General features: G+C 69.9%; 56 protein-coding genes and 1 pseudogene (1 of these 57 cut by a window edge). 16 read left to right on the top strand and 41 right to left on the bottom strand.

Annotated elements, in window-relative coordinates:
* A partial coding sequence (locus ACFC79_RS19470; RefSeq protein WP_376241665.1) for an RNA-guided endonuclease InsQ/TnpB family protein occupies window positions 1-876 on the top strand: 876 nt, incomplete at its 5' end.
* Here the strand turns inward: ACFC79_RS19470 and ACFC79_RS19465 are convergent.
* The 7 genes from ACFC79_RS19465 to ACFC79_RS19435 all read right to left on the bottom strand — a co-directional run bounded on the left by ACFC79_RS19465 (window position 758) and on the right by ACFC79_RS19435 (window position 6,489).
* A complete protein-coding gene (locus ACFC79_RS19465; RefSeq protein WP_376241684.1) occupies window positions 758-1,633 on the bottom strand; it encodes a VC0807 family protein in 876 nt (291 codons plus the stop codon). The two genes, ACFC79_RS19470 and ACFC79_RS19465, sit on opposite strands and share 119 nt — an antisense overlap.
* A 74-nt stretch (window positions 1,634-1,707) precedes the next feature.
* Window positions 1,708-2,337, bottom strand: coding sequence for a TetR/AcrR family transcriptional regulator (locus ACFC79_RS19460; protein ID WP_376241663.1), 630 nt, complete (start codon window positions 2,335-2,337; stop codon window positions 1,708-1,710).
* A 173-nt stretch (window positions 2,338-2,510) separates the two neighbouring features.
* Window positions 2,511-3,350: an ABC transporter permease gene (locus tag ACFC79_RS19455; protein WP_376241661.1), complete on the bottom strand. Its 840-nt coding sequence runs from the start codon at window positions 3,348-3,350 to the stop codon at window positions 2,511-2,513.
* On the bottom strand, window positions 3,347-4,357 hold the full coding sequence (locus tag ACFC79_RS19450) for an ABC transporter ATP-binding protein (RefSeq protein WP_376241659.1): 1,011 nt from the start codon (window positions 4,355-4,357) through the stop codon (window positions 3,347-3,349). Before ACFC79_RS19450 ends, ACFC79_RS19455 begins: the two co-directional genes overlap by 4 nt.
* A 51-nt stretch (window positions 4,358-4,408) precedes the next feature.
* Entirely contained in the window at window positions 4,409-4,864 is a 456-nt protein-coding gene (locus tag ACFC79_RS19445; protein ID WP_376241657.1) for a MarR family winged helix-turn-helix transcriptional regulator, read from the bottom strand.
* A 235-nt stretch (window positions 4,865-5,099) separates the two neighbouring features.
* A complete protein-coding gene (locus tag ACFC79_RS19440; RefSeq protein ID WP_376241655.1) occupies window positions 5,100-5,459 on the bottom strand; it encodes a DUF6204 family protein in 360 nt (119 codons plus the stop codon).
* Window positions 5,460-5,532: 73 nt separating this feature from the next.
* Window positions 5,533-6,489 (bottom strand): transposase family protein, encoded by a 957-nt coding sequence (locus ACFC79_RS19435; protein WP_376241682.1) that lies wholly within the window; start codon window positions 6,487-6,489, stop codon window positions 5,533-5,535.
* A gap of 472 nt (window positions 6,490-6,961) precedes the next feature.
* On the opposite strand from ACFC79_RS19435, the gene ACFC79_RS19430 reads away from it, so the two are divergent.
* A complete protein-coding gene (locus ACFC79_RS19430; protein ID WP_376241653.1) occupies window positions 6,962-7,756 on the top strand; it encodes an alpha/beta fold hydrolase in 795 nt (264 codons plus the stop codon).
* A gap of 244 nt (window positions 7,757-8,000) precedes the next feature.
* Here ACFC79_RS19430 and ACFC79_RS19425 read toward each other — a convergent pair whose 3' ends face one another.
* Window positions 8,001-8,963, bottom strand: coding sequence for a GlxA family transcriptional regulator (locus ACFC79_RS19425; protein WP_376241651.1), 963 nt, complete (start codon window positions 8,961-8,963; stop codon window positions 8,001-8,003).
* A 100-nt stretch (window positions 8,964-9,063) separates the two neighbouring features.
* Here ACFC79_RS19425 and ACFC79_RS19420 point away from each other — a divergent pair, with 100 nt between their 5' ends.
* Window positions 9,064-9,714, top strand: coding sequence for an HD domain-containing protein (locus tag ACFC79_RS19420; protein WP_376241649.1), 651 nt, complete (start codon window positions 9,064-9,066; stop codon window positions 9,712-9,714).
* A gap of 99 nt (window positions 9,715-9,813) precedes the next feature.
* On the opposite strand, the gene ACFC79_RS19415 is transcribed toward ACFC79_RS19420, so the two are convergent.
* From ACFC79_RS19415 to ACFC79_RS19400, 4 genes are all read right to left on the bottom strand, one after another.
* A complete protein-coding gene (locus ACFC79_RS19415; RefSeq protein ID WP_376241647.1) occupies window positions 9,814-11,205 on the bottom strand; it encodes a hypothetical protein in 1,392 nt (463 codons plus the stop codon).
* Window positions 11,195-13,480: a hypothetical protein gene (locus ACFC79_RS19410; RefSeq protein WP_376241645.1), complete on the bottom strand. Its 2,286-nt coding sequence runs from the start codon at window positions 13,478-13,480 to the stop codon at window positions 11,195-11,197. The genes ACFC79_RS19415 and ACFC79_RS19410 overlap by 11 nt, the downstream gene beginning before the upstream one ends.
* A 279-nt stretch (window positions 13,481-13,759) precedes the next feature.
* Complete coding sequence (locus ACFC79_RS19405) at window positions 13,760-14,290, bottom strand: hypothetical protein (protein WP_376241643.1); 531 nt, start codon at window positions 14,288-14,290, stop codon at window positions 13,760-13,762.
* Entirely contained in the window at window positions 14,287-14,535 is a 249-nt protein-coding gene (locus ACFC79_RS19400) for a helix-turn-helix transcriptional regulator (RefSeq protein ID WP_376241641.1), read from the bottom strand. The genes ACFC79_RS19405 and ACFC79_RS19400 overlap by 4 nt, the downstream gene beginning before the upstream one ends.
* 247 nt (window positions 14,536-14,782) lie before the next feature.
* On the opposite strand from ACFC79_RS19400, the gene ACFC79_RS19395 reads away from it, so the two are divergent.
* Window positions 14,783-15,763 (top strand): phosphotransferase family protein, encoded by a 981-nt coding sequence (locus tag ACFC79_RS19395; protein WP_376241681.1) that lies wholly within the window; start codon window positions 14,783-14,785, stop codon window positions 15,761-15,763.
* A gap of 86 nt (window positions 15,764-15,849) precedes the next feature.
* Here the strand turns inward: ACFC79_RS19395 and ACFC79_RS19390 are convergent, their stop codons facing one another.
* The gene (locus ACFC79_RS19390) at window positions 15,850-16,191 is read right to left on the bottom strand and encodes a S26 family signal peptidase (RefSeq protein WP_376241639.1); all 342 of its coding nucleotides are present in this window, start codon (window positions 16,189-16,191) and stop codon (window positions 15,850-15,852) included.
* 123 nt (window positions 16,192-16,314) lie between these two features.
* Window positions 16,315-16,887, bottom strand: a complete 573-nt coding sequence (locus ACFC79_RS19385; protein ID WP_376241637.1) for a helix-turn-helix domain-containing protein — start codon at window positions 16,885-16,887, stop codon at window positions 16,315-16,317.
* A gap of 160 nt (window positions 16,888-17,047) precedes the next feature.
* Between ACFC79_RS19385 and ACFC79_RS19380 the strand changes: the two genes are divergently transcribed.
* On the top strand, window positions 17,048-17,299 hold the full coding sequence (locus tag ACFC79_RS19380; protein ID WP_376241635.1) for a hypothetical protein: 252 nt from the start codon (window positions 17,048-17,050) through the stop codon (window positions 17,297-17,299).
* 15 nt (window positions 17,300-17,314) lie between these two features.
* Here the strand turns inward: ACFC79_RS19380 and ACFC79_RS19375 are convergent, their stop codons facing one another.
* Window positions 17,315-18,172 carry a peptidoglycan-binding protein gene (locus ACFC79_RS19375; protein WP_376241679.1) on the bottom strand — a complete coding sequence of 286 codons (858 nt, stop codon included), beginning with the start codon at window positions 18,170-18,172 and terminating at the stop codon, window positions 17,315-17,317.
* A 177-nt stretch (window positions 18,173-18,349) separates the two neighbouring features.
* The gene (locus ACFC79_RS19370) at window positions 18,350-19,324 is read right to left on the bottom strand and encodes a peptidoglycan-binding protein (RefSeq protein WP_376241633.1); all 975 of its coding nucleotides are present in this window, start codon (window positions 19,322-19,324) and stop codon (window positions 18,350-18,352) included.
* Window positions 19,325-19,696: 372 nt separating this feature from the next.
* Here ACFC79_RS19370 and ACFC79_RS19365 point away from each other — a divergent pair, with 372 nt between their 5' ends.
* Genes ACFC79_RS19365 through ACFC79_RS19350 form a run of 4 tightly spaced genes read left to right on the top strand, consistent with a single transcriptional unit; the run spans window position 19,697 to window position 23,361 of the window.
* Complete coding sequence (locus tag ACFC79_RS19365; RefSeq protein WP_376241631.1) at window positions 19,697-20,815, top strand: sensor histidine kinase; 1,119 nt, start codon at window positions 19,697-19,699, stop codon at window positions 20,813-20,815.
* Window positions 20,808-21,905: a hypothetical protein gene (locus ACFC79_RS19360; RefSeq protein ID WP_376241629.1), complete on the top strand. Its 1,098-nt coding sequence runs from the start codon at window positions 20,808-20,810 to the stop codon at window positions 21,903-21,905. Before ACFC79_RS19365 ends, ACFC79_RS19360 begins: the two co-directional genes overlap by 8 nt.
* Entirely contained in the window at window positions 21,884-22,540 is a 657-nt protein-coding gene (locus ACFC79_RS19355; protein ID WP_376241627.1) for a response regulator, read from the top strand. The genes ACFC79_RS19360 and ACFC79_RS19355 overlap by 22 nt, the downstream gene beginning before the upstream one ends.
* Before the next feature lie 17 nt (window positions 22,541-22,557).
* Window positions 22,558-23,361: a hypothetical protein gene (locus ACFC79_RS19350; RefSeq protein WP_376241625.1), complete on the top strand. Its 804-nt coding sequence runs from the start codon at window positions 22,558-22,560 to the stop codon at window positions 23,359-23,361.
* On the opposite strand, the gene ACFC79_RS19345 is transcribed toward ACFC79_RS19350, so the two are convergent.
* A complete protein-coding gene (locus ACFC79_RS19345; RefSeq protein WP_376241623.1) occupies window positions 23,344-24,090 on the bottom strand; it encodes a hypothetical protein in 747 nt (248 codons plus the stop codon). The genes ACFC79_RS19350 and ACFC79_RS19345 overlap by 18 nt on opposite strands.
* 851 nt (window positions 24,091-24,941) lie before the next feature.
* Here ACFC79_RS19345 and ACFC79_RS19340 point away from each other — a divergent pair.
* The gene (locus tag ACFC79_RS19340) at window positions 24,942-26,570 is read left to right on the top strand and encodes an ABC-F family ATP-binding cassette domain-containing protein (RefSeq protein ID WP_376241621.1); all 1,629 of its coding nucleotides are present in this window, start codon (window positions 24,942-24,944) and stop codon (window positions 26,568-26,570) included.
* A gap of 209 nt (window positions 26,571-26,779) precedes the next feature.
* Here ACFC79_RS19340 and ACFC79_RS19335 read toward each other — a convergent pair whose 3' ends face one another.
* Together ACFC79_RS19335 and ACFC79_RS19330 are read right to left on the bottom strand one after the other, a co-directional pair.
* Entirely contained in the window at window positions 26,780-28,249 is a 1,470-nt protein-coding gene (locus ACFC79_RS19335) for a M1 family metallopeptidase (RefSeq protein WP_376241619.1), read from the bottom strand.
* Between the two features lie 365 nt (window positions 28,250-28,614).
* A complete protein-coding gene (locus ACFC79_RS19330; protein ID WP_376241617.1) occupies window positions 28,615-29,145 on the bottom strand; it encodes a GNAT family N-acetyltransferase in 531 nt (176 codons plus the stop codon).
* A 35-nt stretch (window positions 29,146-29,180) separates the two neighbouring features.
* Between ACFC79_RS19330 and ACFC79_RS19325 the strand changes: the two genes are divergently transcribed.
* Window positions 29,181-29,783 carry a hypothetical protein gene (locus ACFC79_RS19325; RefSeq protein WP_376241615.1) on the top strand — a complete coding sequence of 201 codons (603 nt, stop codon included), beginning with the start codon at window positions 29,181-29,183 and terminating at the stop codon, window positions 29,781-29,783.
* Window positions 29,784-30,034: 251 nt separating this feature from the next.
* On the opposite strand, the gene ACFC79_RS19320 is transcribed toward ACFC79_RS19325, so the two are convergent.
* The gene (locus ACFC79_RS19320) at window positions 30,035-31,372 is read right to left on the bottom strand and encodes a PLP-dependent aminotransferase family protein (protein WP_376241613.1); all 1,338 of its coding nucleotides are present in this window, start codon (window positions 31,370-31,372) and stop codon (window positions 30,035-30,037) included.
* Between the two features lie 88 nt (window positions 31,373-31,460).
* Here ACFC79_RS19320 and ACFC79_RS19315 point away from each other — a divergent pair, with 88 nt between their 5' ends.
* Together ACFC79_RS19315 and ACFC79_RS19310 are read left to right on the top strand one after the other, a co-directional pair.
* On the top strand, window positions 31,461-32,105 hold the full coding sequence (locus ACFC79_RS19315) for a DJ-1/PfpI family protein (RefSeq protein ID WP_376241611.1): 645 nt from the start codon (window positions 31,461-31,463) through the stop codon (window positions 32,103-32,105).
* Window positions 32,106-32,588: 483 nt separating this feature from the next.
* On the top strand, window positions 32,589-33,254 hold the full coding sequence (locus tag ACFC79_RS19310) for a DUF4232 domain-containing protein (protein WP_376241609.1): 666 nt from the start codon (window positions 32,589-32,591) through the stop codon (window positions 33,252-33,254).
* Window positions 33,255-33,422: 168 nt separating this feature from the next.
* Here ACFC79_RS19310 and ACFC79_RS19305 read toward each other — a convergent pair whose 3' ends face one another.
* The 4 genes from ACFC79_RS19305 to ACFC79_RS19290 all read right to left on the bottom strand — a co-directional run bounded on the left by ACFC79_RS19305 (window position 33,423) and on the right by ACFC79_RS19290 (window position 38,240).
* The gene (locus ACFC79_RS19305) at window positions 33,423-34,586 is read right to left on the bottom strand and encodes an NUDIX domain-containing protein (RefSeq protein ID WP_376241607.1); all 1,164 of its coding nucleotides are present in this window, start codon (window positions 34,584-34,586) and stop codon (window positions 33,423-33,425) included.
* A gap of 29 nt (window positions 34,587-34,615) precedes the next feature.
* Entirely contained in the window at window positions 34,616-35,206 is a 591-nt protein-coding gene (locus tag ACFC79_RS19300) for a class I SAM-dependent methyltransferase (protein WP_376241605.1), read from the bottom strand.
* 142 nt (window positions 35,207-35,348) lie between these two features.
* On the bottom strand, window positions 35,349-36,242 hold the full coding sequence (locus ACFC79_RS19295; RefSeq protein ID WP_376241603.1) for a hypothetical protein: 894 nt from the start codon (window positions 36,240-36,242) through the stop codon (window positions 35,349-35,351).
* Between the two features lie 108 nt (window positions 36,243-36,350).
* A complete protein-coding gene (locus ACFC79_RS19290; protein WP_376241601.1) occupies window positions 36,351-38,240 on the bottom strand; it encodes an ATP-binding cassette domain-containing protein in 1,890 nt (629 codons plus the stop codon).
* Between the two features lie 153 nt (window positions 38,241-38,393).
* On the opposite strand from ACFC79_RS19290, the gene ACFC79_RS19285 reads away from it, so the two are divergent.
* A complete protein-coding gene (locus ACFC79_RS19285; protein WP_376241688.1) occupies window positions 38,394-38,657 on the top strand; it encodes a hypothetical protein in 264 nt (87 codons plus the stop codon).
* A 136-nt stretch (window positions 38,658-38,793) separates the two neighbouring features.
* Here the strand turns inward: ACFC79_RS19285 and ACFC79_RS19280 are convergent, their stop codons facing one another.
* From ACFC79_RS19280 to ACFC79_RS19205, 16 genes and pseudogenes are all read right to left on the bottom strand, one after another.
* Window positions 38,794-39,360 carry a DUF6529 family protein gene (locus ACFC79_RS19280; RefSeq protein ID WP_376241600.1) on the bottom strand — a complete coding sequence of 189 codons (567 nt, stop codon included), beginning with the start codon at window positions 39,358-39,360 and terminating at the stop codon, window positions 38,794-38,796.
* 4 nt (window positions 39,361-39,364) lie between these two features.
* Window positions 39,365-39,628 (bottom strand): hypothetical protein, encoded by a 264-nt coding sequence (locus ACFC79_RS19275; RefSeq protein WP_376241598.1) that lies wholly within the window; start codon window positions 39,626-39,628, stop codon window positions 39,365-39,367.
* A 462-nt stretch (window positions 39,629-40,090) separates the two neighbouring features.
* Window positions 40,091-41,311, bottom strand: a complete 1,221-nt coding sequence (locus tag ACFC79_RS19270) for an acyl-CoA dehydrogenase family protein (RefSeq protein WP_376241597.1) — start codon at window positions 41,309-41,311, stop codon at window positions 40,091-40,093.
* Window positions 41,308-41,721 carry a hypothetical protein gene (locus ACFC79_RS19265; protein WP_376241596.1) on the bottom strand — a complete coding sequence of 138 codons (414 nt, stop codon included), beginning with the start codon at window positions 41,719-41,721 and terminating at the stop codon, window positions 41,308-41,310. Before ACFC79_RS19265 ends, ACFC79_RS19270 begins: the two co-directional genes overlap by 4 nt.
* Window positions 41,718-42,137 carry a hypothetical protein gene (locus ACFC79_RS19260; RefSeq protein ID WP_376241595.1) on the bottom strand — a complete coding sequence of 140 codons (420 nt, stop codon included), beginning with the start codon at window positions 42,135-42,137 and terminating at the stop codon, window positions 41,718-41,720. The genes ACFC79_RS19265 and ACFC79_RS19260 overlap by 4 nt, the downstream gene beginning before the upstream one ends.
* Window positions 42,134-43,696, bottom strand: coding sequence for a hypothetical protein (locus tag ACFC79_RS19255; protein WP_376241593.1), 1,563 nt, complete (start codon window positions 43,694-43,696; stop codon window positions 42,134-42,136). The genes ACFC79_RS19260 and ACFC79_RS19255 overlap by 4 nt, the downstream gene beginning before the upstream one ends.
* 47 nt (window positions 43,697-43,743) lie before the next feature.
* Window positions 43,744-44,109, bottom strand: coding sequence for a hypothetical protein (locus ACFC79_RS19250; RefSeq protein WP_376241591.1), 366 nt, complete (start codon window positions 44,107-44,109; stop codon window positions 43,744-43,746).
* Entirely contained in the window at window positions 44,106-45,326 is a 1,221-nt protein-coding gene (locus ACFC79_RS19245) for a hypothetical protein (protein WP_376241589.1), read from the bottom strand. The genes ACFC79_RS19250 and ACFC79_RS19245 overlap by 4 nt, the downstream gene beginning before the upstream one ends.
* Window positions 45,327-45,958: 632 nt before the next feature.
* Window positions 45,959-46,417: a hypothetical protein gene (locus tag ACFC79_RS19240; protein ID WP_376241587.1), complete on the bottom strand. Its 459-nt coding sequence runs from the start codon at window positions 46,415-46,417 to the stop codon at window positions 45,959-45,961.
* Window positions 46,414-47,388 carry a metallophosphoesterase family protein gene (locus tag ACFC79_RS19235; protein WP_376241585.1) on the bottom strand — a complete coding sequence of 325 codons (975 nt, stop codon included), beginning with the start codon at window positions 47,386-47,388 and terminating at the stop codon, window positions 46,414-46,416. Before ACFC79_RS19235 ends, ACFC79_RS19240 begins: the two co-directional genes overlap by 4 nt.
* On the bottom strand, window positions 47,385-47,894 hold the full coding sequence (locus tag ACFC79_RS19230) for a cupredoxin family copper-binding protein (protein WP_376241583.1): 510 nt from the start codon (window positions 47,892-47,894) through the stop codon (window positions 47,385-47,387). The genes ACFC79_RS19235 and ACFC79_RS19230 overlap by 4 nt, the downstream gene beginning before the upstream one ends.
* 792 nt (window positions 47,895-48,686) lie before the next feature.
* Window positions 48,687-49,133: pseudogene (locus ACFC79_RS19225) on the bottom strand (oxidoreductase C-terminal domain-containing protein); the annotation flags it as partial.
* 33 nt (window positions 49,134-49,166) lie between these two features.
* A complete protein-coding gene (locus tag ACFC79_RS19220; protein WP_376241581.1) occupies window positions 49,167-49,415 on the bottom strand; it encodes an integrase core domain-containing protein in 249 nt (82 codons plus the stop codon).
* Window positions 49,416-49,420: 5 nt separating this feature from the next.
* Window positions 49,421-49,708 (bottom strand): DDE-type integrase/transposase/recombinase, encoded by a 288-nt coding sequence (locus ACFC79_RS19215; protein ID WP_376241579.1) that lies wholly within the window; start codon window positions 49,706-49,708, stop codon window positions 49,421-49,423.
* Window positions 49,709-49,966: 258 nt separating this feature from the next.
* Window positions 49,967-50,164, bottom strand: a complete 198-nt coding sequence (locus ACFC79_RS19210; protein ID WP_376241677.1) for an IS3 family transposase — start codon at window positions 50,162-50,164, stop codon at window positions 49,967-49,969.
* Window positions 50,165-50,209: 45 nt separating this feature from the next.
* Window positions 50,210-50,344, bottom strand: coding sequence for a transposase (locus tag ACFC79_RS19205; RefSeq protein WP_266921137.1), 135 nt, complete (start codon window positions 50,342-50,344; stop codon window positions 50,210-50,212).
* Between the two features lie 358 nt (window positions 50,345-50,702).
* Here ACFC79_RS19205 and ACFC79_RS19200 point away from each other — a divergent pair, with 358 nt between their 5' ends.
* On the top strand, window positions 50,703-51,302 hold the full coding sequence (locus ACFC79_RS19200) for a hypothetical protein (RefSeq protein WP_376241577.1): 600 nt from the start codon (window positions 50,703-50,705) through the stop codon (window positions 51,300-51,302).
* A 120-nt stretch (window positions 51,303-51,422) separates the two neighbouring features.
* Here ACFC79_RS19200 and ACFC79_RS19195 read toward each other — a convergent pair whose 3' ends face one another.
* A complete protein-coding gene (locus ACFC79_RS19195) occupies window positions 51,423-51,869 on the bottom strand; it encodes a TIGR03618 family F420-dependent PPOX class oxidoreductase (RefSeq protein ID WP_376241575.1) in 447 nt (148 codons plus the stop codon).
* An 803-nt stretch (window positions 51,870-52,672) separates the two neighbouring features.
* Here ACFC79_RS19195 and ACFC79_RS19190 point away from each other — a divergent pair.
* Window positions 52,673-53,547, top strand: the 5' portion of a protein-coding gene (locus ACFC79_RS19190; protein ID WP_376241573.1) for a serine hydrolase domain-containing protein. Its footprint extends 274 nt past the window's final position; 875 of the gene's 1,149 nt are visible here — the first part of the coding sequence; the start codon lies at window positions 52,673-52,675; the stop codon falls past the right edge of the window.

The raw sequence follows: 53,547 nt of genomic DNA, 5'->3' as shown, positions 1-53,547 counted from the left end.
GCCTCGAAGAACGGAACCCGCAAGGGCCCGAAGATGGGGCCGCCGAAATTCAAGAAGAAGACCAGCCGCCAGACAATCCGGTTCACCACGAACGCCCGATTCTCCCTCACTGCCGACCGCAAGCTTCGGCTGCCGAAGATCGGCGATGTGGAAGTCCGCTGGTCGCGCGAGCTTCCCTCCGCCCCATCGTCCGTGACCGTCATCAAGGACGCGGCCGGGAGGTACTTCGCCAGCTTCGTGGTGGAGGCCGAGGACAAACCACTTCCCGAGCTGGACCTGGACGCCACCGAGACCGGCATCGACCTGGGCCTGTCCACCTATGCCGTCCTGCGTGGCCGGAAAATCGCCTCACCGAAGTTCTTCCGCCGCCAGGCCAAGAAGCTCAAGCGGGCACAGCGCAAGCTGTCCCGCACCCAGAAGGGATCGAACAACCGGCACAAGGCCAAGCTCACCGTAGCGAAGATCCACGCACGCATCGCCGACCAGCGACGCGACTTCATCGAGCGGGAAACCAGCAGAATCACGAGCGAGAGCCAAGCCGTGTACCTGGAAGACCTGAACGTGAAGGGCATGGGCGCCGCCAAGGGCAAGCGCGGCAAGTCTATCCATGACCAGTCCCTCGGCATGTTCGCCCGCACCCTCGAAGCTAAATGCGCGCGGCACGGACGGACCTTCGTCAAGGTCTCCCGCTGGTTTCCGAGCACCCAACTGTGCTCCGCTTGCGGCTCGATCGAGGGGCCAAAGGGACTGGAGGGGCTCAAGGTCCGGAACTGGGTGTGTTCCTGCGGAGCCGCCCACGACCGGGACGAGAACGCCGAATCCAACCTTCGCCGCGAAGGGCGGCGCATCGTGGCCGAGGGGCGCCCGGACACGTAAAACGCCTGCGGAGCCCATGTAAGACCCGGCGTGCCGGGCAGCGGGTGAGGAAACAGGAACCACCTACGACCGCCACTTGACAGCGGCGGCCCGGTGGGAATCTCCCGCCTTCAGGCGGGATGAGCGTCAAAGCCGACTCACCGGACGAGATGACTTCCGAGCCGGGCTTAAGCAGCTTGAGGGCGCCGCTGCGGTGTCCGAGGAGCATGGTGGCGCCTTGCGCGATGACGAGTGCGGCGATCAGGAGGACGACGCCGAGCAGCGGAACGCTGTCGACCGGAAGGGTGTAGGCCATGAGCACGCGGGTACCGGCGTCGAGCAGAAAGGCTGCGCCCCAGGCGAGGCTTGCGGTGCGTATCCATCGGTGGAACACAGCACTGTGTTGCCACAAGTGGGCAACGCGATTTGCCAGTTCCGGCGTACTGAGCTTGATGGCAATGTCCAGGAGGAAGGGGCGGGATGTGGCCAGAGAGCCGATGACCCACACACCGAACAGGCCGGTGATCCAGCTCTCGCGCGCCAGGAGCGTGCGTGGGTCACCTGTAACGAGCGCGACCGCCAACGACAATGTCATTGCCACGATCACGAAGGTCCCCATCGGGTCCCATCGACGCTGACGCACCCAGGTCACGGCGACAGTGGCGGCCGGGGCCAGTGAGGCGAGCACGAGAGCCAACCACTGATTCACTTGCGCGCCTCGCAAGCCGTAGAAGGCCACGAGTGGGATCACCACGTCTCCGGCCAGCGCGCCAGCCATTTTCGGCCAGGACGTCCCTGCGTACGAGGGTTTCGACTCGGAGCGAGCTGTTGTGGCCTCGGCGGGGTGCTCGGTCACGTGTCCTCCTTGGCGTCGGTCCGGCGTGTGGCCAGGTCGAAGAGCGCCGCAAGTTCATCGGCGTACGCACCAGGGTCCGGGTCGGGTTCGTGGGCGAAGTACGCCGGTGCGGCATCGATGGCCGCTCGGATGGACACGGCCATCGGCCTGGTGGCGAAGTCGCGGAAGTCTCCGTTGCGTTGCCCCTCGCGCAGCATCTGTTCAATGGCGTCGATGTTCGGTCGGTTCGTCGCAGCCCCGAAGACCAGAGCTCCGTCCGCGTCGCGCAAGTTCTGGATGACTTCCATCGCGGCGCCGATCCAACGGGGGTGAGCGGAGGCGAACAGGATGCAGCTGCGGATGTACCGGATGAGCATCTGACGCGGCCCATCCGCGGTGGCCATGTCCTTCACGATCTCCTGGGCTGCGAGGGCGTAGAGATCGCTGACGACGGCACGCAGCAGTTCGTCCTTGTTCTTGAAGTGGTAAAAGAGCGCACTCTTGGCGATTGAGGCACCGCGGGCCACCTCCGCAGCCGAGGTGCCTGAGAAGCCGAGCCTGTCGAGTGTTTCGATCGCACTGTCGATGAACTGACGGCGCCGTGCTTCCTCGATGAAGGTTCGCCCTTCTGTAGCGTCAGACCGCATGGTCAGATATTAGACCATGCGGTCTGACGCCTCCTCGCCTTGAGTGTCACAATCCAGTTGCCCCGACGGCCAGTTGCCTCGACGGCCAGTTGCCCCGATTCGATCGTCACGCCCTGCCCCGCCCTTCCGGACCTGCCGCAGCGCATTCGGCATCTGCTGCGGCAGAAGCGGAGTCAGGTCTGCACCCGCCGGGTGAAGCGGCGGAGGGCGAGGCAGCCCAGAGCGGCGGTGCCGAGGGTGAGGGCGGTGAGGTAGGCCCAGGTGGGCATGTGGCCGGTGGAGGGCGTGAGATTGGCGCGCAGGCCCTCGCTCATGTAGACGAGCGGGTTGGCCAGGGTCAGGACCTGGACCCAGCGGATCGGGTGCAGAGCGGTCCACGGGTAGTAGACGCAGCCCAGCATGGTGGCGGCGGCCAGGAGCAGGCCGAGCAGCGCCCCGAAGGCGGAGGCGTCGATGGCGGTTCCGAGCAGCAGCCCGAGGGCGGAGGCGAGCAGCGCACTGAGTACCAGTGTGGTCAGCAGCAGGGCCCAGTTGTCGACGTGGACTCGGGGCGCGTTGCCCGGGGCGTGGACGAGCCGGACGATCGGGACGACGACGAGGGTCGAGACGAGGCCGAAGATCGCGGACGAGGTGATCTTCTGCAGGCCCAGGGCCCAGACGGGCAGGGGCGCCAGGGCGCGGTCGGTGATCTCGCGGCCCGGGCCGAGCTCGGCGGCCAGCGGCCCGGTGACGGACATGATGCTCTGCAAGGTGAGAGTGCTGGCGATCAGGCCGGGCAGCAGGATCGTGGAGAACGAGACCGCACCGCCCGGTCCGCTGCCGATGCTGGGCATGACGTAGGCGAAGGCGAAGGTGAACAGCAGCGGCTGGAGGCCGACTTGGACGAGCAGTGCGGGCAGGTTGCGGCCCAGGACGTGGAGGTCGCGCGCGGTCAGCGCGCGGTAGGCGTGCCAGGCGGCCCGGCGGGACGACAGCGGGCGGGGAGCGGTGGCGAGGGCGTTCGCGGTGGTCATGGTGTGTAGTCGCGTCCGGTCAGGGTGAGGAAGGCGGTCTGCAGGCTGGGGGGTGTGGTGGTGGCGTCGCGGACCGTGAGGCCGGCCGCGCTGCCGGCTCGCAGCAGATGGCCCAGGACACCGTCGGGATGCGTGGTGCGAACCCGTACGGTCGGGCCGTCGACGGCCACGTCGTGGGCGCCGCCGGGGATGTTGTGGAGAGCGTCGGTGGCCGCGGTGGCATCGCCGTCGTAGTGGACGGTGACGACCGTCTGCGCTCCGCTGGACGTCTTGATCGCCTCGGGAGTGTCGCAGGCGAGCAGGTGCCCGTGGTCGATGACGGCCAGGCGTTGGCACAGGGCCTCGGCCTCGTCGAGGTAGTGGGTGGTCAGCACCACGGTCTGGCCGGTCTCGTGCAGGCTTGCGATGATCCGCCAGAGGTCCTCGCGCGCCTGCGGGTCGACGCCCGCGGTGGGTTCGTCGAGGAAGAGCACCTCCGGCAGGTGCATCAGGGCCCGGCCGATCATGACGCGGCGGGCCTGGCCGCCGGAGAGCTGGTGGGCCTTGGCGTCGGCCTTGTCGGCGAGACCGAAGCGCTCCAGCAGTTCGAGCGCGCGGCGGTGGGCAGCCGGGGCGGCCATGCCGAAGTAGCGGCCGCGAAAGGCGAGGTTGTCCGCGACGCCGAGCGCGCGGTCCAGGGTGTTGGCCTGGGAGACCACACCGATGCGGGACTTCACGCCGACCGGGTCGGCACCCACCTCGTGCCCGGCGACCCACGCCTTTCCGGCGCTGGGCGCGACCAGGGTGGTGAGCATGCCGATGGTGGTGGACTTGCCGGCGCCGTTGGTGCCGAGCAGGCCGAAGAACTCACCCTGATGGACCGCCAGGTCCAGCCCGTCCACGGCGACGAGGTCGCCCTGCGCGCGTGGATAGACCTTGCGCAGGCCCTCCGTGCGGATGGCTGTCGGGGCATGGGCCGTGGTGGCGGCCGGGGCGAGGGGCGGCGCGGGGGCGGGGGTCGGATTCACGTGCTTGCTCCAAGGTGCGGATGAGGCATCCGTCGGGAGACGTGCCGGGGGTCATGGGGTGAGGGTGTGGCCGGGCAGGCCGGTGCCGCCCAGGCGCGTCAGCAGCGCGGACAAGCGGCCGACGTCCTCCTTGCTCCACGGGGGCGCGGCGAAGATCTCGGCGGCGACCTGCTCCGCCGTGGCGAGCATGTCCGTCAGACGCGCGCGGCCGGTGTCGGTCAGCGCGGCGTAGGCCACCCGGCCGTCACGGGCGTCCGTCTCGCGCGTCACCAGCCCGATCCGCTCCAGCGGCGCCAGCCCCCGGGTCACCCCGGAGGCGGTGAGGCCCAGCGCCTCGGCCAAGTCCACCCGGCGCATCCGGCTGCCGGGCGCCTGCCCCAGACGCAGCAGCATCGTGAAGTCGGCAAGGCTCACCCCGTGCAGCCCCCCCAGACTCGCGTCGAACCGCTTCACCAGGGCCGTCTGGGCCCTCACGAGACGCAGCGACGCGTCCAGTGCATCAGTCATTGCCACCTCCTTGACTGCTCAAGCATATCAGGAGCTTGAGCAGTCAAGGATTTGTTTGGTTGATGGCCGGATGGGAGCCTTGGGTAGGAGCTTGGGGTACCGGGGTCCCGCTACCGAGCCGTGGGCCCGAGCGTCGTCTCCCCGCTGCGATGCTCACCGGGATGAGCGCCGCCCGGCCCGGACCGCGTGGCGAGCAACGCTCGACGGCCGGGTGAAGAACATGCAGCCGGAGGCTTCAGAGGTTCTTCTGGGCTGCGGCGCGGCGCTGCCGTTTGCTCAGCGGTGCCTGGGAGAGGTCCTCGGCCTGGGACCTGAGGTTCTTGTAGCCGTAGGCGCGCTCGGCCAGCCACGCCCTCGCCGCCTCTTCGGCGCGTTCGGACGCCTCCAGGATGTCCTCCTCTTCCTCCCCGGAATCCAGGAAACGGAAGGTGAAGGCGGATCGTGCTGCCAGGTCGTAACTGAGGTGCCCCTCGGGCGTGAAGGCCGCGCGCAGAACGTCGTGCTCCGCGGCACGGGCCAGGAGTTCGGCTCGTTGATCGGTGTTGAGTCCGTCGAAGACACCGCGGACGGTGATACGGAAGGTGCGAGTACTCATCCCATGACACTAACGAGCTGACCCGCGATTGATGTCTGGGCGTGCTGGCCTGGGGGTTCGGCTGGTGGGTGATTCAGCAGACCTTCGCGCTGACGGGTACGAGGGCGGTGTTCGTCTTGCGCTGGGTGGTCCGTTTGGCGGCGCGGTCGGAGACGAGCCCGGCGATGGCTCGGTGGGTGGCGCCGTAGTCCTCACGCCGTCCGGTGTACCGCTGGAGCGGGCGCCACTGCCGGTGTTCAGCATTGGCGTGCTCGACGCAGATCCGGCGGGAGGACTGGCGGCGGCGCATTTCACGCCAGGCGTGCCTCTCGCTCAGCGGCCCGCCGTCGAGGTCTTTCGGCTTCCTTGGCGGTGCCGAGATCTGGTGGGGAAACTTGTTGGCCAGACCCCGGTAGCCCTCGTCGACTTCTGCCCTGACCGTGGGACGGTGACGGAACTGCTCGGCGATGCCTTCGGTGCGCAAGGCGGTCTGGTCGTGCATCCGGCCAGGCCGCTCGGCGCCGGACCACAGGGTGCGGCCCTGGTGATCACTGATCGTGGTCATCTTGATGGTGTTCTGCCTGCGCTTGCCGGAGATGAAGGCACGTCGGCCGGGGCGGTTCGCCCGGGGACGGCGGACCTGGGTTTCCGTGCCGTCGATCCGCAGTGTGATGTCCTCGGCCTCGGCATAGGCGAAGACGTCCCCGAGGGTTCGCAGCCTCAGGCCGGGTCTGTCGGGCACGGCGAATCCGCGGTCGGCCAGCAGTGGCCGGATCTCGGCAACGGCGCGGCCGACGGTTGAGGTTCCCACCTCGTAGATCACGGCCAGGGCAGCGTGTGTGAGTCCGGTCCGCAGGTGAACCAGGGTGACCAGCACGCGGTCGGTAAAGACGAGTTCGTACCTCGGCCCGGCTCCGGCCTCCCGCCTGCGGCGGCCCTGACGCCGCTCGTGGCGTCCGGACTCACAGCGCGCTTCCCAGCGTGGCGCGAGTTCTTCGATCAACTCGCCGAGATGTTGGTATGTAACGCCGCAGAAGGCAGGATGAGACATGGCCGCGCGGGCCTGCTTGATCTTCACACCTCAAGAACCCGCGCGGCCCTCGTCATGTCACGGCCCACCCACAATCAATCGCGGGTCAGCCCGTAAGCCTCGATCCACCGGTCAGTTTCTGAATTGATCTTTTGAGGCTTTGAGGCTTGGAGGCTTGGAGAGGCGGGGCGGCGGGGTTGTGACTGTGCGCGGGCAGGCGGTACTCGCCCGTCCCTGGTGGGCGCGAGACGACAGATGGGGCACCTCGCCGTGTTGTCGGAACGCCCGCATACATCCCGTATGAGGGTGTCCTTCCGCCTTGCGATGCGCCACATCTGACGCCGCGCGCTGATCCACAACGGATTACGGGACAGCCGTTACTCTCACGGGAGTTGACGTTCCTCAGCTATGGGAGGGGTGCCCTGTGGCCGTGCACGTGACCGTGTGGGATGACCGCGATCGGTTCGGAGGAGGCCGGGGCGCGACAGCTTCGATGGCGCCAGTGGCACCAGTGGCCCCGGCGGCCGCTGCTGCGCCCGCTCTCTTCATCCACAACATCTTCACCTGGGGCAGCGACTCCGCATACGGGTTTGCCGGGCAGCGGCCCCTCGCGGACAGCCGGCGGCTCCTCCTGATGGATCGCCGGGGCTACGGCGACAGTCCGGACACCGAGCGCAGCGACTTCGACGTCGACGCCGAGGACGTCGTGGAGGTTCTCGGCGACGGGGCCTTTGCCGGGAGGCTCGGCGGCGCCCACCTCGTGGGGCACGGCAACGGCGCCGTCGCCGCGCTCATCGCCGCCGCGCGCCGACCCGACCTCGTCCGCTCCCTTGTCCTCATCCAGCCCTCCGCCTTCACCGCCGCCGCGCACCATCCAGTCGTCGCCGACCTCCTCGACCGGGTGCGCGACGGCGCCCCGGGCATCCCGGACGACGTCACGCCGGAGCAGTATCTGCGTGCGTCCACCGAGGGGTTGGGGATGGCCATGCCCGAGCCCACGTCGCGTCGGCTCCGTGCCGTCGCCACCTCCATGAGAGAGCGGCCCATCTGGGAGGCGGAAATCCCGCTGGAGGCGATCCGGGGCGCCGCCCTGCCGGTTCTGGTGATCTGCGGAACCTGGGAGCGCGCGCCCGCCGCGTACCGCGAGCACGTGGGGCTCCCCCTCATGGCCGTGGCCGAGTCCCTCACCGACTCCCTCGGGGGCCGCCTCCTGCGGGTGCCCGGGTACTACCCGCACACCCAGGAGCCCGCCGTCGTCAACGCCGTCCTGCGGGAGTTCTGGGGCTGACCCGGTTCCGCGTCGGCTGCCGGTCCCGCGCGGCCGACCCGGGCCGGGCGGTCCGTCTCGTCAGGCGCAAACCGCATGTGCGGCATGGACCATTCGATGCCCGGTCGGAGTCCCCGTGCCCCGCTGATCCAGTGCGATCAGCCGCCATCCGTCGGGGCTCAGGTCGCGGGCATGTTGCGGTGCGGTCGGCCGCCGCGGGTCCACGGCCCCGGGGGCGGCACATGCATCGGCAACCGATCGCCGTTCAGGGAGCGGTTGTGCGGGTGGTGCCGAAGCGTCTGCGGTAGGCGGTGGGGGTGGTGCCCAGATGGCGGGCGAAGGCGCGGCGCAGGGTCTCGTCGCTTCCGAGGCCGCTGTGGCGAGCGGCCGATGTGATGCTGTGGCCGTCGAGGAGGAGCTGCCGGGCGCGGTCCAGGCGGACGCGTTCGACCCAGCGGGCCGGGGTGGTGTGCAGCTCGGTGTGGAAGAGGCGGGTGAGGTGGCGGGTGCTGACCGCGGCGGCGGAGGCCATGGCGGGCAGGCTGTGATCGGCGGCCGGGTCGGCGAGGACGGCGGCGGTGAGGGTGCGCAGGAGGTCGCCGCGGGCGGGCGGGGTGGCCAGGGCGGTGGAGAACTGGGACTGGCCGCCGGGGCGCTGCATGAAGACGACGAGCTCACGGGCGATGTCGCGGGCGGTGTCGGGGCCGTGGTCGTGTTCGACGAGAGCGAGGGCGAGGTCGATGCCTGCGCTGATGCCGGCGCTGGTGTGATAGCGGCCGTCGCGGATGTGGAGCGCGTCCGGTTCGACGCGGACGCGGGGATGGCGGCGGGCGAGTTCACGGGCGTGCCGCCAGTGGGTGGTGGCGCGGCGACCGTCCAGCAGGCCGAGCCCGGCCAGGACGAAGGCGCCGGTGCACACGGAGGCGACCCGTCGGGCCTGCCCGGCGAGGGTGTCGGCGACGGCCAGGAGCGGACTCTCGGGGCCGGGGTCGGCGAGATGATCGGCCCCGGCGATCACCAGGGTGTCCAGGGGGCCGACGTCGTGCGGTGCGGCGGTGGCGGCCAGTGCGACCCCGTTGGAGGTGGTGACGGGGCCGCCGTGCGGGGAGATCAGGAGCGTTGTACAGGGGTGGCCGAGCCGCGCCGCCTGGTGGAAGACCTCCAACGGGCCACTGACGTCGAGCAGGGTCACGGCATCGAAGACGAGAAAGCCGACCCGCCGGGTCATGTCTGAATCTGTGGTGCATGTGTCTGTACGGACATGGCGCGAGCCTATGGCGTGAGCGAATGTGGAGGAGCCCACCGAATCTTCCCCGAGGAGCGAAGCCATGACGACCGAGACGACCGGGCTGATCGCCGGCGTGCGCATCCCGGACAGCGCGCTGGCGCGGGAGGCGACCGAGCTGGTGCGCGAGGTGGCCACCCCGCTCCTGTACGACCACTCGCGCCGGGTGTTCCTGTTCGGGGCGCTGCGCGGGGCCGAGCAGAAGCTGGACTTCGACCCGGAGCTGCTCTACGTCGGGGCGATGTTCCACGACCTCGGCCTGACCGACCGTTTCGCCCGCACCGATCAGCGGTTCGAGATCGACGGCGCGGACGAGGCGCGGCGCTTCCTCCGGGCGCACGGCATCACCGGCGAACCGGCCCAACGTGTGTGGACCGCCATCGCACTGCACACCACACCGGAGATCCCGCTGCACATGGCGCCGGAGATCGCCCTCGTCACCCGCGGTGTGGAACTGGACGTCCTGGGCATCGGCTACCACGCCGTCACCGACGCGCAGCGCGCCGCAGTGGTCGCTGCGCACCCCCGCCCCGACTTCAAGAACCGCATCCTCGCCGCGTTCACGGACGGCATCAAGGACCGCCCCGACACCACGTTCGGCAACGTCAAGGCCGATGTGCTGGCCCACTTCGTGCCCGGTTTCGAGCGCGGTGACTTCGTGGAGGTCATCCAGGGCTCCGACTGGCCGGAGTGACCCCGTGCCCCGGGCGGACTGCGAGTACGGACGGTACGTCGGCGGCCCGCCGCCCAACGGGCCGCCGCGGTCCCGCCGTTCAGAGCCTCGAAGGGAACGTCAGGATCTGTCCTCGGGCCCGTCCTGGTCCCCCGACCGCTTCCGGGCGCGGCTGAACTCACCGGCACCGACCCGCGCGGCGAGGGTGTCGTCGGGGCCGGACAGCAGCGAACCGTAGCCGGTGGCGGCCCACAGGCTGCGCTCGGCCGGCACCTCGAAGTAGGGAACGGTACGGCCCTGATCCCGGACCGCCAGCACCTGCGGCGAGCGGCGGGTGCGGAGAGCCTGGCCGCAGTCCTCGCAGACCGCGACGTCGACCCGCTCGCGGCGGCCGAGCGGGCGCCACACCGCACGGCGGGCAGCAGTGCCGTGCCGGGGGTCGAAGAAGCACAACGGAAGCCCGGGAACCGCGGCCAGGGCGGAGCGCCCCTCGTCGACCAGGGCCAGCACACCGACCAGGTCGGGCAGCCCCTGTGCGGCGTCCAGCACCCGGCCGGCCGCGTCGTACGCGTCCAGGGCCCGGTCGAGGCCCGGGGTGGTGGCACCGTCGGCGTCCTCCACGGCCCCGCCGAGGGCGAGCAGCTCGTCGGCGGCCCGGCGGCGCAGCCCGGCCTCGTCGGCGGCCCGGTCGGCGGCGAAGACGGCGTCCGGGAAGGTGAAGGCGCTGTGCCGGGGTGAGCGGCGGCGCACCAGGAACACGGCGCCGACAGCCGCGAGAGCCAGCACCGCGGCGATCGCGAGCACGGTCCCCGGACCGCCACCGGAGGACGATCCGGGCGCGTCCTCCCCGGCCTCGGGCCGGGCCGAGCGTTCCCTGTCGAGCCTGGCGGTCTCGGCCTTGTACGCCTCGGTGCCGTTCCCGTCCTTGATCAGTTGTACGGCCCTGGCGATCCGGGCGGCCAGTCCGGCGTCGTCGAGTTCCTTCATGAACCCGACAGCGGCGACGGCATCGCGGGTCTGGTGGGCGTCGGTGGGCCACTCGGTGCCGTTGAGCCACTTCCCGTACTCGTTGTTGGTGATCAGGATCAGCCGCTGCTGGTCCAGCCGTCCCTGGATCACCGAGGCGAGCGACTGGGCGCTGCCGCCGAAGGCGTCGCCCTTCTTCAGGGGCACCAGCACCACCTTGATCGGCAGGCCGGTCCCGGCGATCCGGTCGACCAGGTCCTGCTGCTGCGAAGCGCTGACGGCAGCCGCGTAGGCCGGATCGACGTAGACGGGGTTGTCGGCCAGAGCCTCGGCGATCGTCGCCGCGGACGGCCCGGTCCCCGAGGTCTCCGCCCGGGCGGCGGCGCCGGCGGCGAACAGCGTCGCGCAGGTCAGCAGCAGAGCGGCGACGAGCCCGGCAGCCGGGCCGCGGGTGGCGGCATGGAGAACACCGCGCGCCGCGCTTCGGGCTGCCCTGGACGCGTGGTTGTCGGTCGGGCGTCGACTGGTCGGAGGTTCACTGGACACCGGCGGACTCCCTGGCCCTGAGGATGAGTGCTTCGAGCCCTTCACGGGCGCCCGGCAGAACCTGCCCGGCCTCGTTCCAGGCGATCCGGGTACGGCCGTCAGCCCCGGGCAGGCTCAGCAGCCGTTCGGAGACCACCCGTTCGCGGGCGGCCGCATCGGCGGTACCGCGGCTGACTCCGCTGCTGCGGACGGCGTCCCGGCAGGCGGGGCAGAGCCGCGCCGACCCGGGGCCGATGCCGCGGTCGACCAGCCACCCCGGCACCCGGCCGCCGGTGGCCTCGCCGTGCAGGGGGTTGAGCCGGCAGACGGTCGGGTGGAGCTGCCCCCGGAGAGCGGCGAGCCCGGCCCGGGCGAGCACCGCGACGGCGGCCAGATCGCCCGCCCCGGCGGCCCGGTCCGGGTGCCCGTCACCGGCGCCGGCCAGCAGCTCGGCGGCGTCCAGGCAGTCCCAGGCGCGGGTGCGGCCGGGCGTGTCCTGGGCGGTGGCGGCCAGCCGCCCGGTCAGCTCGCGGACATCGGCGGCGGCCCAGGCGCGCAGCTGTCGCACGGACGGCAGCGCGGCGGCGTGCCGGGGCCCGACGTGCTGCGGCGGCGAGGGCTCGACCGCGGCCGTGCGGCGCGAGCGCAGCAGCAGCCGGATGAGGGCGAGGACCAGCCAGATGACCGGCAGCAGCACACACAGCAGCAGCGTGCCGAGCGCGACCCCGGGCCCGAAGTCGCTGGTGAACAGGCTGGGCAGCCGGTTGTCGTGCAGCGGGGGCAGTTCGGTCTCGCGGATCGCGGGGTCGTAGCCCTTGCTCGGCTCGGCCTCGGCGACGGCGTCCAGGGCCTTGTCGAGACGCGGCACCACCTGCATGTCACCGTCCCTGCGGTACTCCGGGTAGATGACGGAGGACGGCAGACGCATGAAACGGCCCACGGTGTCGTGGTCCGTGCCGAAGGTGTTCATGGCGATCCTGCCGGACACCGGGTCGATCAGCACATAGACCCCGTTCCGGCCGGTGCGCTGATGGACCCGGGCGAGCAGGATGTCCTGGTCGCCACCGCTCTCGTCGTCGGTGTTGCTCGTCGTGACCAGTACGTACACCGGGCCCTCGGGTTCGAGCTCGGCGAGTCGCCGGTGGATCACGGGCAGGTCGGCGCCGTTCAGCATCTCCGCGGTGGACAGGTCCTGGTAGATCGGCCCGGCGGCGAGCCCGGCGGCGACCTCCTCCACCCGGGCGTCCAGGTCGCCCTCGGTGATGCGGAGGTACGGGCCGTCGACGGTCTGCGGGAAGACGCTGGGGGCGAGCTGCACCACGGCGACCACGGCCGCCGCCGTCGCGACCACCGTCACCGGCAGCACACCGCGACGACGGGCGGCGAACCGGGCGCGCGGCGGCGCCTGCGGCCTCACCGCGGCCTTGCCGGAACCCGTGTCGGACCCCTTTCCGGGGGTCTTCCCCGCTCCCTTGTCCGAGTTCTTGCTCGCACTCTTGTCGAGGGAGACGGATCGATTCCTCGGACCGGCGACCCTCTTGAGGTCGGCCTTTCCGGCCGGTCGCGACCGGTGGAGGGCGAACCACGTGCCGAGCGCCAGCACCAGACCGGGGATCACCACCACGGCCAGGCCGAGCAGCAGGTTCTGGTTCTGCCGGTCGGTGGAGCTGATGTACTCCTCGGGTTTGCCGTCCTTGCGGTAGCGCTCGTACAGCTTGTCGGCCTCGGCGGCGGCCCGGTCGTGGCCGGAGGCGATCGCGTCGACGAAGGATTCGAACGCCGCGAGCGGACCGGCCCCGTACGGAGTGCCGTACAGGGCGACGCGGCCGGCCTCCTCGACCGGGACGTCGACACCGAACGCGGCGGCGTGGATGCTGCTGTACTCGCTGATCAGTACGTACAGGCCGGTCTTGCCCAGCCGGTCGTGCACCAGTGCGAGCAGGGTGTCGTCGCCCGCGGGCAGCGCCAGCACGTAGGTGGGTACGCCGGTACGTGCGGCGAGAGCGGCGATGTCCGGGGCGAGCGAGCGCGGGAGCCTGCGGGGGCGGTCGGCCGAGACGTACACCGGGTTCTTGCGGAGCTCCTCGGCCAGGCGCTCGGGCCGGCTCGCGCCGTCCGCCGCCTTCGACGCTGCTGTGGCTGTGGCTGTGGCTGTGGCTGTGGGGGTGGGCGTGGTGCCGGGGCCGTCCGCCACGGCTGTTCCGGCGCCGCCGAGCAGCATGAGAGCCGCGAGCGCCGCACCCGCTCGGGCCCTGAACGCCCCGCCCCGTCTCCGTATCCTTGCCGGCGTCCGCATCGGCGCCCTCCCCGTGGTTCGGCCGGTCACTCTACCCGCGCCCGTTTCGGACACGTACGGATGCCCCCTGATCCGGATGAACCACCGGATGTCATGAATCGATTTGTTCTGTTCGGGTTTCATCGGTGACGTGACGACGCCCGGACGCGGCGAACGGGTTCGCGCCCACGCCCGCGCGTTCGGCGGTCCGAGGCGTACGCGTGTGACAGGGCGGCGGAGACCCGCACTCCCCGCGTCCGCCTCAAGGGCATCCGGACGGGCCGCGTCTTCTCGGACCCGTCAGGTCAGGAGGCCGTCTTCTTCGGCCGGTTCGTCCCGCACCATCAGACCGGCCACCCACAGCGGCATCAGCCAGTGCACCGCGAGAACGGCGACGAGCACCGGGGCCGCGTACGTCTTCAGGGCGTGACCGTCGGCCACATGCGCAATCAGCAGGCAGGCGGCGGCTGCGGCCAACAGCAAGGACATCACGCGATGGGCGCGGGCCTGCACCCGAGCGCGTTCATCGGACTGCCGTTCATCCAGCGCCCGTTCACGCAATTCGAGCAGGCCGCGGGTGGCCCCGTTGATCGCACCGGTCGCGATCATCCATGGCGGCAGCAGCACCGCCATGACAACCAAGGCCCAGACAGGTGTGCCGTCCGCAAGGGAGGCGTAGGCCATGAGGGAGCCGATGGCCGCGGTCAGCATCAGATGCACGGCGACCACCAGGCGTCGACGGGCGGCCGTCGCGTACAGCGGCATGGCTCGGCGGTCGTTCATCAGCCGCAGCATGCTGCGGTCGTAGCGCGTGAGTCGTGTCGTGGTCATGACGTCTTCTTCCCGTGGATCTCATCCGTGAGTGGCCGGAACGGCTCCAGCGAGAACAGTGCTTCCACCGGCAGTTCGAAAAACTTCGCGATCTTCAGCGCCAGGTCGAGGCTCGGGTTGTACTGCCCCCGCTCGATGTAGCCAATGGTCTGGTAGTGCGCTCCCACCTCGTCGGCCAGGCGCTGCCGTGACACCTTCCGCTCGGTGCGAGCCACGGCCAGTCTGTTGTACAGCTGCTCACCCATGTATAAGAAGTACTACATTTTGAAAGAGGATGACAACCGTCGGCGGCGCTCCCGGGGCCGGAATCGGCGGTCGACGCCCATGCCTGCACCGTCTCTCCCTCCACCGCGTGGGACGTGCCGCCGGCGCCCGTTCTCGAATCACGCAGGGCACCTTCGAATCAAATTCGTTCGGAGTTGAACGACGGCGTGCGTAGGCTGCTCCAGTCGTCGACACGGAAGGCGGGTTGCGGGCGTGGCACCCAGGGAAGTGACTCGGAATCAGTTGGCTGGTGCGGCACGGGCCGCGCTGGGCGGTGGGCGACGGCTGGAGGCGGTCGAGCGACTCGCCGGCGGCACGACGAAGGGCGTCTACCGGCTGACGATGGACGACGGCATGACGGCGATCGCCTATCTGTGGGAGGACTCCGAGAACTACTGGCCGGCCACCGAGCACGACGGCGATCTCGCCGACCCGTTCTCGCCCGGCATCGGTCTCGACCTGTTCGAGGCCGCGCACGCGCGGCTGGAGGCGCTGGGCCTTCGGGTGCTCAAGATCCACCTGGTCGACCGCGACCGCACCCTCTACCCGGCCGACCTCGCGATCGTCGAGGATGTGCCCGGCGAGGATCTGATGGATCTGCGCAATCGCGACCCGCGCGCCGCGGAGCCGACCATGATGCGCCTCGCCGAGAGCCTGGCGATGATGCGTGGCCACCGGGCGCCGTCCTTCGGCAAGGTGGCCCTGATCGAGCGGGGCGGCACATCACGTTCGTCCTCGTGCGAGCAGGCGGCGCTCGCCTTCGCGCTGCGCTGCCTCGCCGAGGCGAGCGCGCGCGACCACAGGATCGCCGACGCCCGTGATCAGTTGGAGGAGCGGCTGCGTCGGCTGACCGCGGCGGTACGGCCACGCGCCGAGTACTCCGTCGTCCACGGCGAGTTGGGCCTCGACCACGTCATGGTCGACAGGGACGGCCACCCCGTGGTGATCGACATCGAGAACCTGCTGTACTTCGACGTCGAGTGGGAGCACGCGTTCCTGCGCCTCCGCCACACCGACAGCCAGTACCGGCAGCTGGCAGTGGACGGCCTCGACGAAGGCCGCCTCGCGCTCTACGTCCTCACCCAGCATCTGTCGCTGACAGCCGGCCCGCTACGTCTCCTCGACGGGGACTTCCCCGACCGGGACTTCATGCGGGGAGTCGCCGAGCACCACCTGAACAAAGCGCTGGCGCAGGTCCAGCCGAGTTGAGGACGCGACCTGCGGGCTTGTGCCGGGGCCGATGCTCCCCGAGTGCGTCGGGGACGGGAAGCCGGACGGAACTCTCCGAAATGCCATCAGCACATGGGGCCGGAACCGCAGGAGGAGGAGCCGTCGGAGTCGGCCGTGAGCGTCTTGCCCGCGGCTCCCTTCCGCATGACGCCGTCGACTGCGACACAGATGCCGAAGACACGATCGCGGCTGGTCCAGCCGTTGACGCGGCCACGGTTGTTGCTGATCTGCCCCCGCTTCCCGGCCGGGTCCACGGACGACACCCTGTGCGGGTAGACCGTCCCGGCGACACGGGCGAGGACGATGTCGCCGACCTCCGGCTTCGAGGGGTCGACCGGAGCGACGACCACCTGCTGCCGGCTGCGTATCGGCGGGACCATCGAGGAGCCACTGGGCCGGAACGTCACGGTGGCCCCATCGGAAACCCGGCCTGCCACTGCATCCCATGCACCCATCCGCTGATCGCCGGGCGTCAGGGGTGTCAGGGACGTGAGGCGTCGTAGGCGCCCCGCTGGGACGGGGCCGGTGGGTCAGGCGGTGCGGGTCTTGAGATGTGCCCGTTCCCCCTGTGGCCCGAACAGCACGAGGAGTTCCACGGTCTGCTCGTCGTCGGGGCCCAACCAGTGCGGGATGTGGGTGTCGAACTCGGCCGCCTCGCCGGCCTTGAGGACCAGGCGCTTCTCGCCCAGGAGCAGCCGCAGCCTGCCCCCGAGGACGTAGACCCATTCGAAGCCCTCGTGGGTCTGCAACTGCGGGTCCGTGCCGGGCTTTGCCGCGATCAACAATTTGTGTGCCTGGACGCCGCCGGGGCGGCTGAGCGGCACGAATGTCAGGCCGCCGCGGGTGACCGGCTTGAGGTGGATTCGCGGATCGCCGGTACGTGGTGCGCCGACGAGTTCGTCCAGCGGTACCGCGTACACCTCGGCGAGCGGCAGCAGCATCTCCAGTGTCGGCTTGCGCGTCCCGCCTTCGAGGCGAGAGAGCGTGCTCTCGTTGATACCGGTCTCTTCGGCCAGATCGGCCAGCGTCATGCCACGCCGACGTCGCAGCTCCCGCAGGCGTGGTCCGACCGCTGCCAGGATGTCGCCCTTCGTGGTTCCCATGTCCTCATGGTGCCGAAACGGCATGCGGTTCTGCAATATCGGCAGGAGGAGCCGCACTGCCCTCGCGGCAGTGGCCGCAACACCGGCCAGGCCATGACCTGCCTCGATCCTGTGGGCGGCGGCGAACCCGCAACCGGACGAGTGCGAGGTACCGCAGGCCATGCCCGGACTCGGCGCCGGCCCGGTGGCCGACCTGCCCGGGTTGCCGCTCGGCACCGACAAGGACTTCACCGCCGGGGAGTCCGATGGTACGGACCGGGAGATTTGGCAGGTTCGGTTGGATCTGGCCGAGGTCGGCAGCCGAAACGGTCCCGGCCCCGCGCCGGGCACGGGACCGGAATCCAGTCATGTCGCACTTCTCATGCCGCAGTTCTCATGCCGCAGTTCTCAAGCCGCACTTCTCAAGCCGTAGTTGTCGTGCCGTCGATCACTGGCCGACGAGTTCCCCGGCGCGTTCGATCAGCTCGCGGGCGGTGCCTTCCACGGCGTCGTAGCGGTCCGGGTAGGCCGAGACCTGCACAGCCTGCGCCACCTCGCCCGCGGACAGGTCCGGGTTGTCCGCCGCCACCCGGATGGCGGGGGTGAAGAACGCGTTCGAGGCGTACGACACGTCCATGATCTGTTCCGGCGTGCCCCAGCCCTGCGACGGACGCTGCTGGAACACCCCGAGCGAGTCCCGGTCGCCGCAGTCAAGGTTGTTCATGTTCGACTCGACCACGCCTGCCTCGAACCCGGCGAGCAACACCCTGTCGCTGACACCGAGTTCGACACCGGTCCGGTAGACGACCGTGAGCACCTCGGGGTCGGGCCGGTCCGGTACCGTGCAGCCCCCGCCGCCACCGCCGCCGTGGCCGACGAGGTTCTGCCAGGTCTCGGGGCCGATGATGCCGTCCACGGACAGGCCCTTGTCGTTCTGGAACGAGGTGACTGCGGCGGCGGTGGCCGGTCCGAACCGGCCGTCCACGGTCAGTCCGTACCCGTACGTGTTCAGGGCGGTCTGTGCCGCCGCGACGGCGTCGCCGCTCTCGCCCTCGCGGACCGTGACGATCAGGCCGGGCCAGGTCTCCGCACCGATGACACCGTCCGCGGCGTACCCCTTGGACTGCTGGAAGGCGACCACCGTGTTCTCGGTCGCCGGGCCGAAGTCGCTGTCGACCGAGACGTCGTAACCGTGACCACGCAGCAGGTACTGGGCGGTGGCGACGTTCGCCCCGGTCGTGCCATTGCCGAGGGCGGGCCAGGCCGGTGCGGCGGTGGCCGACTGCACGGGGCCGAGCGAGATCATCAGGGCCGCGCACAGCGCGGTGACCGCGACCCACACACGACAGGCCGACGGTTTCGTGATCAGTGTTCTTGCATTCAACCCGGACTCCCCGTGGTGAGATCGGTGCGATGGACGAGCAGGCCGACGTCAGGGCCCCGGCAGGCGAGTCGTCGAGACCTGCCGGGGCCCTGGCATCGGCTATTCGATGCAGCCGCCGGTCGGCAGGTCGCCGGCCGCGGGCGGGGTGGTTCCGTCGTAGACGGCCGACAGGAAGCTCTGCGGACAGCGGTTGGCGCCACCGGCGGTGATCTCGATGTGCAGGTGCGGTCCGGTGGAGTTGCCGGTACTGCCCGACAGACCCAGCTGGGTGCCCGAGCCGACCCGGGCACCGGAGCCGACTCCGTGCGCGGAGAAGTGGCAGTAGTAGTAGGTGGCGCCGTCGTCACCGACGACCTCGTAGCCCAGGCCGCACCGGTCGTTGTCGATCTGGTTCGCCACGCCGGAGCGCACCGAGTACACCGGGGTCCCGGTGCCCACCGGCAGGTCGAGTGCCGGGTAGTCGTGATGCGGCGCGTTGTAGTAGCCGCGGGACAGGGCATCGCGCGCGATGGGCAGGGAGTAACTGCCCCCGCCGCCACCGCCGCCGCCGTGGCCGACGAGGTTCTGCCAGGTCTCGGGGCCGATGATGCCGTCCACGGACAGGCCCTTGTCGTTCTGGAACGAGGTGACTGCGGCGGCGGTGGCCGGTCCGAACCGGCCGTCCACGGTCAGTCCGTACCCGTACGTGTTCAGGGCGGTCTGTGCCGCCGCGACGGCGTCGCCGCTCTCGCCCTCGCGGACCGTGACGATCAGGCCGGGCCAGGTCTCCGCACCGATGACACCGTCCGCCGCATACCCCCTGGACTGCTGGAAGGCCACGGTGGCACTCTCGGTGGCCGGGCCGAATTCGCTGTCGGCGGCGATGTCGTGACCATGGCTGCGCAGCAGGTACTGGGCGGCGGTGACATCGGGGCCCGACGAGCCGTTGCCGATGACCGGCCAGACCGGAGCGGCGGCAGCCGATTGCACGAGACCGAGCGAGACCACCAGGGCCGCGCATATTGCGGCAATGGCGACCCACGTACGACTGACTCCTGTTGCTGATATCAACCCGACTCCCACGTCGAGGAACATGGCGCGCCGAAACGTAGCAACAGACGGTCCGACAGACATCGGCTGTTCGACCGACGTACGGGGGCGGCATGTCCGCCGTGCCGATTCCGCCCCGGCCCCGTGCGGGCGTCCCGGGGCGGTCCGTCCGGGTCCGGTGGGGTCGACGAGCACGCACGCCCGACGTGCGGAGCCGTCGTACGGCTTCGGTATAGTCCCGCGTCGCCGGGATTCCTGCCCGGCAGGTGAGGTGGCCGGCTCAACGCAGGAGGACGGTGATCCGATGCCCGGGCCGTCATCCCGCGGTGTCGCACCGGTCGTTCCGGCGCTCCGCCCACTCGCTCGCGAAGAAGGCGGTACCAGCGGCCCGGCACCCGGCCCGGCCCGGTGAACGGCGTGTCGCCGATCTCGCCGCAGGGCAGCGTCGAGGCGCGATTCCTGGCGTCCGCCCACCGGTTGGTTCCTCCCGTGCGCGGGATCGCGCTGGTCGTCATCAGTACCTTCGGCCTTCTCGCGGTGCCCGACGAGTCCCTGCCGCTGGGGTTCGCCTTGTTCGGGTTGGTGCTCGCGGGGGCCGGGGTGGACTGCTGGGTGGGGTTCAGGGGGCGCGGCGCGGCGCTGTCACTGGTGTTCGCCGTGCTGCGAGTGGTGGCGGTCTGCGCGACCCAGGAATGGACCGGCGGGCCGCTGAACCTGTGGGCGCTGAACATGCTGACCACAACGGCGATCACGCTCCAGTGGGAGTGGCCCCCCGTGGTCGCCGTGCCCGTCACTTCCGGGCTGTTCGCGGTCGACCTGGCCGCGGTGGGGACCGATGTCGTCGGCACTCTGCTGCCGCGCCTGGCCTTCGAGTGCCTGCTGGCGCGCCTGGGGTTCGTGTTGCTTCGCCAATCGGGCAGGCGGGTCGACGAGTTGCGGGAACGCCGGTCGGCGCTGGCGCGCGCGGAGGCGGCCTCGCTGGCACGACACCGGCAGGAACGCGAATACCTCGCGCTGCTGCACGACACGGCGGCATCGACCTTCCTGCTGGTGACGGTGCAGGCGAAGGAGACGGACCCGGAAGCAGTCGCCGAGTACGCCCGGCACGACCTCGCGGTGCTCACCGGTGCCGCAGGGGGAGCGACCGCCCAGGACAGCGCCGTGGACCTGACGGCCTCGCTGCGCGCCGTCGTCGGCCGCAGTCAACTTGCCGTCGACGTCCGCACGGAGGACATCCCGCTGGTTCCGGCCTCGGTGGCACTCGCCTTCGTGCGTGCGGTGCGCCAGGCACTCGTGAACGTCGAGCGGCATGCCGGGGTCGACACCGCCGTGCTGAGCGTGCGCGGCGAAGGCGACCGGGTCGTCGTCGTGGTGGCCGACCGCGGGGTGGGGTTCCGCCCGGAAGGGGTGGCGCGCTCCCGTCGCGGGATCCGGAGCTCGGTGGTCGAGCGCATGGCCGCCGTCGGCGGCAGAGCCACGATCGGTTCGCGTCCCGGTGCGGGCGCCACCGTCAGGTTGGTGTGGCCCGATGAGTGAGAAACGCGCTGCGGGTGACCACGTCCACGCGACGATGCGGATCATCCTGGTCTGCGCCACCGGCGTCCTGCAGTTCGGCCTGAGCCTGCCCCCACTGCTCGCACAGGAGTACCGGCACCGATGGCTCGCCGTGACCGCCTTCGTCGCCCTGGCCTGCGTCACCGCCGTCTGCTGCGGGTGGGTGCTGCGGCGAAGGCCGTTGCCCGTCACCCTCGTGGTGGCCGGCACGGCAGTGGTACTCGCGGCGGCGTTCTGTGCCACGGCCGCGATCGCCCCGGACCGGCGATTCCAGGCGCCCGACTGGTCGCTCGGCCTGGTGGGGTGGCACCTGCTGTTGTTGTTGCTGGACCGGGTCCGGCTGCTCATCACGGTTCTGACCACGCACCTGGTGACGAGCTTGGGACTGTTCCTGTCGGCGGGTGTGCCGGACCGTGCCGCGTTGGGCGCGGCCGGTGCCGCCGCGTTCGGCGCGGTCGACGTCCAACTGGCGGTCGTGGTGATCACGCGAGTACTGCACCGGCAGAGCCGCGAGGCGACGGCGGTGGCCGAGGAACAGGACCGCCTGGTGACACGGGTGCTGGCGGCGCAGCAATGGGAACAGGGTCAACGGGACCTTTTCGCCGGACAGTTGGGATCGACGCTGCCGCTGCTCGCGGGCCTGGCCGACGGCGAACTGGACCCACGCGACAGCGACACGCGGCGACGATGTGCACTTGCCGCGACGCAGTTGCGACGGCTGTTCGCCGAGAACGACGAAGTGCCCGACCCGTTGGTGCACGAGGTCACCGCATGCGTCGACGCGGCGGAGCGACGAGGCGTGGACGTGTCGTTCGCGATCAGTGGCTCGGTCGTGCCGGTGCCCTCGCAGGTGCGCCACGAGCTGACCGGGCCGGTGGTCACGGCATTGTCGGCGGCGCGCAGTCGTGCCAGGGTGAGCGTGCTGCGCACCGATGAGGAGGTGCGCATCGCGGTGGTGGCCGACGCCTGTGCCGACGTGGTCACCGCCTCCACCGGCCGGGTCGAGGTCGAGTGCGGCGTCTACGGTGAGTACCTGCGGCTGGAGGCCAGATGGCGCAAGCGACAGAGCTGAGCGCGGTCATCGTCGACGATCACCCCGCAGTGCGTGCCGGGGTTGCCCAGTGGTTGGCCACCGGCATCCCGCCGATCCGGGTCGCGGCGTCGGGGGACGATGTCCGGGTCGCGTGGACCGGGGAGGGCGCCACCGCCGATGTGGTGATCCTCGATCTGCACCTGGGCGGGCCGACGCCGGCCATGAGCGAGCTGCGCAGGCTGGCCGAGGCGGGACGGCGGGTCGTCGTCTACTCGATGCGTGCGGACGACGAGACCGCTTTGCAGTGCCTGGAGCTGGGGGCTCTGAGTTACCTGACGAAGGCCGAGGGCGCCGAGCATCTCCTCGAAGCCGCCGCCACCGCGGCCGCAGGCCGCGCGTACACTCCGCCGTCGCTGGCAGGCGCGCTGGCCGGTGACCGCTCCACCAACCGGCCGACGCTCTCGGCGCGCGAGACCGAGGTGCTGGTCGAGTGGTTCCAGTCCGAGTCCAAGGACTTCGTGGGCCAACGCCTGGGCATCTCGCCGCGCACGGTCAACACCCACCTCGAACACATCCGGATCAAGTACGCGATGAGCGGCAGGGAGGCACCAACCAAGGCCGCGCTCCTGGCACGGGCGATCCAGGACGGACTGGTCCGGATCGACGACCTGTGACGGACCGGTCCCGATCGATGACCGACCGCGGCACGCCCCCGACGCTCGTCGGCCCCGCCTCGCTGGACGCCGAGCACGACATGCTCACCCGCCGGGTCGACCTGGCACGCGACTACGCCCGCCGGGCGGGCCTGAACCGCGTCGAGTTCAGTGCCCAAAGTGCCACCCTGGGCGTTCTCGCCCCGGGGACTTCGTACGCCGTGGTGCAGCGGGCGCTCGCCGGTCTCGGCATCGGCGAGGCCGCCACGGAAGCCCTCGGCCTCCGGCTGATCCGCATCTGCATGCCCTTCCCGGTCTCTGCCGAGGACCTGGCGGCCATGACCGGCGATCTGGACCGGGTGCTCGTCGTCGAGGACAAGGTCCCCTTCCTGGAGGGGCACGTGAAGCAGGCCCTCTACGGCATCGGCGATCCGCCCATGGTGGTGGGACGCCACGACGAGAGCGGCCGTCCACTGCTGACCGCGCGGGGCACCCCGGCGGCCGAGGACGTGGCGCGGGCACTCGCCGCCCGGATCGGACCGGAGCGGCTGCCGCGTACCGTGGGCACTCACCTGGCCGGGCCGGCACCGCCGGCGCGGAAGCGGATCGCCCTGCCGATGGTTTCGTCGCGCACGCCCTACTCCTGTTCCGGCTGCCCGCACAGCGCGTCGACGAAGGCCGCCGACGACACCCTGGTCGGCGCGGGCATCGGCTGCCACATCGTGATCGCGCTGGACGGCGCAGGCCGCGGCAACCAGATCGGGCTGACCCGGATGGGAGAGGGGCCGACTTTCCGCGGGCATCCCCCGGGCCGAGCGACGGTCTCACTTCACTCGGGTTGATATGGACTTGGCCAGCGCCACGACATCGGCGAAGCCCCCGTACTGGTTGTCGGAAGTCACGGACAGGACCCGGTCACCGATCCGTGTCACGACGAACTCCTCACCGACGTATGCCTTCCGGTCGACCTCGACACGCACGCCCTCCTCGCCCAGGCCGTCGACAGCGCTGACGGTCACCGTCACCGGGTTGATCAGCAGCCCCGACGAGTTCGGCTCGTAGGTGGTTCCGCAGACGCCCTCCAGCGTCCTCAGCCGTCTGAGGACCTCCGAAGCCTCTCCCGTGGAGTAGGAGCGCACCGTGACCCCGACCTCATGGGCAGACGAGTTCGCGACCCCCACAGCGGCGTACGCGGCCGAGTTGCCGAGAGCCGCCCCCGTGCCGCCGTCGGCCAGTTGGCTGCAGCCGAGGAGCGCCGTCGGGCTGGGTGCGGCGGATTCCGGCAGCTGCGTCGGGCCGCTGTCCCGCTCCTTGGACACGGAGGACAGCTTCCAGCCCCTGGGCAGGGTGCGGTTGGTCGGCAGGTAGGTCTTCAGGACCGATCCCGGCACCACGTTCGGGTCCACGGTCGGTGTCGCAGGTATCAACGGCGACGGGCTGTCGGCGGTGGGACCGGCCGCGGTCGGCGACCTGTCGGCCGTCGGCTCACCTTCCGACTGCGAACTGCAACCCACGCAGATGACGGCCGCGCACACGACCCCGGCGACCGTGGAGAATCGGACTGTTCTCATCGACACCTCGCTTTCATGCTCCGCATGAAAGCACACCGGAGTGACACGCCCACCACGCCAGACCCCGCACGAGCCAACCCATCGTACTTTTCAGGGGACTTGATCCGTGATATCGCGGACACGCGAGACACACGGGACACCGGATGCCGAGGATCCGGGAACGAACATCTCGGGATCGTGAAGAACGGTCCGCGGCCCGAAGTGACGATCCGGCAGGTCGCCGCCGATCCGGGGATCGGTCCCGAGATCCTGCGCAACCGGGGCGGGGCCGAGACGAGGACGGCTGCGGTGAGGACGTCGGCCAGCATGCCGTGGCGCCGTTCGGGGATGGCCACCGCGATGGCCTCGGCCACCGGCTCGTACATCTTGGGCCGACGGCCGACCTTGCGGATGTGCGTGGAGGCGCCGACGTGTCGGACCGTCGTTGGGCTTGATCCGGCGGGCGCTCGGGGCGCCGATGCGACAACCGGACCATGACCGTTCAGCGCCCACCAGTACCGAGGCCGGTCCAGCGGCGCGTCGTGGCGCGGGAGTCCGGGGCGGCGGGGGGCGGGGCACCCGAAAAGGCGTTGACAGTGCGGGCCGGCGCCCTGCTACGTTGTGCGGGCTTCTGTTGCCGCCGATTGGAGAAGGACGTTGCTCGTCTGAGGTCCTGAGACACTGTGTCCCCCCGTCCGTGTGGGGATGCCGCGTGCGACCTCGGCGTCGGAGCCGTCCTTGCGGAGCAGGATTACGTCATAATCCCGCGCTCCCTGGGCTTCACCTCTCTCCGGCCGACGGCGGGCCGCCGCCTCCCGGTGTCTCGATACGCGTTTGCCCCTGACCGCATCACGCAACCGCGGAGACTCTGTATGGCTCATTCCGTCACCTGTACGTCCCTGTCCTTCGCCTGGCCCGACGGCACATCCGTCTTCGAGGGACTCGACGCCGCCTTCGGCCCCGGCAGAACCGGGCTGGTCGGCGTCAACGGGTCAGGAAAATCAACCCTGTTGAAACTGATCGCCGGCCGGCTCGCCCCGGCCGACGGCACCGTCCGCGTGGCCGGCACCATCGGCTACCTCCCGCAGAACATCACGCTCGACACCGCCATGCGGGTGGACGAGGCGCTCGGCGTCGCCGCCCAGCGGGCAGCGCTGCACGCCATCGAATCCGGAGACGTGGCCGAGGAGCACTTCGAGACCGTCGGCGACGACTGGGACGTCGAGGAACGCGCCCTCGCCACCCTCGGGGAACTCGGCCTCGGGCACATCGGCCTCGACCGCACCGTCGGCGAGGTGTCCGGAGGCGAATCCGTGCTGCTCGGGCTCGCGGCGCTGCTGCTGCGCCGCCCGGACGTCCTGCTGCTGGACGAACCGACCAACAACCTCGACCTGTACGCGCGGCGGCGGCTCCACACGGCCGTCGCCTCCTGGCCGGGCGTCATGATCGTGGTCAGCCACGACCGGGAGCTGCTGGAACTCGTGGATCAGGTCGCCGACCTGCGCGCGGGCGGCATCACCTGGTTCGGCGGCAACTTCTCGGCGTACGAGGAGGCCCTCGCCGTCGAGCAGGAGGCCGCCGAGCGCATGGTCCGCGTCGCGGAGGCCGATCTGCGCAAGCAGAAGCGCGAACTTGTCGACGCCCAGGTCAAGCTGGCCCGCCGCAAGCGGTACGGCCAGAAGATGTGGGACCAGAAGCGCGAACCGAAAGTGGTCATGGGGTTGCGCAAACGCGCGGCGCAGGAGTCCGCGGGCAAGCACCGGGTGATGCACGAGGCGAGGCTGGCCGAGGCCAGGGAGCGGCTCGACGACGCGGTGGAGGCCGTGCGGGACGACGACGAGATCCGCGTCGACCTGCCGTACACCGCCGTGCCGCCGGGCCGGTCGGTGCTGACGCTGCGCGATCTGGAGCTGGTGCACGGCGCGCGCGTGGTCGGCGGGTACGACCTGCACGGTCCCGAGCGCATCGCGCTGGTCGGGCGCAACGGCGCGGGCAAGACGACGCTGCTGCGCACCATCGCCGGGGAGTTGGCTCCGGTGTCGGGCGAGGTGGCGGTGCATGTGCCGGCACGGTTCCTGCCGCAGCGGCTGGACATCCTCGACGGGGAGCTGAGCGTCGCGGAGAACGTGGCCCGTTTCGCGCCGGGCGCCACCAACAACCTGATCAGGTCGCGGCTGGCCCGCTTCCTGTTCCGGGGTGCCCGCGCCGACCAGAAGGCGGCGACCCTGTCCGGCGGCGAGCGGTTCCGGGCGACGCTGGCCGCGCTGATGCTGGCCGATCCCGCGCCGCAGCTGCTGATGCTGGACGAGCCGACGAACAACCTGGACATGGTGAGCGTCCGGCAGCTCACCACGGCCCTGGAGTCGTACGAGGGCGCGCTGCTGGTGGCCGGCCACGACCTGCCGTTCCTCGCCTCGCTGGGCATCACTCGGTGGTTGCTGCTGGAGGAAGGAGAGCTGACGGAGACCACACCGGAGGCGGTGGACGCCATGAGCGGCTGACGCGGCCCGCCGCGAACGGTCGACCCGGTGCGCGGCGGGCGGTACGGCACCCGGCAGGGAGGGCAACGGGATTGCTTCCGTGGAGGGCGATCACGCTCACCACCCGCTTTTTTCACGGGAGCCCCGAACGGGACCGGCGTGGGCACGACTGACAGCGCCGGCGACGGCGCCGTCTCCTCCTGCGGCGGCCTGCTCGGCGTCGCATCCCGTCACATGCGGGAGGGCTTCCTCCTGTCGAAGAGCCAGGTGTCGAAGAGTGCGGTCAAGTCCTTCCCGGACCTGCTCTCGCACAGGGCGATGAACTGCCGGGTGTCGGCGTTGCCGTGCCGGTGCTGCCGGGTCCAGGAGCGGAGGATGCCGAAGAAGGTCTCGTCGCCGACGGCCCTCCGCACCTTGTGCACGACCATCGCACCGCGTCCGTAGACGGGCGGGTCGGAGATGCGCCCGCCGCTGGGCGGATCCGCCGGCGGGAACGCCCAGATGCCCTCGCTCCCGGCGTCCGTGCCGTCGTAGAAGTCCTCGAAGATCTCCGTGGCGCTCCTGTTGCCCCGTTCCTCCTCCCAGAGCCACTCCGCGTAGGTGGCCAGGCCCTCGCTGAGCCACATGTCCTTCCACTCGCGCGGGGTGACGGAGTTGCCGAACCACTGGTGTGCCAGTTCGTGCACGAGCAGCGCCTCGTCGGGCGCCTCGCCGAAGTAGGGCCTGGTCTGGGTCTCCAGGGCGTAGTCGAGCCCGGGCAGGTGGTCGACGACGGCACCCGTCGAGGAGAAGGGGTAGGGACCGAAGCGTTTGCCGGCCCAGTCGACGATCTCGGGCACCAGGTCGGCGACATCGGCGGAGTCCTCGGCCTCGTCGGGGTCGATGGCGACGTGGACGGGCACGTCATCGGCCGTCCGGCCCTTGTGGATCTCGAAGTGACCGACGGAGACGTGTGCGAGGTAGCTGGCCATGGGCTCCTGGGTGCGCCAGTGCCGGGTCACCGTTGTGCCGCTGTCCTCCTCCGCAATCAGCTCGCCGTTGCTGATCACGTCGTAGGGGTCGCCGTCCTCGTCCTTGGGCACGGTGACCGTGATGTCGTACGTGGCCTTGTCCGACGGGTGGTGATTGCCCGGGAACCAGGTCATGGAGCCGGACGGCTGGCCCAGGGCCGTCGATCCGTCGTCGGTCTCCATCCAGCCTTCCGTGCCTCCGTCGTCGTCCCCGAGCGTGCGCGGTGTGCCGTCGTAGGTGACGACCGTCGTGAAGACTTCGCGCTTCCTCACCGTCCTCGCCGGTGTCACGAGCAGTTCGTCCTCCGAGCGAGCGACTCCGGCCCTGGCTCCCTGCACCGTGGTGGTGCGTATCCGCAGCCCCGACAGGTCGAGGTTGAAGCGGCTCAGGTCCTGGGTGGCACGCGCTGTGATGACCGCCGTGCCCTTCAGGTGGTTGGTCTCGGGCACGTAATCCAACGTCAGCCCGTAGTGCACCACGTCATAGCCGCCATTGCCGAGCGCCGGGAACAGCCGGTCCCCGACTCCGGCCGTGCCGGGCCTTCCGACCGCGACACCACCGTTTCCCGGTGTGGAGCCGGTGCAGGACGTCGTCACGGCCAGGAGGAGTGCGGTGGCCGGAGCCCAGCCGGACAGACGGCCCGGGACCGCCGCCCGAGGCCGACCGCCCTTCGCCCCATGCGGTTTCATCTCGTGTCTCCCTTCGATTGCAGGACGCGAGACGTCAGAAAGCCGGCGTCGTCCGTTGGTTGCTTCGAGACCGGCAAAACTTCTTCGCGCCTTGCGGCCGGCGTGACGACGCTTGTGTTCCGTGACCGGGACGAGCATGGGCCGCACGGACGGGAAGGGCCCAGGAGGCCGCCTTCACGCGGAGGGGCCTGCTGAACCTGTTGGGTCCGGTGGGGATGATCCCGGCTGAGCCGGACCGCCAACGCGGGGCGGCGGCCGCGGCCGCAGGGTTGAGGCCGGCCGGGGTTCCTCCGGTACCTGCGGGAACATCCGCAGCCTGCTCGTCGAACTCCAGCCCCACCGACACTTCCGTGGTGAACGGTGCTCTACTCCAGGTGCCGCCGATAGTGCGCGAGTTCGATGTGTTCGCCGGAGGGCGTGCGGCCGACGTCGATTCCGGTCCGGTTGAATCCGCTGCGCTCCAGGCATCGCCGGGACGAGGAATTGCTGGTCGAGGTGCGTGCCGTCATTTCGCTCAGGCCACTGCGGACCGCCAGTGCCGCCGCGAGTTCCAGCGCCGCGGCCGAGTGGCCCAGGCCCCTGGAGTCGGGATGGAGCCAGAACCCGACTTCGGCAGTGCTGTCCGTGACATCGAAGAGCACCAGGCTGCCAAGGAATGTGCCTGCGTCGTCGACGATGCTGAGCAGCGCAAGGTCACCGGCCCGGAGGTGTCGAGGAACGACGTCGTCGGCGAGGCGAGCCACGGCTTCAGGCGTGTACTCCGGTTCAGGCAGATGCCCGTATTTCCGTACGAGTGGATCCTGGCTTCCGGCGGCGTACCGTTCGGCGTCGCGAGAGGACAGGGGGCGGAGTGTTCGAAGGCCGTCACCGATGGGGAGCAGAGTCGCGTCGATCATGTCGCTAAACTAACAGCAATCGTTTAAGGAGGGGCATGAGCTACTGGGAGCACGTCAAGCCGGTGCGGCGCGTCCGGGCCCTCGATCCGGAGGTCATCGCGCGCGCAGCCGTGCGCATCCTGGACGCTTCGGGGATCGATGGACTTTCGCTCCGCGCGTTGGCGAACACGCTGGAGACGGCACCGGCAAGCCTCTACTCGCGCATCAACGGCATCTCGGATGCCCTCGACCTGGCGCTCGACCATGCCCTGGAGCATGATGCCGCGGTTCAGCACGCCCTCTGCGAGGAGGAAGCGTCGGAGGTCCTGCTGTCGCTGTACCGCCACCTTCTCGGGCACCCGTGGGCTGTCCAGGTCATCGCCATGCGCCCTCCACGAGGGCCGGCCTACCTCGCGTTCTCGGAAGGACTCTCCGAGCGACTTGGCAGGTCGGATGCCCCCGCGCCGCTGTGGGTCGCGTACGCGGCGAGCAACCTCGTTGTGGGAAGCGCCATGACCCACCGAGCGGCTCGGCTGGAACCCCGAACTCCGGGCGACGCGAGCGTGGCGCCGGTGTACGAAGAACTGAGACGCGAAGCCTCGCACGACCCGGAGGAAGTCCTTCGACAGGCACTTCACGTGCTTCTGGCGAACGTGTGACCGTCGGCAAACGCTGCTGTCCCACAACAACCGGTGGCTCCGCAGCCGGACGGGCCGCACGGCAGGGAAGCCGGAACTCGTCGGCCCGCCGCCCGTCACCGGGATGGGCTCGGACGCGATGGGCGGCGACATGACGGCGCGGGTCGCGGCGGAGGCCGGACGCGGATGCCTGCCGGCCTTCCCCCGGCGTCCAGCGCCGACGATCTTTCGCACGCCCGCCAGGGATTACGGGACAGCCCTTGTGGGGGAGTTCAAGCGTAGGCGTCCTCGACGGCCACTCGTCGCACTGTACGCAGCGTCGACCGGAGACTGTCCAGATCGGTCGAGCCCAGAGCGAGGCGGATCGCTTGCGGTGTGTGCGTCGAGGTGGTGAACGGCTCGGCCGTGGATACCGAGATGTGCCGGCGCGCGAGGGTGGCGGTCAGGCGATCGGCACGTGCGTCGTCGGGCAGCGGCAGCCATGTGAAGTAGGACGAGGGGTGGCCGATGAGCGGCAGGCCGGCCAGCTCTTGTCCGGTGAGTGCTTGGCGGGTCCTCGCGTCGTCCCGTTTCAGCGCTTCCAGGTGGTCCACCGTGCCGTCCTCGAGCCAGCGGCAGACAATCGCCGTGGTGAGAGCCGGGGTGTTCCAGGTGGTCGCCCGAATCGCGCGTTCGAGCGAGGGCACCGCAGAGGGCGGGGCGACGACGAAACCGACCCGGAGACCGGTGGCGACGCTCTTGGACAGCCCCGAGACGTAGACGGTGATGTCCGGCGCCACTGCAGCCAGGGGTGGTGGCGAGTCCTCCACCAGGTAGGCGTAGGAGGCGTCTTCGATGAGCAGCGGACCGTGCTGTCGAGCGATCCCGATGAGGCGGGTTCGGTCAGGTGCCGACATGACCCAGCCCAGAGGGTTGTGCAAGGTGGGCATGGTGTAGATCGCGCGCACGGCGCGCGTCGCGCACAGCTTCTCGAGGGCATCGAGATTCGGCCCGTCGGCGGTCACGGGTACGGGTTCCAGGTCGAGATGAAAGGCATGCGCGAGCACCTTGAAACCCGGGTAGGTGAGTGCGTCGACCGCGACGACGTCGCCGACGTCGAGCGCGGCCATGAGAGTGATGGTCAGGCCGTGCTGCGCACCGTTGGTGATGAGGATCCGATCCGCGTCGGTGGTGATTCCTCGACGCCGCAGGTGCCGCGCGATCGAGGCTCTGTCCTGGGGGCGCCCTCGATGTGGTTGGTAGCGCAGCAGCGAGTCGAGATCACCGGAGGTGGCCACCTCTCGCAGTGTCTGCCGGAGGAGATCGGCTTGCCCGGGCAGCGACGGACAGTTGAAGTTGAGGTCGACCGCATCCGTGGCGACGGCCTGTTGATCGATGCCGTGACCGGCAGGGACCGCGATGTCACGCACGAACGTACCGCGGCCCTGTTCCCGGCTCACCAGGCCCATCGTTTCCAGCTCGGCGTACACCCGGGTCGCGGTCACCACGGCGATGCCCTCACGAGCGGCGAGCCCGCGGTGCGTCGGCAGCCGCACGCCCGCGGCGAGCCGCCCGGTCCGGATGTCGCATGCGAACGCGTCGACCAGCGTTTTGTACCGCGAGGCAGCCATGCACCGGATTGTACGCATGACAATTTCTCGACTGTCCTGGTCGTGGGTCATTACGGTCAGGACCCATCCATCGGGAAGGACAACCGCCGTGCACATCGCCATCCTCACCTTCGAGGGTTACAACGAGCTCGACTCCCTGATCGCGCTCGGTGTGCTCAACCGCATCAGGGCCGACGACTGGCGCGTCACCATCGCCACCCCGAGCCCCAAGGTGACGTCGATGAACGGAGTGGTCATCGAGCAGATGTCCACTCTTGAGGAGGCATGTACCGCTGACGCCGTCATCGTCGGCAGTGGCGTGGCCACCCGCGAGGTCGTCGAAGACCCGGCGATCATGAGCGTCCTGCGTCGCCTGGACCCCTCGCGCCAGCTCATCGCGGCACAGTGCTCCGGCGCGCTCGTGCTGGCCGAGCTCGGCCTGCTCAGCGACATCCCCGCTTGCACCGACCTGATCACCAAGCCCTGGGTCGTCGCCGCCGGCGTCGAGGTTCTCGACCAGCCCTTCTACGCCAAGGGCAACATCGCGACCGCCGGCGGCTGCCTGGCCTCGCACTACCTCGCCGCCTGGATCATCGCCCGCCTCAAGGACGACGACGCCGCCGAAAGCGCGCTGCACTATGTCGCCCCGGTCGGCGAGAAGGAGGAATACATCGAGCGTGCCTGGCACAACATCACCCCCTACTTGTCCGCTGCCGCACCGGCGCTCGTCCGAACGACGAGTCGCAGACAGTGACCTGCCGGGAAGCCGCCCCCGGCAGCCGGGCCGCTCGCTCGCGGCCCGAACCCTAGGGCGTCATTCGGTACCGCCCATCGCGGTCACGGATGCCGGACCGGCGCCTGCTCGACCCCGCGGAGGCGCGACGGTCAGCCGCCCGTCAGGGCCGCAGGCCGTCGGTGGCAGGCCGGTGGCAGGTGTCAGAGCCTGTGTCTGCGACTGCACACCTGATCCGTCACGTGCTGTGGCCGATAGGAGGGTTCCTCCGCGAACGGGTCCGCGCGGTGCGTGTTCGAGTTGCTGGGGACATGGTTCCGGCGTCGTGCAGGAGCACTCGGGCGAAGTGGGAGCCCCAACTGGTGCCCGACAGCGACGTGTTGGTGGACCGTAGGGTCAACGCGCCTGTGACAGAACGAAGACGTCGCGGAGGACTGCCTGTGACTCGGTGCGAGATACAAATACTTCCGACCACATGCACCGCGCTACTCCCGGGGGAACAACGTGAAGTACACCCGCATCACCGCTCTCGCCGCCATCGGCGTCGCCGCCACCCTCTCGCTCACCGCCTGTGACGGCGACAGCTCCGGGAAGGACTCGTCCTCCAAGGGTTCCTCCTCGTCTTCTTCGTCCACGGACGTCGGCTCGAAGTCGGAGGGCGGCTCGGGCTCCGGCGGCTCGGAGGCCGGCAACGCGAAGTCGGGCTCCGGTGAGGACACCAGGACGGAGGCAGCCGCGAACGGCGCGACGAAGACCGGCGGCAAGGTCGCGTTCTGCAAGGCGGAGGACCTGGCCATCGACGCCAGGGACGCCGCGCCCGACAAGGACGCCGGCAGGATCGACATCACCATGATCAACCGGGGTTCGACCACCTGCTCGGCGACGGGCTTCCCGGGCGTCGACATCAAGGACGCCGACAACACCTCGAACCCCATCGAGCGCGGCCACGCCCAGCCGCGTATCACCACCCTGAAGCCCGGCGAGGCCGCTGTCTTCAATCTCGCCTACGACATCGACAACACCGGCGGCAGCCTCGCGTCCCCGACCAACCTCCTGGTGACGCCCCCGAACGAGACCCACACCGTGAGCCTGAAGTGGCCCGCGGGCGCGGGGGACATCAAGGGCGCCTACACCGACGTCGAGGTCTACCCCACGCACACGACCGAGTAGGGATGATGCGCGGCCGGCCGCACAGGGCTCCGGCTCCGCCGAGCGCGGTCCTGCCGCATTCGCGCAAGTCTCGGGGAGCGGGCAACGGTCTCGGTGACTGCTGCCTCCACCACTTCGTCCGGGGGCCGCATGCCCATCGTCGGCGGACTGCTCGGGCCGGACGGCGGACTACCGGCCGGGGGAGGCGTACGGCTGGAAGCGGGCGGGCGGGTGGTCGAGCGGGAGGCCGGGGTTCAAGGCGGTCAGACACTGGGCGCTGGGCACGAACAGCGGCTGGGGCAGTGCGTGCAAGGGCCAGAACCTCCAGGACCCGATGGCCTCCTCGCGCTGCTGCGGCGTGCCGGACCAGGTGGTGACGAGGACAGGCACCGTCAGGCGGACGACCTCGCCCACCCGGTCCAGGAGGGTGCCCAGCACCCGCACGCCGCCGGGGTCCGCCAACAGGCCGGCTTCTTCGTGAAGTTCGCGGACCGCCGCCTCGGCGAAGGACTCGCCCGGCTCCACGGACCCGCCGGCCAGCTCCCATGTGCCACGCCGGTGACGGCCGAGAAGGACACCGTCAGCACCGTGGACGATCACCCCGACCCCGAGTGCCGCGTTCGGCGGCGGCAGCGAACTGCTGCGGGGCCGGCTCGGCACACGCCCCGGACGGCGGGCCTCGTACAGCCGGTAGGAGACCGGGGCGGCCGGCTGCGGGGAGTCGATCGCCGTGACCGCCTCCAGGATGAAGCCGTGCTCGCCGAGGAGGTCTTCCCACAGCTGCGGCATGAGTACCCACATGTGCACGGTGTGGTCCTCGGTGGTGCCGGGCAGCCGCAGAACCTCGCGCCGCGCGGCCACTTCGCCGAACGGACCGCGGCCGTCGGAGTTGGTGTGCAGCGCGGAGAAGATCAGTCGGCCTCCGGGCCGGATGCCGTTGGCCAGGGCGGGCAGCAGCCGTCGCGGGTCGGTGAACGGGAGCCCGCTGACGGAGTAGACCAGGTCGTACGGGTCGGCGGTGCGCAGGTGGTCCGCCGCGTCGGCGCACTCCAGGCGCAGACCGCGGGTGGCCGGATAGCGGGCGGTGGCGCGTTCGTGTTGGGTGGGGGAGGAGTCCACGGCGGTGACCTGAGCGCCGAGGGCGGCCAGATGGGCGGCGTGTCGGCCGAGCCCGCTCCCGAGGTCGAGCACGCGCAGCCCCGTCACGTCGCCGAAGACCTCGTCGAGGCCGGGGCCGGCGTCCGGGATGTCCCAGGCCCACCCGTCGAGCTCGGGCAGCTCGATCGCTCGGGCGAGCTGGTGGGCGCCGTACGTGGTCCAGGCTGCCGTGTTCTGCGTGTTGGTGTCCGGCATGAAGCGCTCTCCAGTAGAGAAAGGAGTGGTCAGGGGCGCAGGGAGTAGCAGCGCAGGAGGTCGAGGTCGGCGGTGCGTACGGTGGACCAACCGGCCGTGAGCAGTTCGGCGTCCGCCGCCGTGATCCCGAGTCTCCGAAGGGCGGGGTCGGTGGTTGTACGGCGGCCGGCGATCTCGGTGACGACCCAGAACGTTCCGCCGGGCGCCAGGAGGCGACGGACACGGTCGACGAACGCGGCCTTGTCGTCCATCCACCGGTAGACCAGGCGACAGGTGACGACGGCGTAGGCCGCATCGGGCAGGACAGCCGGGTCTCCGGTGGTGATGTCCCAGCACCGCCAGGCCGGCCCCGGGGCAGTGCCGGTGTCCTGGGCGGCGGCGAGGGCGAGAGCACTGGGAGAGCAGTCGATGCCGGTCGTGCGGTATCCGAGCCCGTGGTGGAGGTGGCGGACCAGGGCGCCGTCACCGCTGCCGATGTCGAGAGCGGGGTGACTGCGGCCGGATCCGAGGTGATCGTTCATGAGCCGCAACTCTGCCTCGCACAGCGGCCGGTACCGGCGCCCCTCGGCCCAGAGCGGTTCCCAGTGGGCGGCGCTCGTGGTGGACCCGGCGGCAGTCACGATGCTCCTCCCCGGGCGGTCGGCACGGCCGTGGGGGCGAGCGAGGCGGGCATGGCCCGCAGCACTCGGACAATGACGCCCCGTCCCTCACCGGGACATCGGAGAAGAGCCCTCACATGCGTGACGCACCAGCGGATGCCGCTCACAGCGCGGACTCCTTCATGAGCCGGTCCAGGGTCCGCCGGCCCCGCGCGGTGACCTCGGGATGGTTGTTGTCCGGGCCCCAGGCCAGGCAGTCGACCGCGTCCAGCACGGTCAGGCAGCGCAGCGCGTGCCGCTCGGCTCCGGTCGGCTCCCGCCCGTACGCCTGAAGGAACGCCCTCTCGCGGTCGGGGTGGTCGAGCCATTCGGTGACGCCGAGGACGACGAGGTCCTGCACGCGGGCGGCCGGCCGGGTGCGTTCGAAGTCGACGAGCGCGAGTCCGGCCGGGGACCACAGCCAGTTCCGCGGCTGGTTGTCGCCGTGGATGTAGCCGACGGGTACCGGGCCGACGCGGCGGAGTCGGGCGGCGTGGTCGCGGATCAGCTGCCGCTCGTCTTCGGTGAGCCGGTCTCCGGCGTGGGCCAGGTGCTTCTCCGCTCCGTCGGTTGCGGCTGCCAGGGATGCTTCGGCCTCGGCCCGGTCGTCGCGGTCGAGTGCACCGGCTTCGTGGAGGCGGGCGCACAGGGCGCAGGCCTGCCGGTGCACGGCCCGCCACTCGCCGTCGGCCGGGTCGAGTCCCTGCGCCGGGATGCCGGGCACCGCGGTGAGCAGCACAGCGCGGTCCTTCGCACGGCTGTCGACGAGGTGGGGCGCGCGGCCGTGACCGAGCGCGGGGACGACGTGGCGGTAGGCCCGGGTCTCACGGATGAAGAACTTCACCGAGGGCGAGACCTTCACGTACCAGCGGGCCTCGCCGTCGCCTTCCAGCTCCCACACCCTGGAGCGGTACCAGTCGTGCGAGGCGTCGCGGACGGCCACGACGGGTCCGATGTGCGCTTCCGCCCAGCGCCGCACCGCCGCGGGCAGGGGTTTCGATTGCCTCACGCCGCGCATCTCACGTTGGGGTGTGCGGCGGGCGCCGGGCAACTGCGGCTGTCGGCGGGGTTCGGGGAAGGGGGCACAGGCTACTCCTCGGCGGGACGGCGGGCGGGGCGCAAGTGGTCAGCGATCCTGGGAGAGTTGAAGGAGTTCGGCGAAGGTTCCGCCGGCGTGGACGAGGTCGTCGTACCGGCCCTGCTCGGTGATCCGGCCGTGCTCCATCACGATGATGTGGTCGGCGATCTTCGTGTTCTCCAGACGGTGGGTGACCACGATGGTGATGCGGTCGGCGGCGATGGCCTTGATCTGTTCGAAGATCTGGTGCTCACCACGCGGGTCCATCTGGGATGTCGGCTCGTCCAGGATCAGCAGACCCGGGCGGCGGTACAGGGCCCTGGCGCACGCGATGCGCTGCCACTGACCGCCGGACAGCTCCGAGCCGCCGAAGACCTCGCGGGACAGCAGGGTATCCAGGCCCGCGGGAAGGTCGTCGACGGCTTCGCGCAGGCCGGCCGCGTCGACCGCCTCCCAGACGGGGGCGTCGTCGTACGTGCGGGGCTGGCCGAGGGTGACGTTCTCGCGAACCGGCATCGGCCACTGGGCGAAGATCTGCGGCACCAGACCGGTCTGCGCCCACACACCGGCGGGATCCACCTCGGCCAGGTCGGCGCCGTTCCAGGTGACCTTGCCCTTGTCCGCCAGATAGATGCCGGTGAGCAGGCGGGTGAGCGTGGACTTCCCCGAACCGTTCGCCCCGACGATCGCGAGGATCCGACCGCGCTCCAAGGTGAGGGAGACGCCGTCGACGGCGGGCTTGTCCTTGCCCGGGTACTGGTAGGTGACTTCGTCGAGCTGGATCTGCTCGACCAGATCGCCGAGCCTGCCCGGACCGCGCTGGGGAGTGCGGGCCGCGGCGTCGTCGAGGAAGGCTTGCATGTCACTGAGGTAGAGACTGGTGTGAAAGACCGCGGCGCCGTTGATGACGACCTGGGAGAGCGCGGCGAGCGTGGTCTGCACGGCGATGACGGCCGTGGCCGCGACCGCCAGTTCGATCCGGCCCGAGACCGCCAGCCACGCCAGGGCTCCCCAGGTCGCCAGGAGGAACACCCCGCCGGCCGACGCGGAGAGCACCGCGATCCGCAGGGTCCGCGGCGCGGCGGCCAGGGTGCGCCGGTCGCACCGTTCGGACAGCGCCCGGTACCAGTGGACGAGGTAGTCGGTCATCGAGTTCGCGCGGACCTCGTCGCCGTACTTCGGCGTGGTCGCCCACCAGCGCATCATCCCGCGCACGTTGCGGTCGGCGATGTTGGCGTAGTGGATCTCGTAGTCGACCCGGGCGGTCAGGACCGCCCCCATACCGGCGGGCAGCACCGCGAGAAGGAGCAGTGGCAGCATCAGCGGATTCAACACCGACAGCACCCCGCCGGCGGTGACCATCCGGATCAGCGCGGACAGGAATCGCTGGGCATCGGTGACCATCACCTGGGTGCGGACGACTCCCATCTCGGCCGCCTCGTGCCGGTCGGAGAACCCCTCCTCCGCGTACGCGGACGCCTCCACCCGGCACACCGCCTCGACCAGTGCGCTGTCCGTCTCCGTCGTCAGTCGCGGGGTGATCCGCCGCTCCGCGTACGTGGCCACCGCCGTCGCGCCGCGGCCCAGCGCGGCGGCGAGCGCGACCACCACCAGCGCCGGCACAGCTCCGTGCAGCCGGTCGCCGGCCGACCCGTCGCCCAGGACCGGCTTCATGGCGCGGGCTGTGGCGGTCAGCAGTACGGCGGCCGATACCCCCGTGACCACCTGGCAGCCCAGCAGCATCTGCACGGCCCGTCGGTCGGTCCGCCACGACAGCCGGGCGATCCGGCCCAGCACGGCCGGGATCTGCCCGCACATCCGCCGGAAGGACACCTCGGCGAGCGGATTGACGGAGTACTGCCCGCTGTAGGTGATCTCCGCCGGCGGTGGCGGAGGAGGCGCGGTGGCCTGGTGCGTGTTCGTGGCGGCCGAGGTCAACGTGGTTCCCCCTTGATGGTCGTCCAGTGCGGTCGTGAGGCTCAACGACCCGGCCGGGATTTCGAACGCATGTGTTTCGGTCGGTCTCGGAATCCCGAGACGGAGCGGGGGTCGGTGCGTGGAGGATGCATGGACCCGGGCCCGGCAACAGGTATGCGAACTGAGCCTCGCCGCCCGCACCCCGGCGCCCAGCTCTCCTTGTTCGACAGTGACGAGGGCCTGCGGCACCAGGTCTTCCTCACCGACAGCCCGTACTCCGGCAGCGGCTCGGTCCAGTTCCTGGAGGTCCGCCACCGCAAGATGACCAACTGGCACCTCAAACACACCCACCACCGCAACCCGCCCCGACCACCCACTCCCGCCGTCACACTGGTCCCACCCACCAAACCAACCAGCAGACGCCAGAAAGCCACCTAAATCACCGGTATTGCCCTTGGGGAGCGTATTTGGTCGTGATCAAGGGGTGGTCCTGGTGAGGTCTTTGATCCAGATCAACGCGGTCGGTCCGGCCGGGGCCGCCGTCGGCTGCCGGAAGAGACGTCTCGTGCTCCGCTCACAGGCCGGGGGCCTGGAAGCCGTTCAGGTACCAGAAGGCGGCGGCGTACCAGATCAGGGCGATCGCGGTGACGAGGGCGCCTCCGGCCAGAGGGAGTGTCCAGCCGGGCCAGTGACGGTGACGGACCACGATGACCTTGGCGAAGAAGGCACCGTAGAGGAAGCAGCCGGTGAGCGAGTGCACCGCCACGCGGGTGTCGGTCAGCTGGACGCCGTAGGTGGTGATGCAGTGCTGAGCGATGGGGAGGGAGAGGAGGAAGGCGATCAGACCGATGAGGCGGTGCGTCGTGTGGACCCGGTGCGGTGCGGTTCGCAGTGCGGGCAGGCGGCCGTACATCCAGAGGGCGAGAAGTAGCTGAATCAGCGCCAGGCCCAGCAGTGCGGACCCGAGTTGGGCTTTGAGCAGTCTGGCGTCGTCGCCGCTTTGCCCGAAGAGACTGTTCTCGTAGGCGGGGGTGTGTACCCGGCCGTACCAGTAGATGCCGACCGTGACCGCCACGGGCAGGAGCATCCACAGGACGCCGTAGCGCCGTCGGCGGTTGGCAGGCTGAGCGAGACCGTCCACGTGATCAGCCGCCCCCACTCTCGTTTTTGCCGCGCTGGAACTGGACGGCACTCCACGTGGTGCCGAGCGCGGCGCTGGGAGTACCGGTGGTGCGGGCCGACGGTCCGGAGACAAGGCGAGGATCGGTGCGGGCGGAGGCGGCCGCCGCCAATGCGGGCTGCGGGCTCACGCCGATCGTCGTCCTTCTGCCACCGGAGCAACCGATGTCCACCGTGGCACGCATGGCGTCAGCGGCGACCGAGGCGGTCGCGAGGCGAGGGTTTCTCAACAGGTTCTCCAGGCATTACGGGCCGATCACGCCAGTACGTCCGAAGCGTCCCGTCCGGGTCCAGTCGGCGCGCCAGCAGGTACGCGGATCAAGGAGAGCGGTTGGACCGGACGGCCGATGAGAGCAGCAGGCCGACCCCGGTGAAGGAGAGGCCGTGTTCGTGGAGCCATGGGCGCCCGGGTCTTCGCACCGCCTACGGCACCGGCCGGGACGATGAGAGCGAGCGGGCGGACATCACCGAAGTGCGGCCCTTCGCAGGTGCACGACGATCGGAGCGTGTTGTGCGGGCTGGAGCCCACAGCGGCCGTCGCGAGCCATACGTGCCCCGCGCACCGGGCCGACCTCGGGCGCGTCGGCTGCGCGCCCGAGCACTCGTGGGTCGCCGGCCCCGCATGTCCATGCATCGTCGCCGATGGATTCCCCGCGATGACGTGTTCCCTTACCTGGCCCGAGGGTTCGGAGTCATGGTCTGTGGAACGACGGGTCGTGCTGCTCGCCGAGCACGGCCTGCCCGATGGTCGCCAGGACGTCGTCGTCGTTGTCATGGAGCTCATAGAAGGTCAGGTCGCGCAGGATCCGCTCCACGGGGCTCGGGCGGATCAGGCTGCGGGCGCCGCACGCGCGGATGACGTGGTGCACCGTCTCTTCCGCCACATGCTCGATCACATGCCAGGCCCTGCTGCCGGCGATCCGTGCCTCCTCGACCCTGCCTTGGTCCCACAGGCCGGCGACGTAGCGCAACCACAGGCGGGCGGTGTCGATGTTGACCGCCATGCTGCCCACCCGCTGCTGCACATGGGGATCACCGCCCTTGCCCTGCCGCAGCAGATACGCGAGCCCGTATTCGTTCGCGGCCAGAGCACCACCGAGGAAGCTGGCAGCGTAGTGCGGGATGAAAGCGGTCTGCCAGTGCCCTTCGAAGTAGCCACCGGGGCGGCCGATGAGATGCTCGCGCGGTACGAAGGTGTCGTGGAACCGCACCACATGGCTGACCGTCGCACGCATGCCGATCGGGTCCCACCACGAACTGTCCACGGTCACAGTCGGGTCGGACAGGTCGCAGGCGAGCAGCAGGAGTTTTCCTTGGGGCTCTCGGCTGTGCCGGGCTCCGCCGGGGCCGGCCGGATCGACGAGCAGGATCGCCCACTGGGCTCCGGTGGCGCTGGTGGCGAACGCCTTGCTGCCACGGAGGGTCCAGCCGCTGCGGACGGGTGTCAGCATGGTGCCGAAGCCACCGCTCTCGCCCGGCTTGGTGGTCTGGGGTTCGCCGCTCCAGGCGGCCCATTTCTCTCCGTGTTCGACCACGCCGGTGAACCAGTGCCGCTTCTGCTCCGGGCCGGCCAGGGCGTCGATGAGGACGAGCGCGTTGGCGTGCCCCTCCCAGCAGCGGGCCAGTGACAGATCGGCCTTGGCCAGCGTGGTGGTCATCTCCCACAGGGGCAGGGTGTTGCGCTGCTGGGGGCCGTAGCCCAGGCCGCCGTGCTCCCGCGGCACGGGGGCGGCCAGGAACCCGCCGGAGAACAGATCGTCGAAGTCCTCGGCGGGGAAGACGGCCCTGCGGTCGTATTCCTCGGCGCGAGGGGCGAAATTGTCCGCGGCCAGCTTCGCCACGGCGTCGAGAACGATCCGGTCGCCCCTGGCCGCCGGATCGCGGGCCGGACCGTGGCCCAGGTCGTCGGTCATGGGAGGACGGCCCCTTCCGAACGGTAGAAGTGGGCGCGGTACATCACGTTCGGTATCTGCGGATCGACGGCGTGGACGGTATGGACATCGATGGTCAGCAGGCCGCGGTTGAGGTAGCCGCAGAGGATGACCTGGCGGGAGCCGAGCGGACCTTCGGCGAGGAAGGCCACGGCCTCGGAGGCATCCATGTCGTCGGCCAGCGGGACGGCGGGCAGGATGGCGTCGGTGACGGGCGTCACCGACGGTACGAGCGCCTCTTGTGACGGGTCCGCGTCGCCGCGCTCGGTGATCCGCAGCATGAGCCGGCTGCCGTCGGCCGCGGCATCGACCAGGTGGATACCGGTGACGGTGGTGTCGAAGTTGACCCAGCCACCGGCCAGCGGCGCCGCATCGACCGTCCGTGCCGTCATGTCCGCCCCACCGCCCTGTGGAAGAACGAGCGGGTCCAGTGGTCGGCCCCCTCGCTGCCATCGCTGAGGATGCTGCTCGTGGTGGCCACCAGGATGCCTGTCTTGTGGTAAGCGCACAGGACAGTGCGCAGACGGCCGAAGTTGTAGATCGCCGAGAACGACCAGGCGGCCGATGGGGTTCCTGGCGCGGTGTACACGACCGCCGGCACCTCACCCCAGTCGCGCGGCTGCAGGCCGCCGGTGCCGAAAGCCCTGACGAACAGGCCCTTCTCGCGCCACGTCACGTTCAGCCGCAGGGCGCCCTTCGAACTGCCCTGGTCGGTGTTGACCCACTCGCCCAGCAGAGCCGAGACGTCGGGGGCGTCCGGCGGCCGTGGTGCGGTCGGTCCGTCGGAGGAGGCCGAACTGGTCGTCATGGTGCCTCTCCGGTCGTGGGTTGCCTCGGGGACTGTGCCGGGGGCGCATCCTCCGGCTCGGTGAGGTCGTGGACGTCGACGCGCTCGACCTGGCTGAAGCAGAGGGAGCGCATCGGCAGCGCATCGGGGAGCGGATGGCCCGTCAGCAGGTGGAATTGTGCGCTCACTTCGGCGAGCAGGACGTCCCTGCCGTCGATGCCGATCAGTCCGCGGGCGCGGGTGGCGTCCATGAGCGCGGTCGGAGGGTCGCGGTAGACCATTTCCACTACCGCCGCGTCCGGGTCGACGGCGGAAACCGGAAACGGTTGCCTTTCCGCCAGGGGCGTGGCATGGACGAGCACAGCGTGTCCTGCCGGGGAGAACCGGGAGAGGGGTACGTAGGGAGCCCCGAGGCGCGAGGAGGCTTCCCGGCCGCGCGCGTGCCTCCGGTTGACCAGGGTCACCCGGGCTCCGGCCTGGAGCAGGGCCAGCGCGACGGCCTGCCCGGTGCTGCCGCAACCGATGACGGCGGCCCTGCGGCCGCTGGGATCGATCCCGGCTCGGGCAAGGATGTGCAGGGCAGCGGCGGTGTCGGTGGTGCCCGCCCGCCAGCGTCCGGCGTCGTGCCACAGAACGTTGGCCGCGCCGCACCGCAGCGCCTGAGGGCCGACGATGTCGGCTGTTTCGACCGCGCTCTGCTTGTGGGGGGCGGTGACGGTCAGCCCGAGCAGCGGCAGCCGGGCCAGCGCCCCGAAGTCGTTGGCGCAGTGCCAGAAGCGGGGGAACGTGTCCACCTGGAAGGGCAGGTAGAGCGCGGGCAGCCGCAGCTCCCGCAATGCCGCATTGTGCAGCCGGGGTGACAGCGAGCGTCCCGGGGCATGGCCGGCGATGCCGAACAGGGCGCTGAGCGGTGGCAGAGCGGGCAGTCCGTAGTCGGTCACGAGTTGGCCCACGCTCGGCATTCCGTCTGCCCCCGGGGTACCGGCCCGGCCGAAGGCGAGGGGCGCGCCCAGCCACGGCGCCAGCACCCTGGTCCAGGTGCCGGCCGGGCCGGACGCGAACGCCGTCACGTCGGAGCGCCCGAGCCCGGTGAGCAGCAGCGGCGATGCCGCCCCGTACTGGGCTCCCGGCTGCGGCACGAGGAGGTACAGCAGCGCAGGTGTGGTGGCCATCGCGGCGAACCGCTCCCGCAGTTCCGCGGATGCCTCCAGCACGCCGGATCCGCGGTCGGCGCTCCGCTCGGGGCGTGCGGGTTCCGGCTGGTGCCAGGACACGCGTCGCTGCCTGGCGGGGATGCCCGCCAGCAGTTCCGGGACCAGGTCGTCCATGGCCTCCAGATCGACCACGTCATAGTGGTCCGCCGCGCGGAGAAGGCGGGTGCGGCGTTCGACCGGGCCGGCAGCCGAGCGACCACCGTGGCGCGGTGAGCGCAGGCTGTAGGTCACTGGCCCGGTGAAGTGTCGGCGCAGCCGGTGCGGATCGGGGTCGCCGACGAGGTCGGCACGCACCTCCAGCGCGTCGGCCACCCCCGCGAGGCCGCGCAGGCGAGGCGTGGTGAGATCCTCGGGTCGGGCGACCACTGCGACTATGTGAGCCCGCTGTGTGACGGGGGCATCGCACCCGCGCGTCAGCCGCTCCATCGGACGTGCTCCTTCAGAGGGGCCCGCGGCAGGACGAACCGAGTGACAGCCTGTGTGCACACGAGGGGACTGTCGGAGTCGATGCCCGGCCGTAGGCGCAGGACATCCGCGTAGCCGGCGGTCGGCGGCCCGTGGAAGCGCAGGCTGTCGCGGAAGCGGGCCCGTGCGGCGGCGTTGTCCGCGGCGGATTCCCCCTTGGCCGGCAGCGTTCCCGACCTGGCGGCGCGGGCACGGCGTCCGACGCCGTCGTCCGGCGACGGCGGCCGGTCGGTGTGATCAGGCGTGGGCCGATCACCGCGGTCGAACGCCTCGCGCAGGGCGTCCACCAACGCCTCCGGGATGCTGCCGATCACCGCGACCACCTGCCATATCCGGGGGTTGCGGCTCGACGGTACGTCGCGAGGAGGTCGGAGCGCAGGAGTTCGCCCAGGCGGACGCGGACGGACCGCTGGATGTGCCGGGCGCACCGGCTGTACACCTCCGGGGACTGCCCCTCCGGATTGGGGATGTCACAGCGCGGGTCCAGACACAGGGTGCGGCCCTCGGCCTCGGGTGCCACGGCGATCACGCCGTGGCGATGGGCCCGGGTCATGCAGTAGATGACGGAGCTGTCCCGGCAGAGCTCAGGGGTGACCGGACGCGCTCGGTGAAGCCCGGGATTCCCCCGGCCCCGCGCTCGGCCCAGTCCGAGCTCAGCGAGTGCGGACCGGGCGTCGGGATCCATCGGGTCCCCAGGCCGCGTCGTCGCCACACCCGCGCTGGAGAACCGGAAGGCGTCCGCGACTCCCGCCTCCGCGGCCTGGGCCCACGCGATGACCTCGGCCATGGGCGAACGCGAGGTGTTCCCGCCGCAGACGAACAGCACGCGGCACACCGCTCCGGTGGCGCGTACCCGCCACCAGGTGACGGCCGACGGGTAGGACAGCGCCGCCGCCGCGCCGACGCCGAAGACGAGCGCGAGGAGCTGGGCCTTCCCCGGAGCTTGGAGCCCGGCCATCCACGCCAGCGAGAAGGAGGCGACCAGACCGGACATCAGGCTGGCGAACGCCCATGCCGGCACGCCCCAGGTGTACTCGCGCCGGTCGAGGTAGATCAGCGAAGCGAAGACGAACAGCACCTCGTACGCCACACCAATACCAGCCGCCGCCAACGCGACAGGGGTGCCGAGGAATGTGGTGAAGCCCGCACGCAACTGCGCTTGCCCGGCCAGTGCCCCTGCCGCCAGCAGCAGAGCCAGCCAAACCGGTGCGGCGACATGCTCTTCCACGAAGAAGCGGCGATCTGTTGCGAGAACGCCCGACTTGGCCACCCGGCTCATAATTTCGAACCGGCCCATGTAGCCGACGAGATAGATCAGGACGCTCAGCACGGCAGCCAGCGTGAGATGGTAGCTGTTCACATCACCGAGTGCCACTGAAACCGCGATCAGGCTGAGGCACAACCCGACCCAGGAAGATGCCCTCACCCGCCGTCTTCGTGCCTTGTCGACCAACGGGGAAACAATCAGAACTCCCCCGCGCATCAACAACAGCATGAAGAGGATCGAGACGCCGGAAAAGGTGTAGTTCATCGTGGTGGCGCCGATAATGAGCGAAGCGAAGAAGCCGGATGCCAAAGTCTCCCGACCCGCCACTGGAATCCGACGCCCCGCGATCCCACCCCGCCGCATATGCCGCCACCAACCCGACAGGGCCACGAACACAGGCATCACCACGAGCTGCCCGAGGACGGCTGCGGGCAGCAACTCAAAGCCGCTGACCGGCCTCCCCGACAGCGGAGTCACTCCGCTGGCCAGTGCCTTCACCAGCATGGCGTACGGAACATACGATATGAAGTAACCGAAGGTGAGCCATCCCATGCGCAGGCCCCGTTTCTGATCGAAAAATTCGGGACATTCCTACAGGTGGAGTGGCGAAGAGTGACGGAGTACAGCTCAGATCAATGGAATCATGCCCGCCCACTGCGCGCATCCCGTGGCCCGCGCAAGAAAAGTTCGAGCCCGGCAATCAGCCAGGGGCGCCCTTTAGGAAGGTGCGCTCTTCAAAGGATTTTTACCGTTCGCGCGGTCACACGGCCGGCACATGAAGCGCCGCTTTCCCTTCCACGCTCCCCCTTCGACGGCCGGCCTGCCACTTGTCAGCCGGCGGGTGGGCCGCCGCGCCGACTGGCGTCAGCTGCATGGAAGGCGCGTCGGTGTCCGATTCATCTGTCCGGTGTCGTGGTGCGGAGGCCAAGCCGCACTCGACTGGCCGCGTCGCGGTGCGGCCGGGTGCGCCGGTGTCGTCGTACCTCGAACACCTGCCAGGCCACGACCGTCAGCAGGGTGAGCGTCTCGGCGATGAGGCTGAGCAGCGCCTGCGGGGCGGGCTGCAGGCCGCGTTCGGTGAACCCGAACAATCCGATGGTGCGGGATGTGGCGAACCCGGCGAGCGCGCCGATGGCGATAGCGGCGGCGGCGATTCGGAGCAGCAGGGGTGCCGCCAACAGGAGAAGTGCGGCAACTGCGAAGGCTGTACTGGCCTGCAGCAGGAACAACGGGCCGATGACGTGGATGAAGCGGTATCCGTCGATGTAGAGCTGGGCGTGGATGTATCCGCTTGCCGCGAGTGTGGCGGCGAGCACCAAGCGCAGTGCCAGGGCGGGCAGACTCCAGGTGTTCATGTGAGTTTCTCGTCCTTGACGGCCAGTGCGTGGCTGCCCTGCCGGTAGTTGACGGTGCGGATGCCGAGTGCGTCCTTGAGGCGTCCGGCGGGCAGCACCTGCGGAATGGGGCCGGGGCCGTGGCCGGGTTTGGGAAACGGGTAGCAGGTGGGGGCGGCCGAGTGGAAGGTGATGTTGCCCTCGGTCTTGGTGAACAGCTGGTGGACGTGTCCGTTGAGGCACGTGACCGAGGAGAAGCGGCGCAGCATCGACAGCACCTGCACCGCATCGTTGGTGCCCCAGCCCCACTTCGGATACATCGCGAACAACGGGATGTGACTGAAGACGACGACAGGGGTGTCCGATGACAGGCCGGCGATGTCCTTGCGGACGAAGTCGATCTGATCGCTGCCCAGGTGGCCGAGTTGCTCAAGGTGCAGAGTGTTGACCAGCGCGATGAAGTGCACACCATGGGTGTCGAAGCTGTACCAGCCGTCGCCGAGGGTGTTTTTGGCGAAAGCTTGTCGGTATGCGCGTCCGTTGTCTCCGATCGAGTCGTGCTCGCCCGGCACGGTGAAGATCCGGTCCGTGCGCAGCTGCGACAGCATCTGCTTGACCTGGTCGAACTGGGCGGGGGTGGAAAGGTGCGTCAGGTCGCCGCTGTGCATGACGAAGTCGGGGCGAAAACCCAGGGAGTTGACCTGAGTGAGGGCTGCACTGAACGTTCCGGCGACATCCATGTTGGCCGGGCCATGGAAGCCGATGTGGCTGTCGGAGACCTGCACGAACCGCAGGTCTGCGCTGCCTGCCGGGGTGGGGTCCGACGAGCCGGGGATATGACTGATCACCTCTCCTCCGGTGACTGTCAGGATGACGGCGCCACCGAACCAGGCCGTGTGCCGCATGAGCTGACGGCGGTTCATGCCGTGCTCGCCGTTGCCGTCGCCGTTGCCGTCGCCGTCGCCGTCGGAGTCGCGTGTGGGTACGGTCATGGGGTCACCTCCACGGTGGCGGTCATGAACGGGTGGATGCTGCAGTGATAGGCGTAGGTGCCGGGTTTGGTGAAGGTGTAGCTGTAGGTGGCGTTGGTGGCCAGGCCCGCCGACTTCAGCGGCCCGCCCGATCCTTGTTTGCTGGTGACCGTGTGAGTGTCGGGGTCGGTGTTGGTCCAGGTCACCTTCGTGCCCGCCTTGACCGTCAGTTTCGCCGGGGAGAACGCAAAGTTCTTGATCGTCACCGCGTTGGCGGAGGCCGGAGCGGACGATTGGCCGGTGGTGGGTGAGGTCGAGGGCGTGATGGGCGGTGGGCTGACCACACCGCCCGTTCCGGAGGTACCGGGCGTTCCGGGCAGGGTCTGGCCAGTGCCGGGACTCAGTGTTCCTGCTGGTTTGGACGACGATCCGCCGCACGCGCTGAGCAGTCCCAGTGCTCCGGCAACGGCGACAGCGGCCAGGCACGTGCGCGACCGCCGGACCAGCACAGAGAAGTTCGCATTCATGGCCATTGTTCCTTCTACGCATTCCCCGCCGCACCGGCGAGTGTGATCCAAGACCGATCCGCGATCGGCCTGTTTCAGGCAGATAGGCGACCGGGCTACACCCTCGGGGGGTATTTGAAGGCGTAGCCCGGTGGGTTACTTTAAGTGGGAAAACAGTGGATTCCATTCAGCGAAACGAATCCCACGGAGAAGTCTTCGTTGTTTCACTGCGGCGGCGGGTAAGGGCTGTCCCGTAATCCGTGGTGGACCGGTGCGCGGCGTCAGATGTGGTGCATCGCAAGGCGGAGGGGCGTCCGCATACTGGATGTATGCGGACGTTCCGACAACGGGGCGAGGTGCCGCAACTGTCGTCGCGCGCCCGCCAGGGATTACGGGACAGCCCTTGGCAGTGTGCCTGGAGCCAGGAGAGTTTCTGCGGTGTCCGTACTGGACCGCAGGCGAAGGCGGACAAGGACTGCACTTCGACCCGACCGAAGACCTGCTGCCATCAGCCGACGCCCGCACCGGTGGCGTCATGCGCGCCGGAACCGCGATCGCCTGCCGATCCGGCGCCCCCGGTCATGAGATCCGAGGACACGGCGGCTCACATCGGGTATGGGAACGCGGGCAACCGTCCGGATCGGCAACGCCGGGGTCCGTCGGACCTGACCGAGCGGAGCCGACTGAAGCGCCGCGACCGGCCGGAGTGAGTGGGCATGAAACAGGGGACTCGGCCTCGCTGGGGCATCGCCGGCTTGCCCACCCCTGTGGGCGGGCGCCCGACGAGCCCGTGAAGCGGCCCGCGGCCGTACGTCACCCGGCAGTCAGCAGTTCCAGCGGAAGATCCGGGTCGGCGAGCCTGTCCCGGTCGATCTGCTCGCCGGAGCGGACCAGGTGCTGGATCGTTTCGTTGACGTCCCAGACGTTGACGTTCATACCGGCCAGGACGCGACCGCCGGCCAGCCGGAAGGCGATGAACTCCCGGCTTGCGAGATCGCCGCGCACCACCACCACGTCCTCGTAACTACCGGGCTCGGCGTAGCCCACGTACTCCATGCCCAGGTCGTACTGGTCGGTGAAGAAGTACGGGAGGCGGTCGTAGAACACGGGCCCGCCCAGCATCGACCGCGCGGCCGTCCCAGGCTGGTGAAGGGCGTTGGCCCAGTGCTCCACATGGATGTGCTTGCCCAACATAGGGTGAAGGGCGTTGGCCACATCGCCGGCCGCGTAGATGTCCGGGTCGGAGGTCCGCAGGGAGGCTGAAGGTTCCCCGTGATCTCGGACACGTGATCGTTATGCCGCGAGGGCGTGCTGATGCCGCTGCCTGGTCCCGGTCGGGGTGAGACAGCCGAAGGTCTTGTGCTTGCGCAGGCGGCGGTGGTTGTGGAAGGTCTCGATGAAGTTGAGGACCTCCGCGCGGGCGGTGGCCCGGTCGGGCCAGGTGCGGATGCCGATCTCTTCTTTGAGCAGGGCCCAGAAGCTCTCCGCGGCAGCGTTGTCGAAGCATGATCCGGTGCGTCCGCAGCTCTGCCGCAGCCCCAACTTCCCTATTTTTCCCGGAACCAGGTCGACGTATATTCGCTGCCGCGATCGCTGTGGATCACACAGCCGGACTCCGGTCCGCCCCGGCCGTGGGCCATGTCGAGTGCATCGACGACGAGCCCGGCGCGGTGGTGGTCGGCCATGGCGCAGCCGACGACCTCGCGGGTGGCCAGGCCCAGCCGGCAGGCGAGATGGAGCCAGCCCTCGGCGGTGGGCAGGTAACGACCTGGGGAGCAATAGGGAGCGGGCTCCCTACGCCCTGCGACTCCGCCTCCCGCGTTGTCGTCGGTCACCGACGCTCCACGTCGCCTCCCTCCTCCGCCTTGGATTCGAAGCCGCATGACGCCGCTCGCTGATCCACTCCCTATTGCTCCCCAGGTCGTAAGTGATGTGATGTCACCCACCGGCTCGGTCCCTGGACGCTCGGCATGGAAGTCGCGGCCGATCAGGTCCGGGGGCCGGCTTCGCCTTCACATCCGGCCGGGTCAGCGAACGCCTCTTGCGCCGGCTGACGCCGCGGATGTCGCGTCATGCATCACGCGGGCGACGTGCTAGCGGTTCACCCGTCGGCCCAGGCGGCGCAGTTCGGCGTGGATGCGCGGGACACCGTAGGTGTGGCGGGAGGCGATGTGCAGCACGGTGATCTCATGCGCGAGCGCGTTGTCGGCGGCCTGACGAGCGCGGCGGGCGGCCCCGCCCTCGCGCCAGGCGTAGTAGGAGGAGCGGGCGACCTGTTCGGCGCTGGTCAGCTCACCGGACTCATTCTCGCCCCGGTCCGCCTTGGCCCGGCGGCATCAGCCTCGCAGAGATTCCGAGCTGATGCCGAGCTCCCGGGCGACGGCGGTGACCGTCTTGCCCGAGGAATCGACGAGCGCGATCGCGTCCCGCTTGAACTCCTCGGTGTACCGCTTCGTGTACTTGCTTCCCACCTGGTGCTACGTCCTCTGGCACCTCAAGATCCCAGTCTCCAGGTGTCCACGATCAAGGGGAAGCTTCAGTTCCTCCTCGCCGCCCGCGCGGACGGCACTGCCGTACTCGGCTGCCGGTGCATGCATGTAGCCGGTTCCCTCGGGGACGCACCGCCTTGTCGAGGCGGGCGAGCCAGGTGTCGTCCGGGGCCATCGCCACCGAGGTCACCTCGCCGGTGCGGCCGTTGATCCCGCCGTCGAAGGTGCGTCCGCGGGGTGTGAAGAGACGCTGTTCGCGGCCCTCATCCAGGTGCTGGTGAGGGAGCACACCCCACGAGCACCGGAGCGGCCGTTTCTCGTCCTCTGCGAGAATGGTCGTGTGGTGGCGACGGAGGAACTCGTGCAGCAACAGGACGCGCTACGGTCTGCGGCGGATGCGGTCGGCGCCGATCTGCGGCTGGACGAACTGCTGTCAGGCGTCGATCGGCCGGTACGGGTGGGGAGTTACGCCCTCGGTTTGATGGTCCGTCGCGATCTGGATGTCACCGTGGTCTGTCCTCGGCTCGGACCTCGGACCCTTGACGTCGTTGCCGGGATCGGCGCGCAACTGGCGCGGCATCGGAGAGTCCGGCAGGTCCGGTTCCGCGACGACACCGGGGAGTGGAACACCGACCCGGGCTACCCCGACGGGCTCTATCTCGGTGTGGACTGTCGCTCGGTGCAGGGCCAGGACTGGAACCTGGACATCTGGTTCGTCGACGACCCCGACCGACAGCCCGACCTCGCGCATCTCAAGGCTCTGCCTCCGCGCCTCACTCCGGAAACCCGGGCGGCGATTCTCGGTATCAAGCAGGCCTGGGCCGGCCGTGCCGAGTACGGCAGGTCCGTGAAGAGCTTCGACATCTACCGGTCGGTCCTGGACGACCATGTCCGCACGCTTGAGCAGTTCGACGAGTGGCGTGCCCGTACGGAGTCCTGAGCCGTGACTGAGCTTTTCAGCTGGCGAGTGAACGCTTGAGTCGGCGGGCAGAGCGGTTGTCCTCTCACGGGCGGGGCGAAGCCGTGCCGGTGGCGAGGATTGCCACGAGGGGGGTGCCGGTCAGGGAGCGGGGACGGGTCCGCCGCGCCGGAACCGTTCGACCCCGACGATGTGCCGCACCTTGACCGGGCGCACGATCACCGCGATCCGCTGCTCTCCCGGCATGATCCACTCGAAGCGTGCGCTGCCCAGGTATTTGCGGGTCAGTCGGTCCATCCGGTCGTGCGCCTCCTCGCCCTCGACGAAGCGGGCCACCACACCACTGATCTGCACTCGGTCGAATGGGTCGGTGGCGTCCGCGTGCGAGAGATAGACACGGGGGTCACGGCGCAGGTTCTCCTCCTTCACTCGTCCCACCGAGGTATTGAACGACAGCTCCCCCTCCCCTTCCAGATCCACCCACATCGGGCTGACCTGCGGTGCTCCATCGGCGAACACCGTGCCGACGTACCAGATGTTGGGGGCTTGCAGGCGGGCGCGGACAGCTGCGTCGAATGTCGCGGTCATCCCGGGAGGCTACCAACCACGACCGATGGGTGAAGCCGATGCCGGGAAGCCGTCACCAGCTCCTGCTTCCCTGGTGGCCGAGACTTCGCAGCAGGCCGGCCGCCGACGCCTGTGCCGCGCCGGGCCGAGTCCGCCGACTGCTGATCAGACACGCTGAGCCTCGCGCCCACCCACCAGATGGAGTACTCCGCACACCCGTTGTGACTGAGCGCGATCGATGGCGGACGAGCGTTCTGCTCGGCGGCTCCGAGCGCCCAAGCCGTCTGCCTGCAGCCGATGGCCGGGCATCCGTCCATGGACCAGTGCGTGGACGCTCAGCGCGAAACATGCGATCGCCAGTGCCGTCATGCCGATCGCGCACAGGAACAGTGGTAGATCGCTTGCGGTGAACCGGAAAACCATGTGTGCCCCCTCGTGCAGCGGTCAGAGTACGCCGCAAGAAGCTCCCTGCCGGTCCCGCCCGTACGTCCACGAGCTCCTCACCCCCGAGCGCTCCACTTCATGTCGGCGGCCGTCCCGAGGGCCGGCCCGCATCGCGACACGTAGGCCGGCTCTCCGGGGTTTCTCGGCCACCTCGACCGGCTCTCCGGGCTGCGGGACGGTCGGTGCGCGCAACTCGCCGGGCGGCCCCGGGTAGGTCCCACCCCCTCATCCCCGCAGGTGCGGACGGCTGTTGGGCCGCTCGCACCCGACCGATCCGGCGAACGGCTGAAAACGGCTCAACCGTCACGACCGGGATCAACCCGCCGCTCGCCTCTCGCAGTCCCCTCCCGTGACCGCAGTTCACGATCACGGGAGTCCGCATGTCAGCCGCACGTACCGTCCGTACCCTCCTCGCCGCCGGGCTCGTCGCCGGGATCGCCGCCACCGTGCTCGCCGCGCCCGCCGTCGCCGCCGCGCCCCCGGCCGAGCCGTCCCACGCCACCACCCAGCAGGCCCTGGACGCGGCCGTCGCCGAGGGTGTGCCCGGGGCCGTTGCGCAGGCCCGTGACGGAAAGGCCCGTTGGGTCGGCACCGCGGGGGAGCGGAAGGGGAGCGATCGCTTCCGGGTCGGATCCATCACCAAGACCTTTACCGCCACCGTCCTGCTCCAGCTCCAGTCCGAGGGACGGCTCGACCTCGACGACCCCGTCGAGAAGTGGCTGCCCGGTGTGGTGCGCGGGCACGGGAACGACGGGCGGAAGATCACCGTCCGCCAGCTCCTCAACCACACCAGCGGCATCTACAGCTACACCGAGGACCCGGCCTTCCAGGAGAGGGTTTTCGGTCCCGGCTTCCTGCAGCACCGTTACGACACCTGGACCCCGAAGCAGCTCGTCGCCGTCGCGATGGCGCACGAGCCCGACTTCGCCCCCGGGAGCAACTGGAACTACTCCAACACCAACTTCGTCCTGGCCGGGATGGTCGTCGAGAAGGTGACCGGACGTCCCTACGGCAAGGCGATCGAGAACCGGATCGTCAAGCCGCTCAAGCTGCGTGCCACCTCCGCGCCCGGCACCGACTCCCGCATGCCCGAGCCGAACTCCCGCGCCTACTCCAAGCTCTCCGACGAGACCGGCGGGCCCACGTACGACGTCACCGAGCTCAATCCGAGCATCGCCGGGGCCGCCGGCGAGATGGTCTCCGATGCGAACGACCTGCAGACCTTCTACCGTGCGCTGCTCAAGGGCCGGCTGCT

It is taken from the genome of Streptomyces sp. NPDC056061, from assembly GCF_042266885.1.
Classification (GTDB): domain Bacteria; phylum Actinomycetota; class Actinomycetes; order Streptomycetales; family Streptomycetaceae; genus Streptomyces.
Note: the sequence above shows the minus strand (reverse complement) of the source record. Positions and strands in the feature narration are given on the sequence as shown.

What these genes read in the sequence shown, in the direction of transcription:
- ACFC79_RS19465 (WP_376241684.1), bottom strand. Translation starts at nt 1,633, where the DNA reads ATGGCTGGCGCGCTGGCCGGAGACGTGGTGATCCCACTCGTGGCCTTC.
- ACFC79_RS19460 (WP_376241663.1), bottom strand. Translation starts at nt 2,337, where the DNA reads ATGCGGTCTGACGCTACAGAAGGGCGAACCTTCATCGAGGAAGCACGG.
- ACFC79_RS19455 (WP_376241661.1), bottom strand. Translation starts at nt 3,350, where the DNA reads ATGACCACCGCGAACGCCCTCGCCACCGCTCCCCGCCCGCTGTCGTCC.
- ACFC79_RS19445 (WP_376241657.1), bottom strand. Translation starts at nt 4,864, where the DNA reads ATGACTGATGCACTGGACGCGTCGCTGCGTCTCGTGAGGGCCCAGACG.
- ACFC79_RS19440 (WP_376241655.1), bottom strand. Translation starts at nt 5,459, where the DNA reads ATGAGTACTCGCACCTTCCGTATCACCGTCCGCGGTGTCTTCGACGGA.
- ACFC79_RS19435 (WP_376241682.1), bottom strand. Translation starts at nt 6,489, where the DNA reads ATGTCTCATCCTGCCTTCTGCGGCGTTACATACCAACATCTCGGCGAG.
- ACFC79_RS19430 (WP_376241653.1), top strand. Translation starts at nt 6,962, where the DNA reads ATGGCGCCAGTGGCACCAGTGGCCCCGGCGGCCGCTGCTGCGCCCGCT.
- ACFC79_RS19425 (WP_376241651.1), bottom strand. Translation starts at nt 8,963, where the DNA reads ATGACCCGGCGGGTCGGCTTTCTCGTCTTCGATGCCGTGACCCTGCTC.
- ACFC79_RS19420 (WP_376241649.1), top strand. Translation starts at nt 9,064, where the DNA reads ATGACGACCGAGACGACCGGGCTGATCGCCGGCGTGCGCATCCCGGAC.
- ACFC79_RS19410 (WP_376241645.1), bottom strand. Translation starts at nt 13,480, where the DNA reads ATGCGGACGCCGGCAAGGATACGGAGACGGGGCGGGGCGTTCAGGGCC.
- ACFC79_RS19405 (WP_376241643.1), bottom strand. Translation starts at nt 14,290, where the DNA reads ATGACCACGACACGACTCACGCGCTACGACCGCAGCATGCTGCGGCTG.
- ACFC79_RS19400 (WP_376241641.1), bottom strand. Translation starts at nt 14,535, where the DNA reads ATGGGTGAGCAGCTGTACAACAGACTGGCCGTGGCTCGCACCGAGCGG.
- ACFC79_RS19385 (WP_376241637.1), bottom strand. Translation starts at nt 16,887, where the DNA reads ATGGGAACCACGAAGGGCGACATCCTGGCAGCGGTCGGACCACGCCTG.
- ACFC79_RS19380 (WP_376241635.1), top strand. Translation starts at nt 17,048, where the DNA reads ATGCCCGGACTCGGCGCCGGCCCGGTGGCCGACCTGCCCGGGTTGCCG.
- ACFC79_RS19375 (WP_376241679.1), bottom strand. Translation starts at nt 18,172, where the DNA reads ATGATCTCGCTCGGCCCCGTGCAGTCGGCCACCGCCGCACCGGCCTGG.
- ACFC79_RS19370 (WP_376241633.1), bottom strand. Translation starts at nt 19,324, where the DNA reads ATGTTCCTCGACGTGGGAGTCGGGTTGATATCAGCAACAGGAGTCAGT.
- ACFC79_RS19360 (WP_376241629.1), top strand. Translation starts at nt 20,808, where the DNA reads ATGAGTGAGAAACGCGCTGCGGGTGACCACGTCCACGCGACGATGCGG.
- ACFC79_RS19355 (WP_376241627.1), top strand. Translation starts at nt 21,884, where the DNA reads ATGGCGCAAGCGACAGAGCTGAGCGCGGTCATCGTCGACGATCACCCC.
- ACFC79_RS19350 (WP_376241625.1), top strand. Translation starts at nt 22,558, where the DNA reads ATGACCGACCGCGGCACGCCCCCGACGCTCGTCGGCCCCGCCTCGCTG.
- ACFC79_RS19345 (WP_376241623.1), bottom strand. Translation starts at nt 24,090, where the DNA reads ATGAGAACAGTCCGATTCTCCACGGTCGCCGGGGTCGTGTGCGCGGCC.
- ACFC79_RS19340 (WP_376241621.1), top strand. Translation starts at nt 24,942, where the DNA reads ATGGCTCATTCCGTCACCTGTACGTCCCTGTCCTTCGCCTGGCCCGAC.
- ACFC79_RS19335 (WP_376241619.1), bottom strand. Translation starts at nt 28,249, where the DNA reads ATGAAACCGCATGGGGCGAAGGGCGGTCGGCCTCGGGCGGCGGTCCCG.
- ACFC79_RS19330 (WP_376241617.1), bottom strand. Translation starts at nt 29,145, where the DNA reads ATGATCGACGCGACTCTGCTCCCCATCGGTGACGGCCTTCGAACACTC.
- ACFC79_RS19325 (WP_376241615.1), top strand. Translation starts at nt 29,181, where the DNA reads ATGAGCTACTGGGAGCACGTCAAGCCGGTGCGGCGCGTCCGGGCCCTC.
- ACFC79_RS19320 (WP_376241613.1), bottom strand. Translation starts at nt 31,372, where the DNA reads ATGGCTGCCTCGCGGTACAAAACGCTGGTCGACGCGTTCGCATGCGAC.
- ACFC79_RS19305 (WP_376241607.1), bottom strand. Translation starts at nt 34,586, where the DNA reads ATGCCGGACACCAACACGCAGAACACGGCAGCCTGGACCACGTACGGC.
- ACFC79_RS19295 (WP_376241603.1), bottom strand. Translation starts at nt 36,242, where the DNA reads ATGCGCGGCGTGAGGCAATCGAAACCCCTGCCCGCGGCGGTGCGGCGC.
- ACFC79_RS19285 (WP_376241688.1), top strand. Translation starts at nt 38,394, where the DNA reads ATGCGAACTGAGCCTCGCCGCCCGCACCCCGGCGCCCAGCTCTCCTTG.
- ACFC79_RS19270 (WP_376241597.1), bottom strand. Translation starts at nt 41,311, where the DNA reads ATGACCGACGACCTGGGCCACGGTCCGGCCCGCGATCCGGCGGCCAGG.
- ACFC79_RS19265 (WP_376241596.1), bottom strand. Translation starts at nt 41,721, where the DNA reads ATGACGGCACGGACGGTCGATGCGGCGCCGCTGGCCGGTGGCTGGGTC.
- ACFC79_RS19260 (WP_376241595.1), bottom strand. Translation starts at nt 42,137, where the DNA reads ATGACGACCAGTTCGGCCTCCTCCGACGGACCGACCGCACCACGGCCG.
- ACFC79_RS19245 (WP_376241589.1), bottom strand. Translation starts at nt 45,326, where the DNA reads ATGAACTACACCTTTTCCGGCGTCTCGATCCTCTTCATGCTGTTGTTG.
- ACFC79_RS19240 (WP_376241587.1), bottom strand. Translation starts at nt 46,417, where the DNA reads ATGAACACCTGGAGTCTGCCCGCCCTGGCACTGCGCTTGGTGCTCGCC.
- ACFC79_RS19235 (WP_376241585.1), bottom strand. Translation starts at nt 47,388, where the DNA reads ATGACCGTACCCACACGCGACTCCGACGGCGACGGCGACGGCAACGGC.
- ACFC79_RS19230 (WP_376241583.1), bottom strand. Translation starts at nt 47,894, where the DNA reads ATGAATGCGAACTTCTCTGTGCTGGTCCGGCGGTCGCGCACGTGCCTG.
- ACFC79_RS19195 (WP_376241575.1), bottom strand. Translation starts at nt 51,869, where the DNA reads ATGACCGCGACATTCGACGCAGCTGTCCGCGCCCGCCTGCAAGCCCCC.